This is a genomic window from Streptomyces sp. NPDC033229 (assembly GCF_055576875.1).
In genome coordinates, this window is record NZ_JBVIQR010000018.1 from 113,778 (window position 1) to 155,932 (window position 42,155).

33 protein-coding genes (1 of these 33 only partly in view) are annotated in these 42,155 nt (G+C 73.8%); 14 read left to right on the forward strand and 19 right to left on the reverse strand.

Features of this window, described 5'->3' with window-relative positions; all coding sequences use genetic code 11:
- A protein-coding gene (locus ACZ53N_RS18215; RefSeq protein ID WP_469141827.1) for a glycoside hydrolase crosses the window boundary here: on the forward strand, positions 1 to 1,999 show its 3' portion. The gene continues 20 nt to the left of window position 1, outside the view; only the last 1,999 of its 2,019 coding nucleotides appear in the window; its start codon lies off the left edge, out of view; its stop codon occupies positions 1,997 to 1,999.
- Between the two features lie 19 nt (positions 2,000 to 2,018).
- Here the strand turns inward: ACZ53N_RS18215 and ACZ53N_RS18220 are convergent, their stop codons facing one another.
- Together ACZ53N_RS18220 and ACZ53N_RS18225 are read right to left on the reverse strand one after the other, a co-directional pair.
- The gene (locus ACZ53N_RS18220) at positions 2,019 to 3,563 is read right to left on the reverse strand and encodes an ATP-dependent DNA ligase (RefSeq protein WP_469141828.1); all 1,545 of its coding nucleotides are present in this window, start codon (positions 3,561 to 3,563) and stop codon (positions 2,019 to 2,021) included.
- A gap of 50 nt (positions 3,564 to 3,613) precedes the next feature.
- Positions 3,614 to 5,056 (reverse strand): FtsW/RodA/SpoVE family cell cycle protein, encoded by a 1,443-nt coding sequence (locus ACZ53N_RS18225; protein ID WP_469141829.1) that lies wholly within the window; start codon positions 5,054 to 5,056, stop codon positions 3,614 to 3,616.
- A gap of 544 nt (positions 5,057 to 5,600) precedes the next feature.
- On the opposite strand from ACZ53N_RS18225, the gene ACZ53N_RS18230 reads away from it, so the two are divergent.
- On the forward strand, positions 5,601 to 6,008 hold the full coding sequence (locus ACZ53N_RS18230) for a hypothetical protein (protein WP_469141830.1): 408 nt from the start codon (positions 5,601 to 5,603) through the stop codon (positions 6,006 to 6,008).
- A 114-nt stretch (positions 6,009 to 6,122) separates the two neighbouring features.
- On the opposite strand, the gene ACZ53N_RS18235 is transcribed toward ACZ53N_RS18230, so the two are convergent.
- From ACZ53N_RS18235 to mdlC, 6 genes are all read right to left on the reverse strand, one after another.
- Positions 6,123 to 6,521, reverse strand: a complete 399-nt coding sequence (locus ACZ53N_RS18235; protein WP_469141831.1) for a hypothetical protein — start codon at positions 6,519 to 6,521, stop codon at positions 6,123 to 6,125.
- Positions 6,518 to 8,305 carry a peroxidase family protein gene (locus ACZ53N_RS18240; RefSeq protein ID WP_469141832.1) on the reverse strand — a complete coding sequence of 596 codons (1,788 nt, stop codon included), beginning with the start codon at positions 8,303 to 8,305 and terminating at the stop codon, positions 6,518 to 6,520. Before ACZ53N_RS18240 ends, ACZ53N_RS18235 begins: the two co-directional genes overlap by 4 nt.
- A gap of 112 nt (positions 8,306 to 8,417) precedes the next feature.
- Positions 8,418 to 9,962, reverse strand: coding sequence for an alpha/beta hydrolase family protein (locus ACZ53N_RS18245; RefSeq protein ID WP_469141833.1), 1,545 nt, complete (start codon positions 9,960 to 9,962; stop codon positions 8,418 to 8,420).
- Positions 9,959 to 11,368, reverse strand: coding sequence for a cytochrome P450 (locus ACZ53N_RS18250; RefSeq protein ID WP_469141834.1), 1,410 nt, complete (start codon positions 11,366 to 11,368; stop codon positions 9,959 to 9,961). Before ACZ53N_RS18250 ends, ACZ53N_RS18245 begins: the two co-directional genes overlap by 4 nt.
- Complete coding sequence (locus tag ACZ53N_RS18255) at positions 11,365 to 12,768, reverse strand: FAD-binding oxidoreductase (protein WP_469141835.1); 1,404 nt, start codon at positions 12,766 to 12,768, stop codon at positions 11,365 to 11,367. Before ACZ53N_RS18255 ends, ACZ53N_RS18250 begins: the two co-directional genes overlap by 4 nt.
- Before the next feature lie 68 nt (positions 12,769 to 12,836).
- Positions 12,837 to 14,492 carry a benzoylformate decarboxylase gene (mdlC, locus tag ACZ53N_RS18260; protein ID WP_469141836.1) on the reverse strand — a complete coding sequence of 552 codons (1,656 nt, stop codon included), beginning with the start codon at positions 14,490 to 14,492 and terminating at the stop codon, positions 12,837 to 12,839.
- A gap of 166 nt (positions 14,493 to 14,658) precedes the next feature.
- On the opposite strand from mdlC, the gene ACZ53N_RS18265 reads away from it, so the two are divergent.
- Complete coding sequence (locus ACZ53N_RS18265) at positions 14,659 to 14,841, forward strand: hypothetical protein (protein WP_469141837.1); 183 nt, start codon at positions 14,659 to 14,661, stop codon at positions 14,839 to 14,841.
- Between the two features lie 109 nt (positions 14,842 to 14,950).
- Here the strand turns inward: ACZ53N_RS18265 and ACZ53N_RS18270 are convergent, their stop codons facing one another.
- Positions 14,951 to 15,382, reverse strand: a complete 432-nt coding sequence (locus ACZ53N_RS18270) for an SPW repeat protein (protein WP_469141838.1) — start codon at positions 15,380 to 15,382, stop codon at positions 14,951 to 14,953.
- A 242-nt stretch (positions 15,383 to 15,624) separates the two neighbouring features.
- Here ACZ53N_RS18270 and ACZ53N_RS18275 point away from each other — a divergent pair, with 242 nt between their 5' ends.
- Positions 15,625 to 16,782 carry a glycosyltransferase family 4 protein gene (locus ACZ53N_RS18275; RefSeq protein WP_469141839.1) on the forward strand — a complete coding sequence of 386 codons (1,158 nt, stop codon included), beginning with the start codon at positions 15,625 to 15,627 and terminating at the stop codon, positions 16,780 to 16,782.
- A 72-nt stretch (positions 16,783 to 16,854) separates the two neighbouring features.
- On the opposite strand, the gene ACZ53N_RS18280 is transcribed toward ACZ53N_RS18275, so the two are convergent.
- Genes ACZ53N_RS18280 through ACZ53N_RS18295 form a run of 4 tightly spaced genes read right to left on the reverse strand, consistent with a single transcriptional unit; the run spans position 16,855 to position 19,791 of the window.
- Complete coding sequence (locus ACZ53N_RS18280) at positions 16,855 to 17,718, reverse strand: 5-oxoprolinase subunit C family protein (RefSeq protein WP_469141840.1); 864 nt, start codon at positions 17,716 to 17,718, stop codon at positions 16,855 to 16,857.
- Positions 17,715 to 18,359, reverse strand: coding sequence for a 5-oxoprolinase subunit PxpB (gene pxpB, locus ACZ53N_RS18285; protein WP_469141841.1), 645 nt, complete (start codon positions 18,357 to 18,359; stop codon positions 17,715 to 17,717). The genes ACZ53N_RS18280 and pxpB overlap by 4 nt, the downstream gene beginning before the upstream one ends.
- A complete protein-coding gene (locus ACZ53N_RS18290; RefSeq protein ID WP_469141842.1) occupies positions 18,356 to 19,150 on the reverse strand; it encodes a LamB/YcsF family protein in 795 nt (264 codons plus the stop codon). Before ACZ53N_RS18290 ends, pxpB begins: the two co-directional genes overlap by 4 nt.
- Complete coding sequence (locus tag ACZ53N_RS18295) at positions 19,147 to 19,791, reverse strand: GntR family transcriptional regulator (protein WP_469141843.1); 645 nt, start codon at positions 19,789 to 19,791, stop codon at positions 19,147 to 19,149. Before ACZ53N_RS18295 ends, ACZ53N_RS18290 begins: the two co-directional genes overlap by 4 nt.
- Positions 19,792 to 19,968: 177 nt before the next feature.
- On the opposite strand from ACZ53N_RS18295, the gene ACZ53N_RS18300 reads away from it, so the two are divergent.
- From ACZ53N_RS18300 to ACZ53N_RS18325, 6 genes are all read left to right on the forward strand, one after another.
- On the forward strand, positions 19,969 to 20,679 hold the full coding sequence (locus ACZ53N_RS18300) for a DUF969 domain-containing protein (RefSeq protein ID WP_469141844.1): 711 nt from the start codon (positions 19,969 to 19,971) through the stop codon (positions 20,677 to 20,679).
- Positions 20,676 to 21,644 carry a DUF979 domain-containing protein gene (locus ACZ53N_RS18305; RefSeq protein ID WP_469141845.1) on the forward strand — a complete coding sequence of 323 codons (969 nt, stop codon included), beginning with the start codon at positions 20,676 to 20,678 and terminating at the stop codon, positions 21,642 to 21,644. The genes ACZ53N_RS18300 and ACZ53N_RS18305 overlap by 4 nt, the downstream gene beginning before the upstream one ends.
- A gap of 80 nt (positions 21,645 to 21,724) precedes the next feature.
- On the forward strand, positions 21,725 to 22,369 hold the full coding sequence (gene pcp, locus ACZ53N_RS18310; RefSeq protein WP_469141846.1) for a pyroglutamyl-peptidase I: 645 nt from the start codon (positions 21,725 to 21,727) through the stop codon (positions 22,367 to 22,369).
- Between the two features lie 78 nt (positions 22,370 to 22,447).
- The gene (locus ACZ53N_RS18315; protein ID WP_469141847.1) at positions 22,448 to 24,010 is read left to right on the forward strand and encodes a hypothetical protein; all 1,563 of its coding nucleotides are present in this window, start codon (positions 22,448 to 22,450) and stop codon (positions 24,008 to 24,010) included.
- A gap of 225 nt (positions 24,011 to 24,235) precedes the next feature.
- Positions 24,236 to 25,168, forward strand: coding sequence for a hypothetical protein (locus ACZ53N_RS18320; protein ID WP_469141848.1), 933 nt, complete (start codon positions 24,236 to 24,238; stop codon positions 25,166 to 25,168).
- Between the two features lie 31 nt (positions 25,169 to 25,199).
- Positions 25,200 to 29,891 carry a coiled-coil domain-containing protein gene (locus ACZ53N_RS18325; RefSeq protein WP_469141849.1) on the forward strand — a complete coding sequence of 1,564 codons (4,692 nt, stop codon included), beginning with the start codon at positions 25,200 to 25,202 and terminating at the stop codon, positions 29,889 to 29,891.
- 143 nt (positions 29,892 to 30,034) lie between these two features.
- Here the strand turns inward: ACZ53N_RS18325 and ACZ53N_RS18330 are convergent, their stop codons facing one another.
- The 3 genes from ACZ53N_RS18330 to ACZ53N_RS18340 all read right to left on the reverse strand — a co-directional run bounded on the left by ACZ53N_RS18330 (position 30,035) and on the right by ACZ53N_RS18340 (position 32,304).
- Positions 30,035 to 30,688 carry a hypothetical protein gene (locus tag ACZ53N_RS18330; RefSeq protein ID WP_469141850.1) on the reverse strand — a complete coding sequence of 218 codons (654 nt, stop codon included), beginning with the start codon at positions 30,686 to 30,688 and terminating at the stop codon, positions 30,035 to 30,037.
- Between the two features lie 33 nt (positions 30,689 to 30,721).
- Entirely contained in the window at positions 30,722 to 31,855 is a 1,134-nt protein-coding gene (locus ACZ53N_RS18335; protein WP_469141851.1) for an L-histidine N(alpha)-methyltransferase, read from the reverse strand.
- Positions 31,856 to 31,953: 98 nt separating this feature from the next.
- Positions 31,954 to 32,304, reverse strand: a complete 351-nt coding sequence (locus ACZ53N_RS18340; protein ID WP_362217203.1) for a hypothetical protein — start codon at positions 32,302 to 32,304, stop codon at positions 31,954 to 31,956.
- A 401-nt stretch (positions 32,305 to 32,705) separates the two neighbouring features.
- Here ACZ53N_RS18340 and ACZ53N_RS18345 point away from each other — a divergent pair, with 401 nt between their 5' ends.
- The 4 genes from ACZ53N_RS18345 to ACZ53N_RS18360 all read left to right on the forward strand — a co-directional run bounded on the left by ACZ53N_RS18345 (position 32,706) and on the right by ACZ53N_RS18360 (position 37,078).
- Entirely contained in the window at positions 32,706 to 35,342 is a 2,637-nt protein-coding gene (locus ACZ53N_RS18345) for a sensor histidine kinase (protein ID WP_469141852.1), read from the forward strand.
- Complete coding sequence (locus tag ACZ53N_RS18350) at positions 35,339 to 35,800, forward strand: roadblock/LC7 domain-containing protein (RefSeq protein ID WP_469141853.1); 462 nt, start codon at positions 35,339 to 35,341, stop codon at positions 35,798 to 35,800. Before ACZ53N_RS18345 ends, ACZ53N_RS18350 begins: the two co-directional genes overlap by 4 nt.
- 8 nt (positions 35,801 to 35,808) lie before the next feature.
- Positions 35,809 to 36,321, forward strand: a complete 513-nt coding sequence (locus tag ACZ53N_RS18355; RefSeq protein WP_469141854.1) for a DUF742 domain-containing protein — start codon at positions 35,809 to 35,811, stop codon at positions 36,319 to 36,321.
- A gap of 139 nt (positions 36,322 to 36,460) precedes the next feature.
- Positions 36,461 to 37,078, forward strand: coding sequence for a GTP-binding protein (locus ACZ53N_RS18360; protein WP_469141855.1), 618 nt, complete (start codon positions 36,461 to 36,463; stop codon positions 37,076 to 37,078).
- A 108-nt stretch (positions 37,079 to 37,186) separates the two neighbouring features.
- Here the strand turns inward: ACZ53N_RS18360 and glpK are convergent, their stop codons facing one another.
- From glpK to ACZ53N_RS18375, 3 genes are all read right to left on the reverse strand, one after another.
- Positions 37,187 to 38,710: a glycerol kinase GlpK gene (gene glpK, locus ACZ53N_RS18365; RefSeq protein ID WP_469141856.1), complete on the reverse strand. Its 1,524-nt coding sequence runs from the start codon at positions 38,708 to 38,710 to the stop codon at positions 37,187 to 37,189.
- A gap of 56 nt (positions 38,711 to 38,766) precedes the next feature.
- A complete protein-coding gene (locus ACZ53N_RS18370) occupies positions 38,767 to 39,564 on the reverse strand; it encodes a M15 family metallopeptidase (RefSeq protein WP_469141857.1) in 798 nt (265 codons plus the stop codon).
- Positions 39,565 to 39,765: 201 nt separating this feature from the next.
- Positions 39,766 to 42,084, reverse strand: a complete 2,319-nt coding sequence (locus tag ACZ53N_RS18375; protein WP_469141858.1) for a glycoside hydrolase family 31 protein — start codon at positions 42,082 to 42,084, stop codon at positions 39,766 to 39,768.
- Between the last annotated feature and the right edge of the window lie 71 nt (positions 42,085 to 42,155).

The window sequence follows — 42,155 nt, forward strand, 5'->3', positions numbered from 1 at the left end:
TCGCACCGTCCGCGCCGCCGCCGTGGCTCTCGCGGCCACCCTCCCGTGCGTCACCCTCGCCGACGCCGCCCAGGCGACCGCGCCCCAGGCCAAGGCCCAAACCGCGCCCCAGGCAACGCAGTCGGCCCGCGTCCACGATGGCCACCTCGTCGATCTCCCCGTCCGTGGCGGTACCGCCACCGTCGACGCGGACACGCTGCGCGTGACGGCGCGTACGCCGAAGGGAGAGATCGAGCTCTCCGCCGCCACCGCTCCCGGCAAGCCCGGGAAGGTGGCCGTCACCGCCGACGGCGCCCGTTGGACCTACCCCGGCACCGGACTGACCGTCACCGCCCGATCCGAGCAAGGGCGGCTCGTCGTCTCCGTCAAATCCACCGGTGCCGCCGACCGCTCGCTGTCCTGGCCCGTCACCGGGGCCGACCGGGCCGCCTCCGCCGTGCAACTTCCGCGCGGGGAAGGGCTGTCCATACCCGTCGCCGACCCGTTCTGGAACTCCGACCGGGCGCAGCTCGTCAACAGCGACCTCGATATGTCCTCGGCGCTGACCATGCCGCTGTGGGGTCACAGCCTCGACGGCCGGGGCGGCGTCAGCTACCTCGTGCCCACCGACATCGGGACCTCCCTGCGCTCGACGTCCGACCACGGGCGGCTGCGCACCACCGCCACCCATCGTTTCTCCCGCGCCGAGGGCACCACCGACTACACCGTCACCTTCGCCCTCACCGACGGTTCCCCCGTCGCGCCCGCCGTCGACTACCGGGCCTGGCTGGGGCAGCACGGGCAGCTCGGCAGTCTGCGGGCAAAGATCGATGCCGTGCCGGCCACCAAGAAGCTGCTCGGTGCTTTCCACGCCTACACGTGGGGCGGCGCCCGTACCGCCGAGGGTGTGAAGAAGCTGCGGGCGCTCGGCGTGGACCGGATGTGGCTCGGTTACGACGCCGATGACACCCCCATGGACGCCGCCGCCGTCGCCGCCGCCAAGAAGGCCGGGTACCTCGTCGGTCCGTACGACTCCTTCGCCAACGGCCAGGACCCCAAGGCCTCCGACGCCCCCACCTCCGTCTGGCCCGACAAGGTCTATCCGGACTTCTGCGTCCAGGGCGCCGACGGCAAGCCCGTACCCGGCTTCCACGACCGCGGCTGCTACCTCAGCTCCGAGGCGTTCGAGAAGGCCGAGCCCACCCGGCACTACCTCGCCGACCGCACCAAGAAGATGACCGCCAACGGCGCCGACAGCTACTTCCTCGACGTCGACGCCGCCGGTGAGCTGTTCCGCGACCACAGCGACGCCCACCCCATGGACCAGGCACGCGACCGCGCCAACCGGCTCGCCCGGATGAAGCGGCTGTCCGGCGAGGACCGCCTTGTCCTCGGCTCCGAGTCCGCGGGCGCCTGGTCCAACCAGGTGCTCGCCTTCGACCACGGATCCGGCACCCCCGTCGCCGACGGGCTGTGGAAGGCGCAGAAGGACAAGGAGAAGTGGGGCGGCTACACCCCCGCCAAGGCCCCGGGAATCTTCTTCAAGCCCGCCGAACTCCCCGCCGACGTCGCGAAGGCCATGTACGACCCCGCCTACCGCGTCCCGCTGTACGAGACCGCGCTGCACGACTCCCTCGTCAACACCGAGCGCTGGGAGCTGTCCTACGACAAGCTCCCGCAGCAGAAGACCACCCGCGCCCTGCTGGCCATGCTCTACAACACCCCGCTCAACTTCGTCCTCGACGGCAAGTTCATCAAGGAGCGCGGAAGGGAACTCGCCGCACTGCAAAAGTACTTCAAGCCCCTGCACGAGGCGGCCGGCACTCAGGCCATGACCGACTTCCGCACCCTGAACGCCGACCGTACCGTCCAGCGCACCGTCTTCGGCGACGGCACCCTCACCGTCACCGCCAACTTCTCCGCCAAGGCCCACGACGGGCTGCCCGGCGGCTGCGTCGACGCGAAGCTGCGCGGCGACAAGAAGCCGCGACGCCTGTGCCCCGCCGACGTCAACCGGTGACCTCAATCGGCGCTACGGGTCAGCCCTCAGAAATCAGGCCCGCCAGCACGCTCTCCACCGTGTCCGCCTCGTCCGCCGTCTTGTCCTCCCGGTACCGCAGCACCCGCGCGAACCGCAGGGTCACCCCCTCCGGGTACCGGGTGGACCGCTGGACGCCGTCGAAGGCGATCTCCACCACCAACTCCGGCCGCACGGTCACCACGAAGCCGTCGTCGGATACCGCCAGCTCCCGGAGCCGCTCGGTCTGCCAGGCCAGCACCGCGTCCGTCAGCCCCTTGAAGGTCTTGCCGAGCATGGCGAACGAACCGTCCGCCCGCCGCGCCCCCAGGTGCAGATTCGACAGCTTGCCGGTCCGCCGCCCGTGGCCCCACTCGGCGGCCAGCACCACCAGGTCCAGGGTGTGCACCGGCTTCACCTTCAGCCAGGAGGCACCACGCCGGCCCGCGCTGTACGGCGCGTCCAGCGCCTTGGCCACCACCCCCTCGTGACCGCGCCGCAACACCTCGGCCGCGAACTCCCGCGCCGCCGCGCGGGCCCCGGCGTCCGCCGGGTCGGCGACCACCAGCCGTCGTACGCGCAGCGGCTCGGGCACCACCCGTGCCAGCTCCGCGTTCCGCTCGGCCGTCGGCAGCTCCAGCAGATCCCGGCCGTCGACCGCCAGCAGGTCGAAGAAGACCGGTGAGAGCGGCACTGTGACCGCCGCCCCCGCCACATCCGTCCGGGAGCCCACCCGGCCGGCGGTCTCCTGGAACGGGCGCGGGCGGCCCGTCGCGTCCAGGGCGATGAGCTCGCCGTCCAGCACGGCCCGGGACACCGGCAGCTCCCGGGCCACGCGCGCCAGTTCGGGCAGCCGCTCGGTGATCTCGTCCAGGGTGCGGGTGTAGACCCGCACCTGTTCGCCGTCCCGGTGCACCTGCACCCGGATGCCGTCCAGCTTCTCCTCCACCGCGCACGGCCCGAGCCGGTCCAGCGCCTCGTCCACGTCCTTGGCGCTGTGCGCGAGCATCGGCTGCACCGGCCGCCCCACCTCCAGCCGGAATTCCGCCAGTGCCATGGGCCCTTCGGCCAGCAGCGCCCGGGCGACCGTGCCGAGGGAGCCGCCCAGCATCACCGCCCGCCGTACGTCGACCGGGGCCGCGCCCGTCGCGGCCGCGAGCCCCTCCACCGCCAGCGCGTCCAGGGCGCCCTGCCGCAGCTCACCGCCGATCAAACCCAGCAGGAAGCGCTGCTCCTCGGCCGTGGCCGCGCCCATCAGCGCGTTCACCAGCCGCTTGCGTTCGCCCTGCGCGCCCTTGCCCGTCACGGCCGCGATCCGGGTGAGGGCCGCGTCCACCTCCTGGACGGTCAGGGTCGGGACGTCCGCGGGGGCGGCGGCGTCACGCAGGGTGCTCCAGCCGACGCCAATCCTGCGCTGCGGCAGCCGGCCGGCCAGGTACGGAATGGCGATCGGTGCCTCGTCGGGCTCGGCCTTCCGGAACAGCTCCGCCAGCAGGGAGGTCTTGACCGACCGCGCGCTGGTCGCCGCCACCTGTGCTGACACCCGGGCGATATCGACAAGAAGCATGTGTTCATCGTGCGACGTGCGCCGCCCGGGCGCCTCCCGGCCCCCGGGGCTCAAGCGACCGGATCCCCGTGGCCTCGAGCGACCACCGCCCTGGCCGCTTCCCGGTCACGCCCGACGCCGTCGCTGATTCTGATCAGCAGGGCCACCATCAGCCAGTTCGCGACGAGGGACGAACCGCCCTTGGCGAGGAACGGCAGCGCCTTGCCGGTGAGCGGGATGAGGCCCATGACACCGCCCGCCACCACGAAGACCTGGAGCGCCAGCGCCGCCGCGAGCCCCACCGCCAGCAGCTTGCCGAACCGGTCGTGCGAGCGCAGCGCCACGCTCAGCCCGCGCTGGACGAGCAGCGCGTAGAGCAGGATCACCGCCATCGTCCCGGCGAGCCCGAGTTCCTCCCCGACCGTGGTGAGGATGAAGTCGCTGCGGCCCGCGAAGCCGATGAGTTCGGGGTGGCCCCGGCCCAGGCCGGTGCCTGTGACGCCGCCGCTGCCGAAGCCGAAGAGCGCCTGGGCGAGCTGGTCGGAGCCCGTTCCCGGGGGCTGCCGGTCCTTCGGCAGGTACACCGCGAACGGGTGCTGCCAGGCGACGATGCGCCCCTTGACGTGCGGTTCGGTCGAGCCCACGACGGCGGCCCCCACGGCGGCCATCGACAGTCCGACCAGCACCCAGCTGAGGCGCTCGGTGGCGGTGTAGAGCATCACCACGAACAGCCCGAAGAAGATCAGTGAGGTACCGAGGTCCCGCTCGAAGATCAGCACCAGCAGGCTCAGCGCCCAGACTCCCAGGATCGGCCCGAGCTGCCGTCCCGGTGGCAGCCGCACCCCGAGCACGCGGCGGCCGGTGAGCGCCAGGGCATCCCGGTGGGTGACCAGATAGCCGGCGAAGAACACCGCGATCATGGTCTTGACGAATTCGCCGGGCTGCAGCGACAGCGGCCCCAGCAGGATCCACCGCTTGGCGCCGTAGGTGTCGCCGGGGAAGAACGCCGGTGCCATCAGGAGCACCAGCGCCACGGCCATCAGGACGTAGATGTAGCGCTGCAACCGGCGGTGGTCCCGCAGCACCAGCAGCACGACGACGCAGACGGCGACGCCGATGACGGACCACATGAGCTGGCCCGGGGCGGTCGGGTCGGACTCGTACGCCGCCCGGTAGGCGGGGTCCAGCCGGTACAGCAGCACCAGCCCGAAGCCGGAGAGCAGCGTCGCCAGGGGCAGGATCAGCGGATCGGCGTACGGGGCGTAGCGGCGCACCGCCAGATGCGGGACCAGCGCCAGGGCGATCATGCTGACGGCGAACCCGGCGGAGCCTTCCGGGACGGACCCGTCGAGGGACAGCCCGGTGCTGACGTAGCCGAAGCAGCTGATGAGGACGGCGAAGGCAAGCAGAAGTGCCTCGCTGCGGCGCCGCCGCCGTGGTGCCGCGGACGGCACCTCGGGGGTCCGGCTGTCGTCGCTGTCCCCGACGCGTACGGAATCCACGGTCACACTCATGAATCATGGACGGCGCGCTCTGAAGGAAACCTGAGGGTTCTGAAGGTTCCTTCAGGAACCCCGGCATTGTCCGGATCGGGTGCCCGCGGGTCCCGCCACGGCCGGATCACGGGGCAGACGGCTGCCGGCCCCGCTTTCCCGGCGGTCCGTCCGGCAGCGGGAAGCGGGCCACCAGCCGTGCCCCGCCGCCCCCGGCGGCCACCGCCAGGCTCCCGCCGTGGGGCGCGATCTCCCGGGCGATGGCCGGCCCCGGACAGTGCCGACTCCAGCCCGCGGTGTCCGTCGTGGACGACGTCCACCCAGTGCCCCTCGGCGCCCAGCCCCCGCCGCAGCGAGTCGGCGAGCCCCACCTCGTCCGCGACTATCAATATGCGCACGCCCTCAGCGTCACATATCCGGTATGCCGGGAAGCCCACGACCCAAGGCTTCACTGTGTGTCAAATTTCGCACACCTGGCGGAATTACCGTAACCGGGTGGCGCCGGGCCGAGTTGACGCCTTCAGACAGCAGGAGCCGCCAGCAGGACGGGAGCAGTGGATCAGCCATGAGCAAACGCCAGAAGGGCCGTAGACACCGCAAGGTCAACCGCACCCCCCGCCCGGTCGGCTCGTCCAGCCCGGGACCGTCCCGAGCCGAGCCCCGCGCGGAATCCCGTGCCGAGCCGCGTGCCGAATCCCGAGCCGAGCCCCGCGCGGTGGTCTCCGCCGGGGCACCGGACCTCGGCCGGCACGAGGCCCGCACCTGGGAGGGGCTGCGGGCGTCCGGCGCCGAGGGGGCGTCGGTCGACGAACTGTGCGCGGCCGTGGGCTACCAGGCGCGCACCGTCCTGAAGCACGTCAACGGCCTCGCCGCGTACGGCATGGCCGAGCGGCGCGGTGACCGCTGGTACGCGAAGGGGGCGGCGGGGACGGAGACCGCGCGACCGGCCGAGGGTGCGCTCGTCGGCTCCTAGCGGGGCTTGGAGAGAGGCTCCGGGGCGGGCCGGGGCGGAGGCCCCCTCCGCCCCGGCCTCCGGCCGGACCCGCACCAGGCCCGAAGGCCCCGCCGCAGGCGAAGCGGCGCGCCGTCACCCGAGGTGCGTCGCACCCCCCGTCTCCCGGCGGCGTGTGGCGAGCGCGGTGAGCACCGCCTCGTGGGCGAACAGGGCATCGGCCGTCCGGTCCAGCGAGCGTGCCGCCGACTCGGCGCGGGCCGCGTGTCCGAGGATCCGCCGCCGCAGGGCGGCACCCTCGGCGCCGGGCAGCGACACCGCCGCCGCGCCCTCCCGGAGCCGGGCCGCCTGCTCCCGCAGCCGGCCCGCCTGGGCGTGCACGGGCTGCGACCAGGGCGCGATCCTGGCGAAGGAGATGCCGCCGGCGGACCCGTCGAGGCTGTCGGAGCCGGTCGCTCCGAAGGCTCCGCCTTGCCCCTCGCGTCCGCCTTGATCCCCGCGTCCGCCCGGATCCTCGCGGTGGTTCCGGCTCACCGGTTCACTCCCCGTGGCTTCGGCCGCAGTGCCGTCCAGGGCGCGAAGGCGTTCCTCGCCCCCTCCAGCGCCGGGGCGAGCTCCGGGTGGTGGCGCAGCAGGACGTCGCACATCCCGGTGCGGTCGATCCACTCCAGGCCCTCGGCGGTGTAGACCTCCGGTCGGTAGTCGGAGGTGAAGAAGCGGTCGCTCTTCAGCCGCCGGGACGCCATCAGCACGAAGACCCGGAACGCGGTGTCGCTGAACGCGAAACCCCGCGGCTTGCGTTCGGCGTACATGCCGATCATCGTGTCGACGCGGTCCAGCCGCCCGTCGTAGACCTCCCGCAGCTCGGCCGCCAGCCCGGCGTTCCCGCCGGTGAGGTCCTCGAAGGAGGTCACCGGCGGGCGGTGCAGCGCCGTGCGGAACGCGGCGTAGCGCGGGACGCCCCGCTCGCGGTCGCGCAGGACGTCCACCGTGCCGACGTCGACGTGCTCCCCGGAGATCCGGGCGAGGTCCCGCAGACAGTCGGGGTGGTTGTGCAGAGTGATGGCCCCGGGGTTCATGGTGCCGAAGGAGTACAGCAGATCCGACCAGCCCCAGCGGTCCACCGCCTCCCGGGTGGCCAGCGCCTGGAGCGGTTCGAAACCCGTCCGTTCGATGAGCTCGCCCGTGCGGTGGGAGCGGATCTCGTACTCGTCGCGGATCAGCGGGTGCAGCCGGTAGGAGCTGACGAACTCCTCGGTCATCGAGAACGGGGCGGTGTGGTGGTCGGTCGGGCCGCCGAGGATGCCGAAGAGCGCCTCGCCCTTGCCGAACCGCCGTACGTTGCGGCGCAGCCGGGCGGGCAGTACCCCGTACCAGTTGAGGTGCATCGCCGCCCGGGTCACCCGCTGGTCGATCATCGCCGGGGTCCACTCCACGGTGTGGATCTTCGCCATGACGGCGGTGTTGACGAGTCTCGCCGTGTGGAACAGCCGCTCGTCGCCCCAGGTGGGGTGGGCGGCGGCGACGCGGTCACAGATCGCGTTGTGCTCCTTGGCGAAGAGCGTGTGCAGCAGGGACAGCCCGACCCAGTAGTTGTCGTTGAAGCCGGTGGCGTCGATGCCGGAGAGACCCTCCATGGTCTCGTCGGGCAACCGTCCCTTCTCGACGAGGAGTTTGCCGCCCTCGCCGGTGCGCAGGGCCCGGCACTGCGCCTCGCTCGACCCGTAGATCTGCGAGCCGTCCCACCAGTGCGTGACAGTGTTCTCGTACGTCGGCGGCCGGTCCCCGCCGGTGTGGGCGACCGGGTCGGGGCGTGAGCGGCGCACTGCCATCGGGCAGCGCGGCCAGTCGTCGTCCGCGGCGAGCGGGACCTCCAGCGGCTCGACGGTCTTGTTGTCGCCGTGGCTGAACCACCCGTGGTTCTGGAACTGGATCCAGGCCGCGGCCAGCATGTTCAGCGTGGGCGCCGGGCGGAAGCCCGCGCGGCGCGCCAGCAGTCGCCTGCTGACCTCGCGCGGGCTGGGGGCGAACAGACCGTCGTCCTCCGGGTCCGGGAAGGTCTTTGGCAGCGCGCAGTTGCGGTCGAAGCGGGTGCCCGCCCTCCCCATGTCGACATCGTCCGGGTCGTAGCCCGACCCGTCGTAGCTGCGGTACGGCAGCAGCTCGGGTGTCGGCTTGCGGGGACGCTCGCCGCCCGCGCCGAAGGTGTCGTGCAGATTGTGCGCTCGCAGCAGCTCCCGCTGCTTCCTGATCTCCAGCAGCGCCAGCGGGAAGGGCAGCGAGTGCCACTCGCGACGGGGCCGCGGTACCGGGGGCATCAAACATCTCTCCAGGGCTCGGAATGCCGGTGCACGCGAGGGTGCCGACGGGTGCGGGCGTGGGCGTGGACCGGCGGTTGCGGGGCAGCGGGCATGGGGCGGGGAGCGTGGCTCAGCGGTCGTGGAGGCGGAAGACGACGGTCTCCTCGACGACCCCCCGGTACGGGGTGAGCAGGGCGTCCACCCGGTCGCGCGCCTCGGGAACGACCTCGTCGAGGCTCTGCGCGTAGACGCCCACGTTGTGGCACTGCGGGAAGTCGTGCGCGGGGTCCACCCAGGTGATCTCCAGCCAGTCCGCGGGCACCGGGAAGACCGACACCGGACTGCGACCCTCCAGATTGGGCACCACATCGTGCTCGTTGACGAGGCTGACGACCTGTGTCTCGGGGTCGCGGGGGCGTTTGAAGTCGATGGGCGAGCCGACGGCGACGACGTGCGTCAGCCGCCATTTCTGGTTGACCTCGGGGATCTCCGTCAGGTTCATGGCCGCGATGCCGCCCTGGCTGTGCCCGATCAGCGCGATCGACGCCCCTTCGGGCACGGTCTGGGCGACGGCCTTGCGGACCGCCCGGGTGTACGGCGAGTCGTTGCGGCCCACCGCGGTGACCGCGCCCACCAGGTCCTGCGGGGTGGCGTTGCGGGGCAGACCGAAGGCCATGCCGGCCAGCAGCACCAGATAGCGGGTGACGCCGTCCGGGCCGGTGACCCGCTGGACGATCATCCGGCCGTCGTTGCCGATCGCGGTCAGATTCCGCAGATGCGCGCTGATGCCGCCACCGTCGTCCAGGGCGGCGAGCAGGGCCGGGTCCGGCGGCTCGGCCACGGCCCGGCCCGCGCCCCGGTCCCAGCGGGCCCAGGCCCCGATGCTCGTACCCAGCAGCGGATCGCCCTCGGCCCGCGAGCCGGTGACGATGCACCAGGCCGCCGCGTCGTTGAACGGGTTCTCGTCCACCAGCGCGTTCCACGCCATGACCTCGGTGAGCGACGGGGCGAGCGCCGCCAGGGCCCGCTCGGCGCCGTCCGCGCGCACCGCCCGGTGGAAGACCCGCAGCGCCTGGGTCTGCCGGTCGGCCTCGATGGCCCCCAGCAGCCGCCGTACCGGGCCGTCCTCGATGAACTCCGGGTGGCGCACCGCGCACAACCGGATCCGCAGCTTGAGCGAGGTGACCGCCACCGCGACCGCGAGATTCTCCCGGCTGGTGAGCACCCCGCCCAGCCACGCGGCCCGCCCCACCCGCCCGCCGTCCGGGGCGTAGCCCAGCCCGGCCGGTTCGGTGAGGGTCCGGGCGAGGGCCCGCACCGCCCGCACCCCGGTGCGGGGCGAGCGGCCGAGCGAGGCCGCCAGCTGCGGGTCCGTGGCGATCGCGGTGACCGTACGGCCCGCCTCACGGATCACCCCGGCCACCTCGCCCAGCATGCGGGCGACGGCCGCGAGCGAGGCGGTGTCCACCTCCTCGGGGCCGTCCTCGGAAGGGGGCCCGCAGTCTTCGGAAGGAGCCCGGCAGTCCTCGGATGGGGACCCGCAGCCCTCGGAAGGAGCCCCGCCGTCCTCGGAAAGGGCCCCGCAGTCCCCGGAAGCAGCCCGGTCGTCCTCGGAAGAGGGCCCGTCGTCCCCGGTGCCCCGCGCACCGGCGCGCGCTTCGCTGTCGGTCGTCATACGCCCTCCACCGGCCGGCGGGAGCGGACCCCGATGCGCAGCCGTGCCGCGTCGAAGGTGTGCGGCAGCGGCCGGTCGGGGTTCAGCCGCGGGCCGGCCACGGCCAGTTCCCCGGCGCGCAGGAACTCGGCGACGAACCCGGTGGCCAGCTGGAGGCCCAGCTCCATGCCGCTGCACTGGGCCTCGCCCCGGCTGAAGGGGCTGACGGCCCAGTCCCGCTCCGCCGTGCCGTCCAGCCACTTCTCCGGCGCGAACCGGTGCGCGTAGTCGATCCGTTCGCCGTCCCGCGCGTGGAACCCGGCGGGCACCAGCACATTGACGCCTCCCGGCGCCACCGCGTCGCGCCAGCGGGTCTCGGCCGTGGTGCGCCGCATCAGACTGGACACCGGCGGCCACAGCCGCGCCGCCTCCTGCACACAGGCGCGGACGTACGGCATGGCCTGGAACCCCGCCGCCGTGCGCGGCCCGTGCGTCCGGTCGGCCGACTCGGTCTCCGCGAGCGCCCGCTCGTACTGGACGGGGTGCGAGGCGAGCAGGGACAGCGCCTGGAGGGCAGCCGCGTGCACCACGGTCAGCGCCATGAACCAGTGGGCGACCTGTGCCTCGGGAGCGGTCTCCGGCCCCCGGGGCGCGCTGCCGAACAGCCCGGCCAGGCTGCGCGGGTCGGCGTCGGCCAGGTAGCGGGCCTGGCGCTGCATCAGCCGCCGCCGGATCCTGCGGGTGCGGCCGGTGCGCCAGCGCCGCGCGCCCATCCAATTGGCCTCGGCCAGCAGCAGATCGAGCAGCCGGGAGTACTCCACGTCGTCGGCGGCGGCCTCGCCCAGGAAGCAGCGCCGCCCCGCGCGCTCGAAGCGCTCGCGGATGTCGTCCGGCCGCAGGCCCTCCACGGCCCTGGGCCCCAGCAGGGCCGCCGCCTCCTCGCCCACGACCCGCAGGAAGTGGTCCGCGAGCCGGTGCACGGGACAGCCCGCGTCCAGCACCGCGTCGTTGAACGCCCGCCGCGCCGCGCGCTGCCCGCCGTGCGAGGCGACCAGCGCCTCGGGCTGCACGGCCGCGAAGCCGCTCACCTTCTCCCAGGTGTCCACCGCGTACACCTCGACGGGCCCGGCCAGCACCTGTTTGGCGTCCTCGGGATCCAGGACCAGCAGGGTGGGGCCGGAGGTGCCGCGCACCAGGATCGGGCCGCGGCCGTGCCGACGGCGCATCCGGCGCATCAGCTCCAGGCCGCGCCGGGCGGGGTCGGTCCGGGCGACGAGCGCGGCGACGCGGGGGCGGGAACGGAAGGCGCCCTTGACGTAGATGGGAAGGAAATAGACGAGGGTGAGCCGGAAGTTCTCGCTCCGGGTCGCGGTCGGCAGCTCGGCGCGCCGCTCACCGAGCCCCGGGGCGTCGATCGTGTCGCTCATGCCAGCACCTTCCCCGGGTTGAGCAGCCCCTCGGGGTCGAGCAGCCGTTTGACGTCCCGCTGCAACCGCAGGTTGCGGGGCGGCAGTTCACGGGCCAGCCAGTCGCGCTTGAGGACGCCGACGCCGTGCTCACCGGTGATGGTGCCGCCCAGCTCCAGCCCGGCGGCCATGATGGCGTCGTACGCCTCCTTGGCGCGCCGGACCGCGTCGGGGTCGGAGCGGTCGAAGATGACGGTCGGGTGCAGATTGCCGTCACCCGCGTGCCCGACGGTGGAGATGTAGAGGTCGTACTCGTCGGCGATCAGCTCGATCCGGTCGATGAGCGTGGCCAGCTCGGCGCGCGGCACCGCGACGTCCTCGATGAACGCCGTGACGTCACCGGAGAGCGCCGCGGCCCGGGCGCCGAGCGCCGGCAGCACCATCCGGCGCGCCTCCAGCACCTCCTTGGACTCCCGCTCGTCGGCGGCGGCGCTGACGGACAGTGCCTTCGCCGACCGGCAGAGCGCGGCCATCGCCCGTACCTGCTCGGCGGCGTCGGGCGCGTCGCTCGCCACGATCAGGGTGGCCGCGGCGTGCCCGGCCAGCAGCGGATGGCCGAGCGCGGCGACCGCCTCGGTGGTGGTGCGGTCCATCAGCTCCAGTGCGGAGGGGATATGGCCCTCGCGGATGATCGCGGCCACCGCCTCGCCCGCGTCCGAGGCGGACGGGAACTGGGCCAGCAGCGCCAGCGCGGGCGGTTGCGGCGGGCGCAGCGCCAGCGTCGCCTCGACGATGACGCCCAGGGTGCCCTCGGAGCCGACGAACAGCCGGGTGAGGTCGTAGCCGGCGACGCCCTTGACGGTGCGCCGGCCGACGCGCAGCACCTCGCCGTCGGCGAGCACGACGGTCAGCCCGAGGACGTAGTCGGCGGTGACCCCGTACTTCACACAGCACAGGCCGCCCGCCCCGGTGGCGATGTTTCCGCCGATCGTGCAGGTCTCCCAGGAGGCCGGGTCCGGCGGGTAGCACAGGCCCCGCTCGGCGACGGCCGCGGCGAGGTCGGCGGTGACCACCCCGGGCTCGCAGCGCACCAGCCGGTTCGCGGTGTCGATCTCCAGGACGCGGTTCATCCGGACCATGGACAGCACCACACAGCCGTCGACGGCGTTGGCCGCTCCGGCGAGGCCCGTGCGGGCGCCCTGCGGCACGACGGGCACCCCGTAGGCCCGGGCCGTGCGGACCACGTGCTGGACCTGCTCAATGGTGTCGGGGCACACCACGGCGGCGGGTCTGCCCGCCTCGCTGAACGGCGCGGAATCCCTGGTGTGCAGGTCGAGTTCGGCTTCGCCGGTCAGCACGGACCCGGGGGGCAGGGATTCGCCCAGGGCGGTCAGAAGGGGATTCTCGACGGTTACGGTCATCGGCAACTCCATGCGGTGGGGGGCCGCTTACGAGGCGGTGTGAAGAAGAAGGCGAGGGAGGAGCGCGGTCACAGCGTGGGCGGAACGGTGGTGATGGGCGCCACGATGAGCACCGGCCCGTCCGGCGAAGTGGTGGCGGCCGCGACCAGCTCGGCGAGGTGCGCGGCGTCCGTGGCGCGGTGCGCGGGGACCCCGTAGCCCCGGGCCAGGGCGCACAGATCGATGCCGGGGATGTCCAGGCCGGGCACGCCGGGGGTGTTCTCGAAGCGGCCGAACCACTTGAGGATCGCGTACTCCCGGTTCGCCGGGATCACGAAGGTGACCGGGACGCGGTAGGCGGCCGCCGTCCACAGCGCGGTGATCGCGTACTGCGCGGAACCGTCACCGACGAGCGCCACCACCGGCCGGTCCGGCCGGCCGAGGCGGGCGCCCACCGCCGCCGCGAGACCGAAGCCCAGACCGCCGCCGGTGGTCATCAGGAAGGACCCCGGCCGGTCGATGCGCACATGGTCGCGGAAGGCCTGGACATTGGAGGGCGACTCGTTGACCCACACGGTCTCCGGCGGGGCGGCACTCGCGACGGCCGCGAGGGCGTCCACCGCGGACATCGGCTCGGGGGCCGCGTCGGCGGGCGCGTTCTCCGCTGCCGCGGTCTCCGACACCGTGGGCGCCGTCGTCCCTCCCGCCGCCGCGTCCGCCGGGCCGTCGGCGCCGCCCTTCTTCTCCAGCACCTCCGTGAGCAGTTCCAGGGTGGGCCGCAGCCCCGCGACGAGGGCGTCGCCGACGGGGGCGCGCGCCGCCTCGTCGGGGTCGCTGGTGAGCAGCACCAGCTCGGCCCCGTCCGGCAGCACCGGGCCGGGCACATAGGGGTAGTAGCGGAAGACGGGCGCCCCCACCACCAGCACCAGATCGTGTCCGGCCAGGGTCTGCGCCAGCGGCGCGAGGGCCGGCGGCAGGACGCCCTGGTAGAGGGGGTGGTCCTCGGGGAAGCCGACCCGGCCCTCGATGGGCGAGGCCCACACCGGCAGCCGCCGGTGCTCGGCGAGCGCGACGGCCGCCTCCCAGGCGCCTTCGGCGTCCACCGCGCCACCGGTCACCAGCACCGGGTTGGCGGCCTCCGCCAGCCGTCGGGCGAGGGCCTCCACGGCGGGTGCGGCGGCCGCGGTGCCGTCGTGGACCCGGCGGCGCGCCGCGGCCAGCGCCGCCGCGTACTCCGCCTCGTCCAGCTCGACGTCGAAGTCGTCCATCGGCAGCGACAGGAACACCGGCCCGCGCGGCGCGGTCTCGGCCAGGTGGAAGGCCCGGGCCAGGGCAGCGGGCACGTCCTGCGCGCGCGGTGGTTCGTACGCCCACTTCACGGCGGGGCGGGGGAGGACGGTGGCGTCCACGTTGGTCAGCAGCGCCTCCATGGTCATCATGGCGCGGACCTGCTGCCCGGCGGTCACCACCATGGGGGTGTGGTTGGCGGCGGCGGTGATGATGGCGCCCATGGCGTTGCCGACGCCGGGAGCCGTGTGGAGATTGACCAGGGCGGTCCGGCCGGTGGCCTGCGCGTACCCGTCGGCCATTCCGACGACGACGGCTTCCTGGAGGCCGAGCACGTACCGGAAGTCGTCGGGGAAGTCCTGGAGGAAGGGGAGTTCCGTGGAGCCCGGGTTGCCGAACACCGTCGTCACTCCACGGGACCGCAACAGCTCAAAAGTGGCTGCGCGTACGGTCGTCATGCCTCGCACCTCTTGAGGTCGGTGGGCCGGTTGGGAGAGGGGAGCATTGCCACTTCCCGCCCGGCAAAGCCATGACAGCCGAAGATCAGCTCAGTATTCATCCGCAGGAGTGAAAACCTGCTTTTCCGCCCGGTCCGACCGGTCTGCGGGTCCTACGGTCGCCGGTATGCCCGACTTGGACGAAGTCATCCAGCGGATCCGTCACGACATGGACAGACGCCTTCGTGAGCGCCTGCGCGGGATGCCGCCGGAGCGGCCGGCCGACTGGCCCGTCGACACCCTCTCCCACACCCTCGCCGACCGTCCGCTCGACGCGGTCGAACCCGGGCAGGCGGCCGGGACCGGCTGAGGCGCGCTCCCGCGCACGGCCCTGGACATGACGGCGGGAGGCGGGCCGTCGCTCGGCGGCCGCCTCCCGCTGTCCGGTGCGGTGGGTTCGGTGTCTTACGGTCCGGTGGTCAGCGCCTGGACCTGCTCATTCCCAGCCCCGCGAGGGCGAGGGAACACAGGAGGGCCACACCGCCGACGATGATGTTGCTGACGATGGCCCGGGTGGTGTCGGCGCTGCCCGCCACGACCCAGGGCGCGACGATCGTCCACGCGGCTATGCACAGCGCGGCCCAGCTCATCGCGTGCGTACGTTCATACGCCGACCCGAAGCCGCCGAGCAGACAAGCGAAGGCCGCACCGGCGATCAGGTTGGTGATGGCCAGGGTCGTTGAGCCGTTGAATCCGACAATCCATGGTGAGGCGGCCAGATAGACGCCACACATAAAGGCGAGGGCTTCGACGCCCTGTGCGGTGGGTGTCGCGGTGGTTTCCTCCGAGTGCGCACGGAGCGCCAGGAGGTCCGGGTGCTGGTCGATACGGGGCGACGTAGGAGCGCTCACGTCGGCCACCTTCTTTCCCTACTTGAGTGCCACCTGGCTGTATTTTAACCTCAATTGCTCCAATTTCCACCCTGATGGCGTAGACAACACCACGCCCTGACACCTGTTCGGGAGTGGGGGAACCCGGCCCGAACCCGGCCCGAACCCGGCCCGAGCGCCGCGCGGCCAACGCTCACGGGACGTTCCCCGGCCGGAAAGATCCACGTGGCCCGCGCGGCGCGCGGGGTGCCGACAACCCCCCTATGCGCATCGTCATCGTCACCGAGTCCTTCCCGCCCGACATCAACGGCGTCGCCCACTGCGCCGAGCAGACCGCCCGCCATCTGGCCCGGCGCGGCCACGAACCGCTCGTCGTCACCCCGTCGGGCCCCTACGATCCGGCCGGCGGCGAGGGCGACGCCGGGCGTTGCCCCGTCGTGCGGGTGCCCTCGGTGCCGTTGCCCGGCTGTCCGCAGATCCGCCTCGCGCTGCCGAGCCGACGGCTGACCGGGGTGCTGGCCGCGCACCGGCCCGACGTCGTCCATCTCGCGAGCCCTTTCGTACTCGGCGCGCGCGGCATGCGCGCCGCCGCGCGTCTCGGCGTGCCCGCCGTCGCCGTCTACCAGACCGACCTCGGCGGCTACGCCCGCACCTATCTGGGCACGAGCGGCCATCTCGCCTGGCGGCGGATACGGGCCGTGCACTCCGCCGCCGACCGCACCCTCGCTCCCTCCTCCGCCGCCGCCCGCGACCTCGTCGCGCACGGCGTCCCCCGGGTGCGGCTGTGGCCGCGCGGCGTCGACTCCACCCGCTTCCACCCCGCGCTGCGCGACCCGGAACTGCGCCGCGCGCTCGCTCCCGGCGGTGAGCTGATCGTCGGCTACGTGGGGCGGCTCGCCCCGGAGAAACGCGTCGAGCTGCTCGCATCCGTCTGCGCGCTGCCGGGCGTGCGCCTCGTCGTCGTCGGCGACGGCCCCAGCGCCGCCGGACTGCGCGCCGCCCTGCCCGGGGCCCGCTTTCTGGGCAGCCGCACCGGCGAGGGCCTCGCCCGGATCCTCGCCTCGTTGGATGTCTTCGTCCACACCGGCCCGCAGGAGACCTTCTGCCAGACCGTCCAGGAGGCGCAGGCCAGCGGCGTACCGGTGATCGCACCGGCGATCGGCGGCCCCCTCGACCTCATCGACCACGGCCGCACCGGTCTCCTCGTGCGGCCCTGTGACGCCGAGGCGATCCGCGACGCCGTGCTCACCCTGGAACCCTGCCGCGCCCGGCGCGCCGCGTACGGGCGGGCCGGCCGCGAGTCCGTCCTCGGCCGCACCTGGACGGTGATCGGCGACCGGCTCCTGGACCACTACGACGACGTACTGGCGCGCCGGGGCGCCCGGCCCCGGCCGGCCGAGACAAGCCCGTCCGGCGTTTGAGGACGCGCCCGCAGGGCGCTCGCCGCCGCAGGCGGTAAGACGGCCCGCAGCCGAGGATCCGCCGGACAGTCCCTACGCCCCCACGGGAACAAACCGCACCGGCGTCCCCGGCACCGCCTGGGCCGCGGCGGCCAGGGACGGTTCGGGGACCACGCCGACGACGGGGTAGCCACCGGTCGTGGGGTGATCCGCCAGGAAGACCACCGGGCGGCCGTCGGGCGGGACCTGGACGGCGCCGAGGACCATGCCCTCGCTGGGGAGTTCGCCCTCCCGCGCCCGCTGCAGGCGCGGCCCCTCGGTGCGCAGCCCGATGCGGTTGCTGGCGGGCGACACCCGGAAGGCGCCGCCCGCCAGCGCGCGCCGCGCCTCGGGGGTGAACCAGTCGTCCCGCGGGCCGAGGACGACCGGCAGCACCAGCCCGGCCGTGGGCGGACCGGCCCAGGGCACGGTGTCGGCCGCGAGCGGCGGCCCGCACGGGGTGCCCAGCGGCAGGGACATGCCGTCGACGAGCGGTTCGGGCCCGAGGCCGGAGAGCAGGTCACGGGAGCGGCTGCCGAGCACTTCGGGCACGGCCACACCACCCCCGAAGGCCACAGAGCAGCGCAGCCCCGCGCGGGCGCTGCCCACGTCGAGCACGGCACCCGCCGCCAGCCGCACCGGCGCGCCCCACGCCACCGGGCGGCCGTCGACCCGTACCGGACAGGGTGCCCCCGTCACGGCGGCCGTCACGGCCGTATCCGTGCGCACGGCGCACCCGTTGACCGTGGTCTCCAGGGTGGCGAACGCCGCGGGGTTGCCCACCAGACGGTTGGCGAGCCGGTGCGCGGGCTGGTCGAGGGCGCCGGAGCGGGGCACCCCCAGATGCGCGTGGCCGGGTCGGCCGAGGTCCTGAACGGTCGTCAGCGCCCCGGCCCGCACCACCGTCAGGGCGCTCACGCGAGCGCCTCGAAACGCACCCGGGTGCCCGGGGCGAGCAGCGCGGCCGGCTCCCGGGCGGGGTCCCACAGGGCCGCGTCGGTCCGGCCGATGAGCTGCCAGCCGCCGGGGGAGGAGCGCGGGTAGACACCGGTGTAGGGGCCGGCCAGGCCCACCGACCCGGCGGGCACGGCCGTGCGCGGAGTGGACCGGCGCGGGACCCGCAACCGCTCGGGCAGACCGGTGAGATAGCCGAAGCCGGGCGCGAAACCGCAGAAGGCGACGCGGAATTCGAGGGCGGAGTGGATGCGCGGGACCTCCTCCTCCGGCACCTGCCACAGGGCCGCGACGTCGGCGAGGTCGGCCCCGTCGTAGCGGACGGGCAGGACGACGGCCGCGCTGTCGGCGGCGGTCAGCGGGGGTATGGACCAGCTCGCGAAGTCCGCGGCGAGGGCGTGCGGGTCGTCGAGGCCGTCCAGCAGGACCGTCCGGGCGGCGGGCACGATCTCGGCCACGGGCGGCAGCACCCCGGTGGCGCGACGGCGCAGCAGTTCGGCGTGCAGGGCCTGCGCCTGCTCGGCGGTGTCGACCTCGACGAGCAGGGCGCGGCGCCCGACGGGAAGGGCGCGGGCGCCCGTGAGCCGCTCCGGGGGCGCGCTCACGCGAACGCCTCGATCCGGACGCCGGCGGCCTCCAGCCCGTCCCGCACCCGGCGGGCGAGCTGCGCGGCCCCGGGGGTGTCGCCGTGCAGGCACAGCGATCGGGCGTCGACGGCGACCTCCTCGCCGGTGAGGGCGAGGACGGCCGACGCGCGGGCGATACGGACGGACCGGGTGACGACGGTGTCCGGGTCGGTGATCACGGAGCCGGGCTCCCGGCGGGGGACGAGCGTGCCCGCGGCGGTGTACGCGCGGTCCGCGAACGCCTCCGGGACCACCGGCAGTCCGGCCCGCCCGGCGGCCTCGTGCAGCAACGACCCGGGCAGCCCGAGGACGGGCAGCGGCCCGCCCGCACCCGATATGCCCGCCACCACGGCGGCCGCCTGGGCGGCGTCGGTGACCGTGCGGTTGTAGAGCGCGCCGTGCGGCTTCACATACGCGACGTCCGAGCCGGCCGCCTGCGCGAAGACGCGCAACGCGCCGATCTGGTAGGTGATCTCGTCGGCGAGCTCGTCCGGCGGCACGTCCATGGCGCGGCGGCCGAACCCGGCCAGGTCGCGGTAGGAGACCTGGGCGCCGATGCGCACGCCGAGCTCGACGGCGCGCTCGCACACCCGGCGCATCGTGGAGGGGTCCCCGGCGTGGAAGCCGCAGGCGATGTTCGCACTGGTGACGACCGACAGCAGGGCGTCGTCGTCGGTGAGTCGCCAGCGTCCGAAGCCCTCGCCGAGATCGGCGTTGAGGTCGAGCGTCGGCCGGGGCGTCGTGCCCGGCCCGTCGGCAGGTCCGGTCATCGGCTGGTCTCCCGCATCACGTCGAGTATGAGCGCCCGGGCGTCGTCCAGATAGGTGGTCAGCTCGGTTTCGGCACGGTCGTACGCACCGTCGTCGAGCAGCGTGGCGAGGGCGCGGTTGCGCGCCAGGAACGGTTCGTGGAAGCGGCGCGGCGAGGGCATCGCGTGGAAGGCCAGGCGCAGTTCGGCCAGCAGCCGGTCCATGGCGGTGTCGATGCGGGCGCTGCCGGCGAGCGCCGCGAGCGCCCGGTGGAAGCGCAGGTCCGCCGAGCCGACCTCCCGCCAGTCGTGACCGGCCGCGGCGCGCTCGCCCTCGGCCACCGCCCGGCCGACGGCGTCGCGCAGCGGCCGGTCCGCACGGGCGGCGGCCCGTACCCCCGCGGTCTCCAGGGCGGCGCGCACCCGGTAGATGTCGGTGACATCGGCGGGCTCCAGGACCCGGACGAACACCCCCCGGTTCAGCACATGGACGACCAGGCTCTCGTGGATGAGCAGCCGGAACGCCTCGCGCAGCGTATTGCGCGACACCCCGAGATCCCGGCCGAGGGACTCCTCGGACAACTGGGTGCCGGGCGGCAGTCCGCCGCCCTCGATACGGGTCCGCAGCGCGTCGGCCACGCGCTGCGCGGTGGATCGGGCCATGCGTCCTCCACGGTGCGGCAGTCAAGCGATCAAGGGCGATACGGAGGCGCGTCCACCGGCCGCGGCCAAGTGATCCGCCAGTCAAGCCCCTTGAGGATTGTTGAACAATATCTTAGCCTCCTCGCCAGTCGCCTCACCCGATCGAGTGAGGTCGAGGGAACGCGGAAGGCAAGGCCCATGCTCGTTCTCCTGGGCGTCCTCGTGGTCGTGATCGGCTTCGCCACGAGGCGCAACCCCCTGCTGGTCGTCGGTGCCGCGGGCATCGCCACCGGCCTGCTCGGCGGCCTCTCGCCGCAGAAGGTGCTGGCCGCCTTCGGCACCGGCTTCGCCTCCAGCCGGGCGGTGACGATCTTCGTGATCACCCTCCCCGTCATCGGCCTCCTGGAGCGCTACGGCCTCCAGGAGCAGGCCCGCCGGCTGATCACCCGCTTCGCCGGGCTCACCACCGGCCGCTTCCTGGCCCTCTACCTCCTGCTCCGCCAGATCACCGCCGCACTAGGACTCGTCAGCGTCTTCGGACACGCCCAGACCGTGCGCCCGCTCGCCGCCCCCATGGCCGAGGGCGCGGCCGAGCGGCGCCACGGTCCGCTGCCCGACAAGGCCCGGGAGAAGGTGCGCTCCTTCGCCGCCAGCGCCGACAACGTCGGGCTCTTCTTCGGTGAGGACGTCTTCCTGGCCGTCGGCTCGATCCTGCTCATCACCGGATTCGTCAACACCACCTACCACACCCACCTCGAACCGCTGCAGCTCGCGCTGTGGGCCATACCCACCGCCCTGTGCGCCCTCGCCATCCACGGCTGGCGGCTGCTGCGCCTGGACCGGACGCTGGCCGCCCAGGACACCGGAGCCGGCGCGCGCGAGGCCCTCGACCGGAAGGCCGCCAAGTGATCAAGGCAGAGTGGTTCTACTGGCTCGTCGGGGGCATCTTCCTGGTGATGGCCGCCCAGATGCTCACCGACCGCAGCAATCCCAAGCGGCTGGGCACCGCCGCCTTCTGGGGGCTGCTCGGCCTCGGCTTCGTCTACAGCACCTGGGTCGTCGAGAAGTCGGCCCCGCCCGAGCCGCTCGGGGTGGCCGTCCTCGTCATGGTCTGCCTCGCCGGCTTCGGGTTCACCGGGCGCGGCGAGGCCCGCACGACGACTCCCGAGCAGCGGTTGGCGAGCGCGCGGCGGTTCGGCGGCAAGCTGTTCGTGCCCGCCCTGGCCATCCCCGCCGTCGCCCTGATCTGCGCGGTCGGCGTCAAGAAGCTGTCCCTGGGCGGCGAGCCCGTCCTGCAGAAGGGCAGCGAGACCATCCTCGGGCTCGGCATCGGCTCCCTCGTCGCCCTCGCCGTCGCCATGGTGATGCTGCGCGAGCGGCGGATCACCGTTCCCGTGCACGCCGGGCGCTCGATGCTGGAGTCGATGGGCTGGGCGATGCTGCTGCCGCAGCTGCTGGCCACGCTCGGCACGATCTTCTCCGTCGCGGGCGTCGGTGACCAGGTCCGCCGGATCACCACCGCGGTCCTGCCGGACGGCTCCGTCCTCGTCGCCGTCGTCGTCTACTGCGCCGGGATGTTCCTCTTCACCGTGGTCATGGGCAACGGCTTCGCCGCGTTTCCCGTGATGACCGCGGCCGTCGGCTGGCCGGTCCTGGTGGAGCAGGCGCACGGCAACGCCTCCGCCGTCCTCGCCATCGGCATGCTCGCGGGCTTCTGCGGCACGCTGGTGACACCCATGGCCGCGAACTACAACTTCGTCCCCGCCGCCCTGCTGGAGCTCAAGGACCAGTACGGGCCCATCAAGGCACAACTGCCCACCGCGGTCGCCCTGCTCGGCTGCAATATCGTCATCATGGCCGCCTTCGCCTTTTGACCCGTTACGACACCATCTGACGTCATCTGATGCCATCTGACGCCGCCCGGCGTCACGTGCCTTGTAGGGAGCGCCCCGCGATGACCCGGGTACTGCTGACCGGATTCGAACCCTTCGGCGGCGAGAGCCTCAACCCCTCCTGGCAGGCCGTGCGCGCCGTCGCCGTCGACCCGCCCCAGGGAATCGACGTGCACGCCGCCCAACTGCCCTGCGTCTTCGGCGACGCCATCGACGCCCTGTACGACGCCGTCCGGGAGACCGAGCCCGACCTCGTCGTCTGCGTCGGCCAGGCCGGGGGCCGCCCCCACCTGACCGTCGAGCGCGTCGCCGTCAACATCGACGACGCCGTCATCCCCGACAATCTGGGCGCCCGGCCCGTCGACGAACCCGTCGTCCCCGGCGGCCCGGCCGCCTATTTCGCCACCCTCCCCGTCAAGGCCTGTGTCGCCGCCGTCCGCGACGCGGGCCTGCCCGCCGCCGTCTCGCAGACCGCGGGCACCTTCGTCTGCAACCACGTCTTCTACGCGCTGATGCACCTCGCCGCGACCGAACGACCCGGCCTGCGGGGCGGGTTCGTCCACGTTCCGTACGCCCCGGAACAGGTCACCGACCGGGCCCTGCCGTCACTCCCCGTGGCCGCCGTGGCCGAGGGGCTGCGTATGATCGTGATCACCGCCGCGCACCGCACCGAGGACGTACGCGCTGTGGGCGGCGCCACACACTGACGACACCGGCTCCGGCGCCGGGCACGTCCGCCCGTGCCGTTTCGTCCGTTGTCGGGGTGACCGCCTACTCTGTGCGACGTGACTTCTCCAGCCCCGGCAGCCGTTCCGCCCCAGCTCAACGGGCCCGCGCTCCCCCAAGCTCCCGGCTCCGCCCGAGCAGGGGGGACCCCCGTCGCCCCGGGCCCGGCCGCCGACGAGGGCCTGGCCCGTCGGCTGCGGGCGCTCGCCTGCACCGCGCCGCTGCACGACCTGGACGTGCGCAAGGCCAATCTCGCGGGCGAGTACGGCGGCTACGCGATGGCGGAGGTGGCCCTGGCCGCCATCGACCTGGTCACGCTCAACATGGACTTCGACACCGGCGCCGACCACGAGCAGATAGTGGCCAGGCTGCTGCCGCGCGTCGCCGCCCAGGAACCGCACCGGCCCGCCGCCGAGCACGAGCGCGTCGCCCGCTGGGTCCTGGAGAACCTCATCAACGTCGGCAGTGTCGACCGCGGCTTCCGGGCCGTCTACGGCACCTTCGGCACCGACGGCGCGTACGTCCGCCGCGACTACGACTTCAAGCTGATCGAGGAAGTCCCCGGCCCCGGCGGGACCGTCTTCCTGCGCACCACCGACGAGGCCGTCAACGTCCTCGTCGGCGCCCTCGACACCGACGTCACCAGCGCGCAGATCGCCGCCGAGGTGAAGCTGGAGGTCCTCATCAGCCGGGGCCGGCTCGCCGACGCCCAGCTCGCCGCGGAGCAGGCCCGCTACCGCACCGTGCAGTACGCGGAGACCCTCCGCAAGACCCTCGACGCCACCCGCCGCAACGTCCGGGCGGTGGACTGGCTGCGCACCGTCCCCGACATGATCGCCGAGGCGCTCGACCACGTAGCAGACCGCTACCGCCACGAGAACGCGATCCTCACCAACATCCGCAAGGCGCGCGACGAGGCCGAGGAGCCCGAGAACAAGCGGCGCGCCGCCGAGCTGGTCGACATCGTCAAGGACTGCATCCGCCGCCACACCCAGCTGCAGTCGAGGCTGCTGGAAGCCGGCCCCCTCTTCCGCGCCGAACAGGACCGGCAGGCCTTCGCGCCCCCGGCCGCCCGCGCCGGTCTCGACCTGTACGGGCAGCTCCTCGCCCCCGTCCTGCCGCTCCCGCTCGAGCAGGCCGGCCGCGTCACCGACGCCTTCTTCACCCACGGCACCGGCCTGCGCACCCCGGTGTCCGTGCGCGCCCGCGACCTGGTGGAGATGCTGCTGACCCCGCCCGCCGAGCGCGAGCACCTCGGCGCGGAGATGCCCGAGCCGGACCTCATCGCGACCCCCGACGACAGCCGCTTCAGCGAGGAGCAGCTCGCGAGCGCGATGGAGCTGCTCGACCTGCCGGCCGACGCGCCCCGCCGTCTCTCCGGCCTCCTGGCCGACGCCCGCCGCCGCGACCCGGAACTCCCCTACCTCGTCGCCCTGCTGGCCGTGCACGCCGCGAGCCCCTCGGTCGGCACGGCCTACCGCCAGGGCGAGCAGACCCTGCTGTTCGCCGTCGACGACGGCACCCAGCTCGACGACATCGAGTTCGGCGGCGCGGACCTCATCGTCGGCAAGGCCCTGCTGGACGCGGCCGGCATGGCGGCGGACCGCGCGGAGGCGACGTGACCGCCGTGCGGCGGGCTCCGTGCGGCGTCGCGCCCTCGCGGCGGCGAGGGAAGCCCTGGTCCCGCACGTGCGCCGTTGCCCGGGGGGCCGGGGGCCTGCCCCCGGAGCCGGGAAGGGGCGGGACCGGGGAACAACTCCCGCCGCCACGGCGAGCCACCACGACGGCGCGGCCCGGCGGTGCCGGACCGACCACACCGCACGCGACCCCCAGCAGGAGCACCAACCGTGACTGAGTACGACGCCCACGCACCGGCGGAGCCGGACGCCGAGCCGAGCCCCTCCCCGAGCGGCAGCGGCAGTGGCAGCGGCAACGTCACCCCCGCCGACGCCGCCGACGCCGCCCGGCTCATCGCCTTCGGGCTGCAGCCCAAGCTGCTGCCCGCCCGCGACGCCGAGTACGCCGAGCTGCTGCGCCGCCACCGCGACGAGCCCGCCTTCGCGCGGCTCGCGGACGCCGTCGCCGCCGGCCTCGGGCTCATCGTGCTGGAGGTGTCCACCCGGGCCGGCATGGCCGTCACCGCCGCCGAGGACTCCGTCTTCGCCGTCCGGATGGGCGACTACGCCCGCCGGGCCACCGCCGACTCCGCCGACCGGTTCCTGCACGGCCTCGCCCACCTCGCGGTCGCCGCCATGGCCTTCCCGCGCCCCGAGGACCTCGCCGACGACGGCTACATCGGCCGCGTCACCGTCAACGGCATCGACGCGTTCGTCCGCCAGGCCTGCCGCCGGCTGGAGGAGAAGGCCGCCGAGCAGGGCGAGAACACCGACCCCACCACCGACGCCCCCGGCCTCGAAGCCGCCTGGCGGGTGTACGCCCGGCGCAGCGCGACCGGCGCCACCAAGGACGCCCGCCGCCTCGCGGGCTCCACCACCGGCATCATCGCCAAGGCCGTCGCCTTCCTCGTCGACTCCGGCTTCCTCCAGCGCACCGGCGACGACGCCGGCGGCGCGTACCGCACCACGCCCCGCTACCAGCTCCAGGTCCGCGACATGGCGGGCAGCGCCGCCATGGCCGAGCTGCTGGAGCTGGGCGTCGTCCCCGTCGGCGACGGCAGCGCCACCCTGCTGCCGCCGGACGACGCCGACGCCCTCGACCTCGTCGCGGACGCCGGACTGCCGTTCTTCGAGAACGACCACGACCACAGCAACGCCTCCTGACCACCGCCCGTCACGACAACGAGAGTCCGCTATGTACGAGCTGTCCCGGGTCCGCCTCTACTCCATCGGGCCCGCCGGTGCGCGGTACGCCGACACCGTGCTGGACCTGCGGAGCGTCGGCGCGCCGGTGCCCAACCCCGCGCCCGCGCAGGCGGAGTTCTTCGAGGACGAGCCCGTCGGCCCGCCGCGCCGCCCCGCGCCCGCGGGCGTGCTCTTCCTGGAGAACGGCGGCGGCAAGTCCGTCCTCCTCAAGCTGATCTTCTCGGTGATGCTGCCGGGCCACCGCAACACCCTCGGCGGCGCCAGCTCCGGTGTGCTCCGCAAGTTCCTCCTCGCCGACGACTGCGGCCACGTCGCCCTGGAGTGGAGCCACGTCCTCACCGGCGAGTCCGTCGTCGTCGGCAAGGTCAGCGAGTGGCGCGGCCGCCAGGTCTCGGGCGACCCCCGCAAGTTCGCCGAGGCGTGGTACTCCTTCCGGCCCGGCCCCGGCCTCAGCCTCGACTCGCTGCCCGTCGCCGAGTCCACCGCCATGCGCGGCGGCGCCGACGGCAGCTCCGGCGCCCGGGGGCGGCGGCGCACCATGAAGGGGTTCCGCGACTCCCTCACCGAGGCCGGCAAGGCCTACCCGCACCTCGACGTGGTGTGGGAGGAGATCCACGAGCGGTGGAACGAGCACCTCGGCGAGCTGGGCCTGGACCCCGAACTCTTCCGCTACCAGCGCGAGATGAACGCCGACGAGGGCGAGGCCGCCGGCCTCTTCGCCGTCAAGAACGACTCGGACTTCACCGACCTGCTGCTGCGTGCCGTCACCGACACCCGGGACACCGACGGCCTCGCCGACCTCGTACACGGCTTCGCCCACAAGCTGGGCCGCCGCGCCGAGCTGACCGCCGAGCGGGACTTCACGGCCGGCTCGCTGGACCTCCTGACCCGCATCGCCGACTCCGCCGCCGTGCGCGAGCAGGCGCGCGGCGTGCACACCGGGGCCGAGCGCCGCACCCGCGTCCTCGCCCGCCGGCTCTCCGCGCGCGGCGCCGAGGAGCGCGGCCGCACCGCCGAGCTGGCCGAGCAGGTCGCCGCCGCCGCGCAGGGCGTCACCGACGCCGAGACCGAGCGCGGCCGCCGCTCCCTGGTCGCCGCCGAGATCGCCTACCGGCACGCCTCGCTGGCGCTCGCCGCCGCCGAGAAGGCCGCCGCCACCCAGCGCCGCGAACTCCTCGACGCCCGTACCCTGCACTCCGCCTGGCAGGCCGCCGAGACCGTCCTGCGCCACCGGGCCGCCGCCGACCGCTCCGCGCGCGTCGCCGCCGCCATCCAGGAGGCCGAGCGGGACGCGGCGCCCGCGCTGGCCGCCCGCGCCCAGGCGGCCACCGAGCTCGTCCGGGCCCTCAACACCGCCGCCGAGGAAGGCGAGCGCGTCGCCAACGAGGAGGAGGAGCGCTCGGCCGTCCTCCAGGAGACGGCCGAAGCCGCCCACCGCGACGCCACCTCCGCCGCCACCGAGGCCCAGCGCGCTCGCAGCGAGTCCGGCCACCTGCGCCAGCGCCTCGTCGAGGTCGAGCAGGAGACCGCCGAGGCGGTCCGCGCCGGCTGGCTCGACGACACCGCCCCCGACGCCGACCCGGCCAGGGCCGCGCTCGCCGCCAGCGACGCCGAGAAGCCCGCGGCCGCCGCCTACGAGAGCGCCCGCGAAGCCGCCCGCCAGGCGGCCGAGCGCGCGAAGGAGGCCGCGGCCGCCCAGGCCCGCACCGAGCTGTCCGCCGCCCGCGCCGCCGACGCCGCCACGGCGGCCGAGTCCGCCTACGACGCCGAGCGCCGCGCCGCCGAGTCCCTCGGCGCCGACCAGCGCATCGTCGAACTCCTGGGCCTGCCCCAGCCGACGGCCGCGGGGCAGCTGCCCGGACCGCGCTCGGGCGCCGCCCGCACCCCCGCCGACCCGGCCCCTGCCGCCAATGCCGTGCCCGCCGCCCGCCGCACGGTGGACGGGCCCCTGACGGCCGAGGAGCTGGACCGCAACGCCGACGCGCTGCGCGAGATGCTCGACGCGAGCGTCGCCGCCTCCGAGCGGCAGATGTTCGACCTGCGCACCGCCGCCGCCGACGACTCCCGCATCCTCGGCGCGCTCGGTGACGGCGGACTGCTCCCGCCCAGCCCCGACGTCCTCGCCACCGTCGAATACCTCGGCGAGCACGGCATCCCCGCGCTGCCCGGATGGCGCTACCTGGCACAGGCCGTCGACCCGGCCGAGCACGCCACCGTCCTCGCGGCGCGGCCCGAGCTCGTCGACGGTGTCGTCATCACCGACCCGGACGCCCACACCCGGGCCCGTGAGGTGCTCGCCCAGGCCTCGCTGCTGCCCCGCTCCGCCGTGGCCGTCGGCACGACCGCCGCCCTGCTCGCCCCGGCGCCCGACCCGGAGACGGGCGACGGTTCCGGTGCCTTTGGCGTCTTCCTCGTCCCCCCGAACCCCGCCATGCACGACGAGCGCGCCGCCGACGACGAGCGGCACGCCCTGCGCGCCCGGGCCTCCGCCCGGGACGAGGAGATCCGCGCCATAGCGGCACGGCTGGCCGGCGACCGCACGCTCGCCGCCCGGCTGACGTCCTGGCGCGCCGGCTGCCCCGTCGGGCGGCTCGCCGAGCTGGCCGCCGAGGCCGAGCGGGCCCGCACCGCCGCCGACGACGCCCAGGAAGAGCTGGCCGAGCTCCGAGTGGCCCGCGCCGAGGCCGACGAGAGCGCCGCCGAAGCCGCCCGGGTGCGCGACGAACGGCAGGAGACCGCCCAGCGCGCCCGCCGCGTCGCCGACGCGCTCGCCGGCCTCGCCTACCGGCTGCGCCAGCGCGCCGCCTGGCAGTCCCGGCTGCGCGAACTCGCCGAGGAGGCCACCGAGGCCGAGGAGCAGGCGGCGGTCTGCGTGGACCGCGCCCGCGCCGCCGACGAGGACCGCCGCGCCGCCCAGCGCGCCGCCGACGACGCCCGCCGCACGGCCCGCGCGCTGCGCGCCGAGCGGGCCGAGATCGCGGGCGCCCCCGACGAGGTCGCGGCCGACGCCCCCGCCCCCACCGCCTCGCTGCCCGCCCTGCGGGAGGCCTACCGCGCCGCCTCGCAGCTCTACGAGAAGGTCGGCGTCGGCGCCGACCTGCGCGCCGAGCAGGCCCGTGCCGAGAGCGACGAGAGCGCCGCCCGCGCCGAACTCGACCGCCTCACCAACAAGGTCCGCACCCGCGCCGCCCAGCTCCTCGAAGGCACCGACGGCGCCGACGGCCCGTCCCGGCAGGCCGCGGCGGCCCGCGCCGAGGCCCTCGTGCAGATGCTGGAGACCCGCGCCTCCACCGCCAGCGAACAGCTCGGCCGGCTGCGCGGCGAGGCCGAGCGACTCGCCCCCGCCGACGGCGACGCGCACACCGAGCTGCCCGCCGAGCTGGTGCCCGCCGACGCCGAGCGGGCCAAGGAGCTGCTGCGCACCGCCACGGCCGAACTCGCCGCCGGCACCGACGCCCTGGAACGCGCCCGCACCGTCCACGGCGACCTGCTGCGCGCCCACCGCGCCGCCGAGGACGCCGCCGCCGGCTTCGACGACACCGCCGCCCTCCTGCGCGACCTGCTGCGCGACAACACCCCGGAGGACGAGGGCGAGCAGCCCGAGGCGTACACCGGGACCCTGGAGGAGGCCCGGCAGGCCGCCGCCGAGGCCCGGCGCTCCCTGCGCGGCTGCGCGGGCGAGCTGTCCGCCGCCGAGTCCGCCGTCCGCGAGGCGAGCGACGTCCTCGTGCGGCACGCCAACTCCACCCGCTACGAGCAGGTGCGCACCCCCGCCCGCCAGCAGATCCGCGAGCTGCCCGCCGCCGCCCTGCCGGAGCACGCCCTCGCCTGGGCGGAGGCCTTCGCGCCCCGGCTGCGGGTGTTGACCGACGAGCTGGAGCAGCTGGAGCGCAACCGCGACAGCATCGTCGACCGGCTGCGCGGCCTCGTGGAGTCCTCGCTCACCACGCTGCGCTCCGCGCAGCGCCTCTCCCGGCTCCCCGAGGGCCTGGGGGAGTGGTCGGGCCAGGAGTTCCTGCGCATCCGCTTCGAGGACCCGGACCAGTCCACCCTCACCGAGCGGCTCGGCGAGGTCATCGACGAGGCGACCAGCTCGGCCGTCAAGAAGAACTCCGACCTGCGCCGTGACGGCATGTCCCTGCTGCTGCGCGGCGTCCAGGCGGCGCTGCTGCCGCGGGGCGTGGCCGTGGAGATCCTCAAGCCGGACGCGGTGCTGCGCGCCGAGCGGGTGCCGGTCCGGCAGATGGGCGACGTGTTCTCCGGCGGCCAGCTGCTGACCGCGGCCATCGCGCTGTACTGCACCATGGCGGCGCTGCGCAGCAACGATCGGGGCCGCGACAAGCAGCGGCACGCGGGCACGCTGTTCCTCGACAACCCCATCGGCCGCGCCAACGCCACCTATCTGCTGGAGCTCCAGCGGGCGGTCGCCGACGCGCTCGGTGTGCAGCTGCTCTACACCACCGGACTCTTCGACACCACGGCCCTGGCGGAGTTCCCGCTGGTCATCCGGTTGCGCAACGACGCGGACCTGCGGGCGGGCCTGAAGTACATCAGCGTCGAGGAGCACCTGCGCCCCGGCCTGCCCCAGCAGGACCCGGACGCCGAGCCGGTGCACGGGGAGATCACGGCGACGCGCATGTACCGCCGCCCGGTGGAGGAACTGGCGCGAACCAACGCGTAACGCCTGGCCGGCGGTGCGCTGTGTCCTCAATCGCCGGACGGGCTTGAAATCAAGCCCGTCCGGCGATTGAGGACGCGCCCGCAGGGCGCCCGCCGCCGCAGGCGGCAAAGACCGGCCCGTGGCCAACGCTCCGCCGGCCAGGCCTACGCATCAGGCAGAGGCAGAGGCAGCCGCCCCAGCCGCGCGGCGGCCCCCGGATACCGGCCGTACCGATCGCGCAGCAACCGCTCCAACTCGTCGCGCAGTCGACACAGCCCGTCGAGCTGCCCGCCCGGCCGGCGCATCGCCTCATCGATCGCCAGCAACTCCTCCGCGGGCACCTGGCTGACGTACGTCCGCAGTTCGGCGAGGTCGAGCCGGCGGTTGAAGTCGTGCACCGCGTCACGCCAGCGGTGCAGCAGCGCGATCAGCGCGTCGTGCCCCGGTTCGGAGAACGCCCCGGACACCAGCGTCGCGTCCGTCGCGGACTGCACGAGCCGGGGATACACCCGCGCCTTCGGGGCCAGCGGATCCTGCGGCAGAAAGCTCTCCCCGGCCAGCAGCTCGCTGTTCTTCACCAGTTCGTCGGTGAGCGCGTACAGCGCCTGGGCGCGCCGCTCCCGCGCGGCCGCCCGCCGCTCCGCGTACACCCCGGTGATGGCGGCGACGAGCGCGAGCCCGGAGGCCACGGGCTCGAAGCGGCTCTCCGAGCCCTCGGCGACGGTCACCCACCACACGCACGTACCGAGCGCGATCAGCAGACAGGAGATCGTGGCGGCGGCGAAGAACTGCCGGCTGAACCGGCTGACGAGTCCCATCGGACGTCCCCCCGGGCGTCTCATCGCGGCCCGTCAGTCGGTGAACGGATTGGGCCCGGGGGCGCGGGGCGCCGGCGGCGGGGCCGCGTCGGCGGACTGGAGCATCAGCAACGCCAGCCCGAACGCGGGCCGGTCGAAGGCGGCGTGCCCGACGTCATGGGTCTCGCCCACCTTCGTCACCCGCGCGTCCACCAGCATCTTCTCCAGACCGGCCGGGGTGTACTTGCGGCTGAGGAGCAGCCGGATGGTGTCCTGGTCGGGGAACGGCACCGTGCTGCGGTCGGGCAGCGTCAGCTCCAGCGGGCCGCCCGTGCGGTTGCGGTAGACGACCTTGATCTTCAGCGCCCGGTCGTCCTCGACCAGCCCCTCGCAGGTGAGGCTGTTCATGTCGATCTGGAGGTCGGTGTACTGCATCAGGGCGCTGGTGACGAACTCCCTGAAACGCGGGCTGTTCTCGTACTCGTGGGCCGCCGCGCGCGCCGCCGCCTCGTCCTGCCCGGCCGTGCTCGCCACCTCCAGCAGGAAGCGGTCCTGCGGGCGCAGCAGCTTCTCGGCGAGGAGGGTCAGCAACTGGGTGTCGTTGTCGAAGTTGGCGAGCGTATTGCCCAGCAGCGAGTAGACGACCGGCTCGTCGCCCACCGTGTGCCGGATCAGGGTGCACAGCCGGTCGAGGTTGGCGGGTATGGAGAAGTCCAGCTGCACCGGCAGCACGTCGGCGGGCGGCACGTGCAGGTGCTCCAGTGCCTCGCGCTGCGCCAGGCGCAGCATCTCGGCGCTGACGTCGACCGGGATGTAGCAGCCGGAGCGGCCCCGGCTGTCGAGGTATCTCAGCAGCGCCTGGTCCTTCTGGCCGGTGCCGGGCCCCAGGCTCACATAGTGCAGTGGTCCGTCGGGCAGCGTCTGGGTCATCGCGCGCCAGCGGCGGCTGAACGAGCCGATGCTCTCGCGCATCACCGGGTAGTACAGGTCATTGCACGCGTGGGCCCACGCCACCGTCGACTCCAGGCCCCAGTAGGAGAAGCCGGAGGTGATGCGCTTGCCCGAGCCGCTCGGGTCCGGTCCGTGCCGCAGCCCCGCGGTCACCTGCGCGAGCTTGCCCGACTGCTCCTCGCCGACCAGGCACACCGTCCAGCCCGGGTCCCCGAGGATCGACGGAATCCGACGCACTGCCTGTTCCCGATCCGACATCCGTGACGCCCCCTCCGGCCGACCGCCGCGCACGGCCGACACACCGTCAACTCCCGAACCTACCCGCCTGTTGGCGATCAGGGGAAGCGTGGTCGGCGAGCTCTGCGCATCTCGCGCGCCGAACTGCTGGGCACCGACACCACACCGTGGCGCTGGCGCCACACCTGCCGGGTCACCCACACGTCCAGCACCGCCCAGGTCGCCGCCACGACGCTCGCCACCGTGCACAGCAGCGCCGGCAGCGCGAGCCAGGAGCCGACGAGGGTGAACAGGGCCGCGACCATGGCCTGCACCAGCGTCACCGAGATGATGAGCACCGCGCGCACCGCGGAGTCACGGACCGGATCGGGCATCCTCGGCCGTTTGGCCGGCTCCTCCACCCACAACGGCCTGCGCGCGTACGGCCGGATGTCGCGATCCTGGTCCATGACGGCTCACCTCCCCCATTGGCTGCCCCGTTCGGGCCGCTTCCAAAAGGATTCCAAAACGATCCAAAAGCATTCCAAAGGTGGGGGCATCGGATGAGACGCCGTCGTCGTCCCGTCCGGCTCACCCCTTCAAAGAGCGATCGACCAGGCCTGATGGTTCCCGTGGGGAGGGCAATTCCAGCCACTTCGGCCGGTTGGGCGACCTGCCGTGAGCGGGCTGTGGCCCGCCGCCGCGCGGGGGGAAAGTCAGGGAATCACCGGACAACTCATGACGCCCGCACCGCCGCAACCGGTTCGACGGCCGCACTGGTCTTCGAGCACAGCGCAGCGCAGTAGTAGGCTCACGCCGCGTTAACCGTCGGACACCACCCCCGCGCGCCGGGGTTCACGTAGGGGAGGCCATGCGCTTTCGCGGGAAGTCGATCCGCCGGAAGATCGTGGCGCTGCTGCTGGTGCCACTGGTGTCCCTGACCGGCCTGTGGGCCTTCGCCACCGTGATCACCGGCAGCGAGGCGATGCAGTTGCTCGGCGTCGCCGACGCGATGCGGAAAATCGGTTACCCCGCCGACGACCTGGTGCGCTCCCTGCAACAGGAGCGCCGCCAGACCCTCGTCCACCTCGCCGACCCCCGGCGTTCCGACGCCCAGGCCACCCTGCGTCAGCGGCAGCGCACCACCGACAGAATGGTCGCCACCTTCCGCACCGGCGCCGCCGACGGCGTCCGCGACGAGGTGGACGACACCGCCCGGGCCCGTTTCACCGCCATCGAGAAGAGCCTCGAGACCATCGAGGACATCCGCCGCAAGGTCGACGACAACACCGTCTCCCGCTACGGCGCCTTCCAGGCGTACAACGACCTCATCGAGCCCTACTACGCCTTCCTCGGCAGCCTCAGCGCCGTCCAGGACGACGATCTGGACCGGGAGGGCCGCGCCCTGGTCGGGATCACCCGGGCCCGCGAGGCCGTCTCCCGCGAGGACGCCCTGCTCGCCTCCGCGTTCGCCGCGGGCAGCATGAGCCGTCAGGACCTGCGCGCCTTCTCCGACCACGTCGCCGAGCGCCGCGTCCTCTACAGCAACAACCTGCCCGTCCTGCCCGTCGCCGACCAGAAGATCTACGAGGACTACTGGCGCGGCACCAACGCCCAGGCGCTGCGCACCGCCGAGGACACCGTCATCCTCGCCGGCGCCGGCCGGGCCACCCACGCGGTCGACCCCCAGCGCTGGGAGCACACCATCGGCCCGGTCCTCGACGACCTCGGCCGGATGGGCATCGAGGCCAGCAACCGCTACGCGGACCGTGTCGAGCCCGTCGCCATCGGCGTCCTCGGCAAGGCCGCCGCCGCGGGCGTCCTCGGCCTCGCCGCCCTCGTCTGCTCCCTCGTCGTCTCCTTCAAGATCGGCCGCGGCCTGGTACGGGACCTCAGCCGACTGCGCAAGGACGCCCACGAAGTCTCCGGCATCCGGCTGCCCAGCGTCATGCGCCGCCTCGCCGCCGGCGAACAGGTCGACATCGAGACCGAGGCCCCCCGCCTCGAATACGGCGCCGACGAACTCGGCCAGGTCGGCCAGGCCCTCAACACCCTCCAGCGCGCCGCCGTCGAAGCCGCCGTGAAACAGGCCGACATGCGCCGCGGCGTCTCCGACGTCTTCGTCAACCTCGCCCGCCGCAGCCAGGTCCTGCTGCACCGCCAGCTGACGCTCCTCGACACCATGGAACGCCGCACCGAGGACACCGACGAACTCGCCGACCTCTTCCGCCTCGACCACCTCACCACCCGTATGCGCCGCCACGCCGAAGGCCTCGTCATCCTCTCCGGCGCCGCCCCCTCCCGGCAGTGGCGCAAACCCATCCAGCTGATGGACGTCGTGCGGGCCGCGGTCGGCGAGGTCGAGGACTACAAGCGCGTCGAGGTACGCCGCCTGCCCCGGCTGGCCCTCCATGGGCCCGCCGTCGCCGACCTCACCCACCTCCTCGCCGAACTCCTGGAGAACGCGACCGTCTTCTCCCCGCCGCACACCGCGGTCCAGGTCATCGGTGAGCGCGTCGCCAACGGCTTCACCCTCGAGATCCACGACCGGGGCCTCGGCATGCCCCCCGACGCCATGCTCGAAGCCAACCTCCGGCTCGCCGAGACCCCGGAGTTCGAGCTGTCCGACACCGACCGCCTCGGCCTGTTCGTGGTCAGCCGGCTCGCCCAGCGCCACGGCGTACGGGTCTGCCTCCAGCCCTCCCCCTACGGCGGCACCACCGCCGTCGTCTTCCTCCCCGCGACGCTGCTCACCGAGACGGTGGCGAGCGCCGGGCCGGGCTCCCGGAAGGGGCCGGGCACGGACGACGACACCGGCGCCCACGCCAAGTCGCCCGGGACGCCCGACGGGCGGGGCGGGACACTCCCGCTCACCCGCCGCCCACCGCTGGCCCCCGTGCCCCCGGCCGGACGGGAGAAGGCCGACCGGCCCGTCCGGAGCTGGGTGGCACAGAAGAACCTGCCGGTCGAACTCGAACCGTCGCTCTCCCTGTTCGACGACGAGGCGGACGAGAGCTGGCACGACGGCGAGAACGGCTGGCCCATCCCGCGCCGCGCCACCGGGGCCCCCGCAGTCACGGACCCCGGTGCCGAACAGCACCACCAGGCCGACGACGCGCTCGCCCCGCTGCCGCGCCGCAGGTCCCCCGTCCTGGTCTCCGACCACGGGCGGCGGATCGACGACACCGAAGCGGACGGGGCCGCGGGCACGGCACGCGAGCCCGCCAAGGACACCGCCGGGGACCCGGACGAGGACCCGACGCCGACCGGAGGACTGCCCCGGCGCGTACGACAGGCCAGCCTTGCCCCGCAGTTGAAGGACGGCCCGGCGGCCCGGCCCGGCCCGGCGCCGGCCCCCGCCGACTCCGGCCCCCTCCGCGACGCCGACGAGGTACGGGCCAAGATGGCGGCCCTCCAGCGCGGTTGGCAGCGCGGACGGGAGGAGAATGAGACGGACCCACCGGGAACAGCAGCACCAGGAACAACATCTGAGGGGGACGGTCGATGACCGCACCGAAGGCCGCGATACGCACTGCCCCAACCGGGCGGAGCACCCAACAGCAGACCGGCACGGGGGAGCTGAGCTGGCTCCTCGACGACCTGGTCGAGCGCGTCGGCAGCATCAGCAAGGCCCTCGTCCTCTCCGGCGACGGCCTGCCCACCGGTACCTCCAAGGGCCTCACCCGTGAGGACGGCGAGCATCTGGCCGCCGTCGCCTCCGGCTTCCACAGCCTCGCCAAGGGCGTGGGCCGGCACTTCGAGGCCGGCGACGTCCGCCAGACCATGGTCGAGCTGGACGAGGCCTTTCTGTTCGTCACCGCCGCCGGCGACGGCAGCTGCCTGGCCGTGCTCGCGGACGCGGAGTCCGACATCGGGTTGGTCGCCTACGAGATGACGCTGCTCGTCAAGCGCGTGGGCGCACACCTGGGCACCGCTCCGCGGACCGGCGTGGCCGCCGACGAGTGACGGCCGGCATGACCGGAGACGGCTCCGCGTCCGCCCGGGGGGCACCCACACCTCCCGGGCCCCCGGCCACCACGCCCTCGCGGGAAGCGGGGCGTCCCCACCGCGGGGCGCCCGGGGCGGGGGAGCCCGCCGCCCGCTGGTACGACGACGCGGCGGGCCCCGTCGTCCGCCCGTACGCGATGACCCGGGGGCGCACCCGCAGCGCCGCCGAGGCCAAGCTCGACCTCATCGCGGTCGTCGTCGCCGACGAGAGCCTGGCCGACCAGCCCGGCGGCGCGCACGCCATCGCCGACCGGACGCTGTCCCCGGAACACCTCGACATCGTCGACCTCAGCCGCGACGCACCGCAGTCCATCGCCGAGCTGTCCGCCGGGCTCGATCTGCCGGTCGGCGTGGTCCGGGTCCTCGTCGGAGACCTGATCGACGCCGAGCTGGTACGGGTCTCCCGGCCGGTTCCCCCAGCGGAACTGCCCGACGAGAGCGTGCTGCGCGAGGTGATCGACGGCCTGCGGGCGCTGTGACCGGCGCGCCCGCGGGCCCGGTGCCCGAGGAGTCCCAACTGCCGTCCGTTGGGACTTGTCGGGGCCGCGGTCCATGCGGAACGATCACATCCACGGGGGAGCGCGATACCGCACTGCACCTGAAGAGGAGGAAGAGACCATGGTGTTCAGGCGCTCCGACCGGGGCCGTCAACGGTCCGCCACCGACCCGGTGACCCTCAAGCTCCTGGTCGCCGGCGGTTTCGGGGTCGGCAAGACCACGCTCGTGGGCGCGGTCAGCGAGATCAGACCCCTGCGCACCGAGGAGGTGCTGACCGAGGCGGGCCGCCCCGTCGACGACACCCACGGTGTCGAAGGCAAACGCACCACCACCGTCGCCATGGACTTCGGCCGCATCACCCTCCGCGACGACCTCGTCCTCTACCTCTTCGGCACCCCCGGCCAGGACCGCTTCTGGTTCCTCTGGGACGAGCTGGCCCAGGGCGCGCTCGGCGCGGTCGTTCTCGCCGACACCCGGCGGCTCGCGGACTGCTTCGCCGCCGTCGACTACTTCGAGCGCCGTGACATCCCCTTCACCCTCGCCGTCAACGTCTTCGACGGCGCCGCCCGCTACCCCGAGGAGACCGTGCGCGAAGCCCTCGACCTCGACCCCGAGGTGCCCGTCGTCCTGTGCGACGCCCGCGAGCGCGACTCCGCCAAGCAGGTCCTCATATCCGTCGTCGAACACGCCATGGCGACCGGCGCCGCCCGCCGCGAATCAAGCCTGTCCGGCGTTTGAGGACGCGCCCGCAGGGCGCCCGCCGCCGCGAGCGGCAGAACGGGGCTGTAGTCGAGGACCCGCCGGCCAGGAGAGAGGCGCCCCGCCGCCGCAGGCGGCAGAGATGGTTCAAGCCCCAGCCGCAGGCTCCTCGTGCCAGCCGAAGCTGCGCTCCACGGCCTTGCGCCAGTGGCGGTACTCGCCCTCCCGCTCCGCCGCCCCCAGCCGTGGCGTCCACTCGGCATCGCGCCGCCAGTGCGACCGCAGTTCGCCCAGGTCCCGCCAGACGCCCGTGGCGAGCCCCGCCGCGTACGCCGCGCCCAGACACGTCGTCTCCGAGATCACCGGACGAATCACCGGCACCCCCAGCACATCGGCCTGATGCTGCATCAGCAGACCGTTGACCGTCATCCCGCCGTCCACCTTGAGCGAGGTGATCCGCACCCCCGAGTCCTGGTACATCGCGTCCACCACCTCACGCGTCTGCCAGCTCGTCGCCTCCAGCACCGCCCGCGCCAGATGTGCCTTCGTGACGTATCCCGTCAGCCCGGTGATCACACCGCGGGCGTCGGAGCGCCAGTACGGCGCGTACAGGCCGGAGAACGCGGGGACGATGTACGCGCCGCCGTTGTCCGGCACACTCGCCGCCAACGGCTCGATCTCGTCGGCCGAGCGGATCAGCCCCAGCTGGTCGCGGAACCACTGCACCAGCGAGCCGGTCACGGCGATCGACCCCTCCAGGCAGTAGACCGGCGGCTCGCCACCCAACCGGTACCCCACGGTCGTCAGCAGCCCGTTCTTCGACGGAACGGGCCGCTCACCGGTGTTCAGCAGCAGAAAACTACCCGTGCCGTATGTGTTCTTGGCCTCGCCCACCCCGAAACAGGTCTGCCCGAAGACCGCCGCCTGCTGATCGCCGAGCGCCGACGCCACCGGCACCCCGGCGAGCCGCCCGACGGCCCTCCCGTACACCTCCGACGACGACCGGATCTCCGGCAGCACCGCCTCCGGGATGTTCATCGCGGCCAGGATCGCGGGATCCCACTGGAGGGTCGCGAGGTTCATCAGCATCGTGCGGGAGGCGTTGGTGACGTCCGTGACGTGCGTCCCGCCGTCCGTGCCGCCCGTCAGATTCCAGATCAGCCACGAGTCCACGGTGCCGAACGCGATCTCCCCGTTCTCCGCCCGCCGACGCAGCCCCGGCACATTGTCCAGCAGCCAGGCGACCTTGGGCCCGGAGAAATAGCTGGCCAACGGCAGCCCGGTGGCCTGCCGGAACCGGTCCTGGCCGCCCTGCGCCGTCGAGCCCAGCTCGTGGCAGAGCGCGGAGGTGCGGGTGTCCTGCCAGACGATGGCGTTGTGCACCGGCTTGCCCGTGGTGCGGTCCCACAGGACCGTCGTCTCGCGCTGATTGGTGATGCCCAGCGCGCTCAGCTCGTCGGCCCGCAGCCCCGCCCGGGCCAGCGCCCCCGCCACCACCGCCTGCACCTTCGTCCAGATCTCCGCCGCGTCGTGCTCCACCCAGCCCGGCCGGGGAAAGATCTGGCGGTGCTCACGCTGCTCGACGGCGACGATCGCGCCGCCCCGGTCGAAGACGATGCAGCGGCTGGACGTGGTGCCCTGGTCGATCGCGGCGACGTACGAGTCCGTCATGGCGTCTCCTGGCTCGGTGGTCCGAACGGGCAGTGTTCACCTGCCGTGACGGAGCGTCAAGGCGCTGGACGCCGCGAGACGGGGAAGTCGAAATAGGTGTCGGGGAACGGCTCCGCGCGGTAGGTGTAGTGCCACCACTCCTCGGCGAGATTGACGAAACCGGCCTGCTCCATCAGCGACTTGAGCAGCATCCGGTTCGCCCGCGGCACACCCTGGACACGCGGGTCCGCGGTGTGCGACAGGGTGTCGAAGCAGTCGTATCCCGTGCCCATGTCGACGGAGTTGTCGGGGAACCGCGACTCCTTCGGCGCGTAGCAGGACACCAGCCGCTCGCCGGGGATGTACGGCCGCGTCGGGGCGGCCGGCAGCTTCACGATCGTCAGATCCAGGGTGCTGCCCCTGCTGTGCCCGGACTTCTCGGCGATGTAGCCGTCCAGGAACAGCCGTGACTTCGCGACGCGCGGATAGAACTCCGCCTTCATCCTCAGATCGTCGAGATCCTTCGCCCACGCCACGAAGTCGTCGACCGCGCGCTGCGGGCGGTAGCAGTCGTAGACCTTGAGCCCGTAGCCCCGGCGCAGCAGCGCACGCTGGGCCCCGCGCAGGGCCTCGGCGGCCGGGCGGGTGAGCAGACACAGGGGGCGGCGGTAACCGTCGACGCGATGGCCGGTGAAGTTGTGCGGGGTGAAGTAGCGCATCTCCTGGAGGATCGTCGGATCGACGTCGGAGAGTGCCACGAACTCCTTCGGCGGCCGCGGTTCCGGCTGCGCCCGCGCCAAGGGCGCGGAGCCGACGGCGACGACAGCGGCAACGGGCAGGACGAGAGCACGCAACAGGGCGGAGAGTCTGGACATGCTCTCCAGATACCAGGGCAACGGAGCGGGACGGAAGAGCCAGGGCAGTTCGGCTGCGGGCGCCCTGCGGGCGCGTCCTCAATCGCCGGACGGGCTTGATTCGGCTGGCTCAGCCACAACAAGCCCGTCCGGCGATTGAGGACACCGCCGCGCAGCGGTGGTGCGCCCCATGATCCGCCGGACAGGCCCCGGCCGGACAGGCTAGCGCCCAGCGCCCCCGCGGAGACGGACCCGGTACGACACCTCCTCCGCACCGTCCTGCTCCACCGTCACCACTCCACCCCGCGACCGCGTCGTGAACCGCACCACCTCCGGCGGCTCCCAGCCGTCACCCGCGTCCGTGATCAGCACACCGCCGCCCGTACGGCCCGGAGCCGGTGCCCATACCTCCAGCTCCACCTGCCCGTCCGCGCCCGCGACCGGCACCACCGAACCCGCCCGCGCCAGCACCGGGATCCGCGACAGCGGAGCGTCCAGCAGCACCTGCCCCGGCCCCTCGTGCGCCAGACCCGTGGCCGTGTCGTACCAACGCCCCCGCGGCAGCCGCACCGCCCGCCGGTCCGCCCCCTGCTCCAGCACCGGCGCCACCAGCAGCGAATCGCCCAGCAGGAACGCGTCCTCACAGTCCCGCAGCGCCCGGTCCTCGGGCGAACGCCACCACACGGGCCGCACGTACGGGGCCCCGGTGCGCCGCGCCAGATGCGCCAGCGTCATGAAGTACGGCAGCAGCCGCACCCGCTCCCGCAGCGCAGCCGTCGCGTGCTCGAGGGTCCGCGCACCGAACTCCCACGGCTCCCGCCGACCCGCCCCGATCGCCGCGTGCGTACGGAACAGCGGCAGATACGAGCCCAGCTGGAACCAGCGCAGATACAGCTCCGGCGAGGGCGAACCCGTGAACCCCCCGATGTCCGGCCCCGAATACGGCACCCCGCACAGCCCCAGCCCCAGCACCAGCGCCAGCGACGCCCGCAGCCCCGGCCACCCCGTCGTCACATCGCCCGACCACGTGCCGCCGTAGCGCTGCATCCCCGCCCACCCCGAGCGGGAGAAGAGGAACGGCCGCTCCCGAGGGCGCAGTTCGCACAACCCCTCGTACCCGGCCCGTGCCATCGCCAGCCCGTACACATTGTGCGCCTCGCGGTGATCACCGCCGCGGCCCTCCAGCGCGTGCCGGGCCGAGCGCGGCAGCGTCGGATCGCCGAACGCCGCGAACGACACCGGCTCGTTCATGTCGTGCCACACCCCGGAGAACCCCTGCGCCAACCGCTCCGCGTACAGCCCGCCCCACCACGCGCGCACCCCCGGATCCGTGAAGTCCGGGAAGACCGACTCGCCCGACCACACCTCGCCGCGCACCTCCCGCCCCCGCCCGTCCCGGACGAAAGCCCCCGCGGCCAGCCCGCTGTCGTACTCCGGAAGCCCCGGCTCGGCCTTCACCGCCGGATCCACGATCGACACCAGCCGCACCCCCTGCTCCCGCAGGTCGGCCGCCAGCCCCGGCAGATCCGGGAACCGCTCCCGGTCCACGGTGAAGACGCGATGGCCCCGGTAGTGGTCGATGTCCAGGTGCAGCGCCGACAGCGGCAGCCCCCGCTCCTGGTAGCCGGTCACCACCCGCCGCACCTCGCGCTCACTGCCGAACCCCCACCGCGCGTGGTGGGGGCCCAGCGCCCACGCGGGCGGCAGCGCCGGTGCGCCGGTGAGCGCCGCCCACGCGTGCAGCACGCGCGCGGGCGTGCCCGCCATCACCCAATACCGCACCGGGCCGCCGTCCATCCGCAGCTCACACCGGCCCGGCCGGTCGTGCCCGGACCCCTCGCCCTCCTCGCCTTCCCACAAGGTGACCCGCCCGTCCCACGAATTGTCGTGGAACATCAGATGCGTCCCCGCGTCCGCGACCACCAACTGCACCGGCATCGTCACGTACAGCGGGTCGTCACCCGGCTCGAACGCACCCCCGGGATCGGTGTTCCACAGCCGGTACGAACCGGTCCGCAGCCGCGGCCCCGCCGCCCTGCCCCCGAGGCCGAAGAACCGGGCGTCGGCCGCCACCTCGGACCGCTGCACCCATCGGCAGCCCGTGGGCGAACCGGTGCCGGCGCCAGTGCGGGGCCCGGCAGCGTCCGCCGGGCCCCGCAGCGCGGCCGGCACCGGCTCCCACCACCGTGGCGGCTGATCACGCCGCAGCATCACCCCGCCCGGCGTGCGCACCTCCACCGCCCCCAGCCTGGACACCACCACCAGCACCCGCTCGGACACCACCCGCCAGCCGCCGTCGGTGTCCGGCTCCAGCACCGCCCGCTCGTCCGCCTCCGGGCACGCCCCCGCCAGCGCGTACGACGGCTCCGGGTCCGCCCCGTCCCAGCCGCAGAACACCGCGCCGCCCGCCGCCACCCGCACCCGCAACGACGACCGCGCGAACCGCACCACCCCGCCACCCGGCTGCGGCTCGGCCCCTACCGCCTCGCCCGGCACCCGCGCCCGCCCCGCCCCCGGGAAGCTGTGCGCGAATAACGTCACGGTTTGGGCTGGGCATCAAGATCTCCTGTGACGTGGGCGGACTGGAGAAGTTCTTCGGCGGTGTAGAACCG

Bases quoted from the DNA above. Each gene is read 5' to 3' on its own strand.
- ACZ53N_RS18330 (WP_469141850.1), bottom strand. From the start codon at position 30,688: ATGGGACTCGTCAGCCGGTTCAGCCGGCAGTTCTTCGCCGCCGCCACG.
- glpK (WP_469141856.1), bottom strand. From the start codon at position 38,710: ATGACGGACTCGTACGTCGCCGCGATCGACCAGGGCACCACGTCCAGC.
- ACZ53N_RS18245 (WP_469141833.1), bottom strand. From the start codon at position 9,962: ATGACGACCGACAGCGAAGCGCGCGCCGGTGCGCGGGGCACCGGGGAC.
- ACZ53N_RS18255 (WP_469141835.1), bottom strand. From the start codon at position 12,768: ATGACCGTAACCGTCGAGAATCCCCTTCTGACCGCCCTGGGCGAATCC.
- mdlC (WP_469141836.1), bottom strand. From the start codon at position 14,492: ATGACGACCGTACGCGCAGCCACTTTTGAGCTGTTGCGGTCCCGTGGA.
- ACZ53N_RS18295 (WP_469141843.1), bottom strand. From the start codon at position 19,791: ATGGCCCGATCCACCGCGCAGCGCGTGGCCGACGCGCTGCGGACCCGT.
- ACZ53N_RS18340 (WP_362217203.1), bottom strand. From the start codon at position 32,304: ATGGACCAGGATCGCGACATCCGGCCGTACGCGCGCAGGCCGTTGTGG.
- ACZ53N_RS18370 (WP_469141857.1), bottom strand. From the start codon at position 39,564: ATGTCCAGACTCTCCGCCCTGTTGCGTGCTCTCGTCCTGCCCGTTGCC.
- ACZ53N_RS18290 (WP_469141842.1), bottom strand. From the start codon at position 19,150: ATGACCGGACCTGCCGACGGGCCGGGCACGACGCCCCGGCCGACGCTC.
- ACZ53N_RS18355 (WP_469141854.1), top strand. From the start codon at position 35,809: ATGACCGGAGACGGCTCCGCGTCCGCCCGGGGGGCACCCACACCTCCC.
- pcp (WP_469141846.1), top strand. From the start codon at position 21,725: ATGACCCGGGTACTGCTGACCGGATTCGAACCCTTCGGCGGCGAGAGC.
- ACZ53N_RS18350 (WP_469141853.1), top strand. From the start codon at position 35,339: ATGACCGCACCGAAGGCCGCGATACGCACTGCCCCAACCGGGCGGAGC.
- ACZ53N_RS18230 (WP_469141830.1), top strand. From the start codon at position 5,601: ATGAGCAAACGCCAGAAGGGCCGTAGACACCGCAAGGTCAACCGCACC.
- ACZ53N_RS18265 (WP_469141837.1), top strand. From the start codon at position 14,659: ATGCCCGACTTGGACGAAGTCATCCAGCGGATCCGTCACGACATGGAC.
- ACZ53N_RS18220 (WP_469141828.1), bottom strand. From the start codon at position 3,563: ATGCTTCTTGTCGATATCGCCCGGGTGTCAGCACAGGTGGCGGCGACC.
- ACZ53N_RS18345 (WP_469141852.1), top strand. From the start codon at position 32,706: ATGCGCTTTCGCGGGAAGTCGATCCGCCGGAAGATCGTGGCGCTGCTG.
- ACZ53N_RS18275 (WP_469141839.1), top strand. From the start codon at position 15,625: ATGCGCATCGTCATCGTCACCGAGTCCTTCCCGCCCGACATCAACGGC.
- ACZ53N_RS18300 (WP_469141844.1), top strand. From the start codon at position 19,969: ATGCTCGTTCTCCTGGGCGTCCTCGTGGTCGTGATCGGCTTCGCCACG.
- ACZ53N_RS18225 (WP_469141829.1), bottom strand. From the start codon at position 5,056: ATGAGTGTGACCGTGGATTCCGTACGCGTCGGGGACAGCGACGACAGC.
- ACZ53N_RS18360 (WP_469141855.1), top strand. From the start codon at position 36,461: ATGGTGTTCAGGCGCTCCGACCGGGGCCGTCAACGGTCCGCCACCGAC.
- ACZ53N_RS18250 (WP_469141834.1), bottom strand. From the start codon at position 11,368: ATGAGCGACACGATCGACGCCCCGGGGCTCGGTGAGCGGCGCGCCGAG.
- ACZ53N_RS18240 (WP_469141832.1), bottom strand. From the start codon at position 8,305: ATGCCCCCGGTACCGCGGCCCCGTCGCGAGTGGCACTCGCTGCCCTTC.
- ACZ53N_RS18325 (WP_469141849.1), top strand. From the start codon at position 25,200: ATGTACGAGCTGTCCCGGGTCCGCCTCTACTCCATCGGGCCCGCCGGT.